Origin of the sequence: Fusicatenibacter saccharivorans (assembly GCF_015557635.1) — a bacterium.
GTDB lineage: Bacteria > Bacillota > Clostridia > Lachnospirales > Lachnospiraceae > Fusicatenibacter > Fusicatenibacter saccharivorans.
Map to the genome: position 1 here is coordinate 57,672 of NZ_JADNOP010000001.1, position 57,671 is coordinate 115,342.

53 protein-coding genes, 1 pseudogene and 1 riboswitch (1 of these 55 only partly in view) are annotated in these 57,671 nt (G+C 48.5%); of the genes and pseudogenes, 7 read left to right on the plus strand and 47 right to left on the minus strand.

Going from position 1 to position 57,671, the window contains the following annotated elements; genetic code table 11:
* The 5 genes and pseudogenes from I2G42_RS00260 to I2G42_RS00280 form a co-directional block, all read right to left on the minus strand.
* Window positions 1-144: pseudogene (locus I2G42_RS00260) on the minus strand (aldo/keto reductase); the annotation flags it as partial.
* Window positions 145-309, minus strand: a complete 165-nt coding sequence (locus tag I2G42_RS00265; RefSeq protein WP_022462877.1) for a hypothetical protein — start codon at window positions 307-309, stop codon at window positions 145-147.
* A gap of 46 nt (window positions 310-355) precedes the next feature.
* Window positions 356-850, minus strand: coding sequence for an HD domain-containing protein (locus tag I2G42_RS00270; protein ID WP_117508936.1), 495 nt, complete (start codon window positions 848-850; stop codon window positions 356-358).
* Between the two features lie 153 nt (window positions 851-1,003).
* On the minus strand, window positions 1,004-1,879 hold the full coding sequence (locus I2G42_RS00275; RefSeq protein ID WP_055217859.1) for a phosphoribosylaminoimidazolesuccinocarboxamide synthase: 876 nt from the start codon (window positions 1,877-1,879) through the stop codon (window positions 1,004-1,006).
* Between the two features lie 290 nt (window positions 1,880-2,169).
* Entirely contained in the window at window positions 2,170-5,277 is a 3,108-nt protein-coding gene (locus I2G42_RS00280) for a glycoside hydrolase family 2 TIM barrel-domain containing protein (protein WP_195530607.1), read from the minus strand.
* Window positions 5,278-5,503: 226 nt separating this feature from the next.
* Between I2G42_RS00280 and I2G42_RS00285 the strand changes: the two genes are divergently transcribed.
* The gene (locus I2G42_RS00285) at window positions 5,504-6,373 is read left to right on the plus strand and encodes a helix-turn-helix domain-containing protein (protein WP_173858991.1); all 870 of its coding nucleotides are present in this window, start codon (window positions 5,504-5,506) and stop codon (window positions 6,371-6,373) included.
* Here I2G42_RS00285 and I2G42_RS00290 read toward each other — a convergent pair.
* From I2G42_RS00290 to I2G42_RS00410, 25 genes are all read right to left on the minus strand, one after another.
* Complete coding sequence (locus I2G42_RS00290; RefSeq protein WP_173858989.1) at window positions 6,359-6,895, minus strand: nitroreductase family protein; 537 nt, start codon at window positions 6,893-6,895, stop codon at window positions 6,359-6,361. The genes I2G42_RS00285 and I2G42_RS00290 overlap by 15 nt on opposite strands.
* Window positions 6,896-6,915: 20 nt before the next feature.
* Window positions 6,916-7,452, minus strand: a complete 537-nt coding sequence (locus I2G42_RS00295; protein ID WP_055266095.1) for a DUF3877 family protein — start codon at window positions 7,450-7,452, stop codon at window positions 6,916-6,918.
* A gap of 221 nt (window positions 7,453-7,673) precedes the next feature.
* Complete coding sequence (locus tag I2G42_RS00300; protein WP_195530608.1) at window positions 7,674-12,473, minus strand: penicillin-binding Tp47 domain C-containing protein; 4,800 nt, start codon at window positions 12,471-12,473, stop codon at window positions 7,674-7,676.
* 281 nt (window positions 12,474-12,754) lie between these two features.
* Entirely contained in the window at window positions 12,755-13,279 is a 525-nt protein-coding gene (locus I2G42_RS00305; protein WP_022462891.1) for a Gx transporter family protein, read from the minus strand.
* Window positions 13,280-13,309: 30 nt separating this feature from the next.
* On the minus strand, window positions 13,310-13,693 hold the full coding sequence (locus I2G42_RS00310; RefSeq protein WP_055266101.1) for a NusG domain II-containing protein: 384 nt from the start codon (window positions 13,691-13,693) through the stop codon (window positions 13,310-13,312).
* A 20-nt stretch (window positions 13,694-13,713) separates the two neighbouring features.
* The gene (locus tag I2G42_RS00315; RefSeq protein WP_022462893.1) at window positions 13,714-14,586 is read right to left on the minus strand and encodes a 4Fe-4S binding protein; all 873 of its coding nucleotides are present in this window, start codon (window positions 14,584-14,586) and stop codon (window positions 13,714-13,716) included.
* A 1-nt stretch (window position 14,587) separates the two neighbouring features.
* Window positions 14,588-15,076, minus strand: a complete 489-nt coding sequence (locus I2G42_RS00320; RefSeq protein ID WP_055228158.1) for an FMN-binding protein — start codon at window positions 15,074-15,076, stop codon at window positions 14,588-14,590.
* Between the two features lie 12 nt (window positions 15,077-15,088).
* Window positions 15,089-17,146, minus strand: a complete 2,058-nt coding sequence (locus tag I2G42_RS00325; protein ID WP_195530609.1) for an FMN-binding protein — start codon at window positions 17,144-17,146, stop codon at window positions 15,089-15,091.
* 2 nt (window positions 17,147-17,148) lie between these two features.
* Complete coding sequence (locus tag I2G42_RS00330) at window positions 17,149-18,312, minus strand: FAD:protein FMN transferase (protein ID WP_195530610.1); 1,164 nt, start codon at window positions 18,310-18,312, stop codon at window positions 17,149-17,151.
* Between the two features lie 246 nt (window positions 18,313-18,558).
* A complete protein-coding gene (gene pflB / locus I2G42_RS00335) occupies window positions 18,559-20,811 on the minus strand; it encodes a formate C-acetyltransferase (protein ID WP_055217890.1) in 2,253 nt (750 codons plus the stop codon).
* Between the two features lie 195 nt (window positions 20,812-21,006).
* Window positions 21,007-22,887: a DUF5696 domain-containing protein gene (locus tag I2G42_RS00340; RefSeq protein WP_173829004.1), complete on the minus strand. Its 1,881-nt coding sequence runs from the start codon at window positions 22,885-22,887 to the stop codon at window positions 21,007-21,009.
* A gap of 116 nt (window positions 22,888-23,003) precedes the next feature.
* Window positions 23,004-23,357 (minus strand): ribosome silencing factor, encoded by a 354-nt coding sequence (gene rsfS, locus I2G42_RS00345; RefSeq protein ID WP_022462899.1) that lies wholly within the window; start codon window positions 23,355-23,357, stop codon window positions 23,004-23,006.
* On the minus strand, window positions 23,358-23,960 hold the full coding sequence (gene yqeK / locus I2G42_RS00350) for a bis(5'-nucleosyl)-tetraphosphatase (symmetrical) YqeK (RefSeq protein WP_195530611.1): 603 nt from the start codon (window positions 23,958-23,960) through the stop codon (window positions 23,358-23,360).
* Between the two features lie 12 nt (window positions 23,961-23,972).
* Complete coding sequence (gene nadD / locus I2G42_RS00355; RefSeq protein WP_022462901.1) at window positions 23,973-24,593, minus strand: nicotinate-nucleotide adenylyltransferase; 621 nt, start codon at window positions 24,591-24,593, stop codon at window positions 23,973-23,975.
* Window positions 24,594-24,660: 67 nt separating this feature from the next.
* Entirely contained in the window at window positions 24,661-24,954 is a 294-nt protein-coding gene (gene yhbY, locus I2G42_RS00360) for a ribosome assembly RNA-binding protein YhbY (protein WP_022462902.1), read from the minus strand.
* Window positions 24,955-24,982: 28 nt separating this feature from the next.
* Window positions 24,983-26,281, minus strand: a complete 1,299-nt coding sequence (gene obgE, locus I2G42_RS00365) for a GTPase ObgE (protein ID WP_022462903.1) — start codon at window positions 26,279-26,281, stop codon at window positions 24,983-24,985.
* A 110-nt stretch (window positions 26,282-26,391) separates the two neighbouring features.
* On the minus strand, window positions 26,392-26,682 hold the full coding sequence (gene rpmA, locus I2G42_RS00370; RefSeq protein WP_022462904.1) for a 50S ribosomal protein L27: 291 nt from the start codon (window positions 26,680-26,682) through the stop codon (window positions 26,392-26,394).
* A 4-nt stretch (window positions 26,683-26,686) separates the two neighbouring features.
* Window positions 26,687-27,007: a ribosomal-processing cysteine protease Prp gene (locus tag I2G42_RS00375; RefSeq protein ID WP_055228163.1), complete on the minus strand. Its 321-nt coding sequence runs from the start codon at window positions 27,005-27,007 to the stop codon at window positions 26,687-26,689.
* A gap of 5 nt (window positions 27,008-27,012) precedes the next feature.
* Window positions 27,013-27,318, minus strand: coding sequence for a 50S ribosomal protein L21 (gene rplU / locus I2G42_RS00380; protein WP_022462906.1), 306 nt, complete (start codon window positions 27,316-27,318; stop codon window positions 27,013-27,015).
* A 116-nt stretch (window positions 27,319-27,434) separates the two neighbouring features.
* A complete protein-coding gene (locus tag I2G42_RS00385) occupies window positions 27,435-28,310 on the minus strand; it encodes a DegV family protein (protein WP_022462907.1) in 876 nt (291 codons plus the stop codon).
* Between the two features lie 157 nt (window positions 28,311-28,467).
* Window positions 28,468-29,478, minus strand: a complete 1,011-nt coding sequence (locus I2G42_RS00390) for a type II CAAX endopeptidase family protein (protein ID WP_055217898.1) — start codon at window positions 29,476-29,478, stop codon at window positions 28,468-28,470.
* 27 nt (window positions 29,479-29,505) lie between these two features.
* Window positions 29,506-30,705, minus strand: coding sequence for a ribonuclease E/G (locus I2G42_RS00395; protein ID WP_173858973.1), 1,200 nt, complete (start codon window positions 30,703-30,705; stop codon window positions 29,506-29,508).
* Window positions 30,698-31,405 (minus strand): TIGR03936 family radical SAM-associated protein, encoded by a 708-nt coding sequence (locus tag I2G42_RS00400; protein ID WP_195530612.1) that lies wholly within the window; start codon window positions 31,403-31,405, stop codon window positions 30,698-30,700. Before I2G42_RS00400 ends, I2G42_RS00395 begins: the two co-directional genes overlap by 8 nt.
* Window positions 31,389-33,254: a TIGR03960 family B12-binding radical SAM protein gene (locus tag I2G42_RS00405; RefSeq protein WP_173813333.1), complete on the minus strand. Its 1,866-nt coding sequence runs from the start codon at window positions 33,252-33,254 to the stop codon at window positions 31,389-31,391. Before I2G42_RS00405 ends, I2G42_RS00400 begins: the two co-directional genes overlap by 17 nt.
* A 25-nt stretch (window positions 33,255-33,279) precedes the next feature.
* Entirely contained in the window at window positions 33,280-34,326 is a 1,047-nt protein-coding gene (locus tag I2G42_RS00410) for a M42 family metallopeptidase (protein ID WP_195530613.1), read from the minus strand.
* A gap of 293 nt (window positions 34,327-34,619) precedes the next feature.
* On the opposite strand from I2G42_RS00410, the gene I2G42_RS00415 reads away from it, so the two are divergent.
* Window positions 34,620-35,495, plus strand: coding sequence for a YitT family protein (locus I2G42_RS00415; RefSeq protein ID WP_173813331.1), 876 nt, complete (start codon window positions 34,620-34,622; stop codon window positions 35,493-35,495).
* Between the two features lie 80 nt (window positions 35,496-35,575).
* Here I2G42_RS00415 and I2G42_RS00420 read toward each other — a convergent pair whose 3' ends face one another.
* Both I2G42_RS00420 and I2G42_RS00425 read right to left on the minus strand, forming a co-directional pair.
* Window positions 35,576-36,163 carry a 50S ribosomal protein L25 gene (locus I2G42_RS00420; protein ID WP_055217908.1) on the minus strand — a complete coding sequence of 196 codons (588 nt, stop codon included), beginning with the start codon at window positions 36,161-36,163 and terminating at the stop codon, window positions 35,576-35,578.
* A gap of 230 nt (window positions 36,164-36,393) precedes the next feature.
* The gene (locus I2G42_RS00425) at window positions 36,394-37,395 is read right to left on the minus strand and encodes a DnaJ C-terminal domain-containing protein (RefSeq protein ID WP_055228196.1); all 1,002 of its coding nucleotides are present in this window, start codon (window positions 37,393-37,395) and stop codon (window positions 36,394-36,396) included.
* Window positions 37,396-37,611: 216 nt separating this feature from the next.
* Between I2G42_RS00425 and I2G42_RS00430 the strand changes: the two genes are divergently transcribed.
* From I2G42_RS00430 to I2G42_RS00440, 3 genes are all read left to right on the plus strand, one after another.
* Complete coding sequence (locus I2G42_RS00430; protein ID WP_243277109.1) at window positions 37,612-38,814, plus strand: iron-containing alcohol dehydrogenase; 1,203 nt, start codon at window positions 37,612-37,614, stop codon at window positions 38,812-38,814.
* Between the two features lie 85 nt (window positions 38,815-38,899).
* Complete coding sequence (locus I2G42_RS00435; protein ID WP_055267883.1) at window positions 38,900-39,379, plus strand: DUF6465 family protein; 480 nt, start codon at window positions 38,900-38,902, stop codon at window positions 39,377-39,379.
* Between the two features lie 129 nt (window positions 39,380-39,508).
* A complete protein-coding gene (locus I2G42_RS00440) occupies window positions 39,509-40,894 on the plus strand; it encodes an MATE family efflux transporter (protein WP_195530614.1) in 1,386 nt (461 codons plus the stop codon).
* A gap of 82 nt (window positions 40,895-40,976) precedes the next feature.
* Here I2G42_RS00440 and I2G42_RS00445 read toward each other — a convergent pair whose 3' ends face one another.
* The 12 genes from I2G42_RS00445 to I2G42_RS00500 all read right to left on the minus strand — a co-directional run bounded on the left by I2G42_RS00445 (window position 40,977) and on the right by I2G42_RS00500 (window position 53,195).
* The gene (locus I2G42_RS00445; RefSeq protein WP_055228173.1) at window positions 40,977-41,750 is read right to left on the minus strand and encodes a histidinol-phosphatase; all 774 of its coding nucleotides are present in this window, start codon (window positions 41,748-41,750) and stop codon (window positions 40,977-40,979) included.
* Window positions 41,751-41,777: 27 nt separating this feature from the next.
* Complete coding sequence (locus tag I2G42_RS00450; protein ID WP_055228174.1) at window positions 41,778-42,635, minus strand: transporter substrate-binding domain-containing protein; 858 nt, start codon at window positions 42,633-42,635, stop codon at window positions 41,778-41,780.
* A gap of 122 nt (window positions 42,636-42,757) precedes the next feature.
* Window positions 42,758-43,501 carry an amino acid ABC transporter ATP-binding protein gene (locus I2G42_RS00455; protein WP_022462788.1) on the minus strand — a complete coding sequence of 248 codons (744 nt, stop codon included), beginning with the start codon at window positions 43,499-43,501 and terminating at the stop codon, window positions 42,758-42,760.
* Between the two features lie 3 nt (window positions 43,502-43,504).
* Window positions 43,505-44,179, minus strand: coding sequence for an amino acid ABC transporter permease (locus I2G42_RS00460; protein ID WP_022462789.1), 675 nt, complete (start codon window positions 44,177-44,179; stop codon window positions 43,505-43,507).
* 206 nt (window positions 44,180-44,385) lie between these two features.
* Window positions 44,386-45,687: a phosphopyruvate hydratase gene (eno, locus tag I2G42_RS00465; RefSeq protein ID WP_055217920.1), complete on the minus strand. Its 1,302-nt coding sequence runs from the start codon at window positions 45,685-45,687 to the stop codon at window positions 44,386-44,388.
* Between the two features lie 197 nt (window positions 45,688-45,884).
* Window positions 45,885-46,313 carry a Fe-S cluster assembly sulfur transfer protein SufU gene (gene sufU / locus I2G42_RS00470; RefSeq protein ID WP_055217922.1) on the minus strand — a complete coding sequence of 143 codons (429 nt, stop codon included), beginning with the start codon at window positions 46,311-46,313 and terminating at the stop codon, window positions 45,885-45,887.
* Window positions 46,303-47,520, minus strand: coding sequence for an aminotransferase class V-fold PLP-dependent enzyme (locus tag I2G42_RS00475; RefSeq protein WP_082424963.1), 1,218 nt, complete (start codon window positions 47,518-47,520; stop codon window positions 46,303-46,305). The genes sufU and I2G42_RS00475 overlap by 11 nt, the downstream gene beginning before the upstream one ends.
* A complete protein-coding gene (locus tag I2G42_RS00480; protein ID WP_055228175.1) occupies window positions 47,507-48,565 on the minus strand; it encodes a SufB/SufD family protein in 1,059 nt (352 codons plus the stop codon). The genes I2G42_RS00475 and I2G42_RS00480 overlap by 14 nt, the downstream gene beginning before the upstream one ends.
* A gap of 13 nt (window positions 48,566-48,578) precedes the next feature.
* A complete protein-coding gene (gene sufB / locus I2G42_RS00485) occupies window positions 48,579-49,985 on the minus strand; it encodes a Fe-S cluster assembly protein SufB (protein WP_055228176.1) in 1,407 nt (468 codons plus the stop codon).
* 30 nt (window positions 49,986-50,015) lie between these two features.
* The gene (gene sufC / locus I2G42_RS00490) at window positions 50,016-50,768 is read right to left on the minus strand and encodes a Fe-S cluster assembly ATPase SufC (RefSeq protein WP_055217927.1); all 753 of its coding nucleotides are present in this window, start codon (window positions 50,766-50,768) and stop codon (window positions 50,016-50,018) included.
* Window positions 50,769-50,944: 176 nt separating this feature from the next.
* Window positions 50,945-52,267 carry a sodium-dependent transporter gene (locus I2G42_RS00495; protein WP_055228177.1) on the minus strand — a complete coding sequence of 441 codons (1,323 nt, stop codon included), beginning with the start codon at window positions 52,265-52,267 and terminating at the stop codon, window positions 50,945-50,947.
* 88 nt (window positions 52,268-52,355) lie between these two features.
* On the minus strand, window positions 52,356-53,195 hold the full coding sequence (locus I2G42_RS00500; RefSeq protein WP_055228178.1) for a helix-turn-helix domain-containing protein: 840 nt from the start codon (window positions 53,193-53,195) through the stop codon (window positions 52,356-52,358).
* A gap of 231 nt (window positions 53,196-53,426) precedes the next feature.
* Here I2G42_RS00500 and arfA point away from each other — a divergent pair, with 231 nt between their 5' ends.
* Window positions 53,427-54,926, plus strand: coding sequence for an arabinosylfuranosidase ArfA (arfA, locus tag I2G42_RS00505; protein WP_055228179.1), 1,500 nt, complete (start codon window positions 53,427-53,429; stop codon window positions 54,924-54,926).
* 80 nt (window positions 54,927-55,006) lie between these two features.
* A complete protein-coding gene (locus I2G42_RS00510; RefSeq protein ID WP_055217935.1) occupies window positions 55,007-55,963 on the plus strand; it encodes a glycoside hydrolase family 43 protein in 957 nt (318 codons plus the stop codon).
* A gap of 192 nt (window positions 55,964-56,155) precedes the next feature.
* Here I2G42_RS00510 and I2G42_RS00515 read toward each other — a convergent pair whose 3' ends face one another.
* From I2G42_RS00515 to I2G42_RS00525, 3 genes are all read right to left on the minus strand, one after another.
* The gene (locus I2G42_RS00515) at window positions 56,156-56,758 is read right to left on the minus strand and encodes a folate family ECF transporter S component (RefSeq protein WP_022461732.1); all 603 of its coding nucleotides are present in this window, start codon (window positions 56,756-56,758) and stop codon (window positions 56,156-56,158) included.
* 67 nt (window positions 56,759-56,825) lie between these two features.
* A riboswitch (THF riboswitch) is annotated at window positions 56,826-56,925 on the minus strand.
* 198 nt (window positions 56,926-57,123) lie between these two features.
* Complete coding sequence (locus tag I2G42_RS00520) at window positions 57,124-57,543, minus strand: type II toxin-antitoxin system VapC family toxin (RefSeq protein WP_055228181.1); 420 nt, start codon at window positions 57,541-57,543, stop codon at window positions 57,124-57,126.
* On the minus strand, window positions 57,533-57,671 hold the 3' portion of the coding sequence (locus tag I2G42_RS00525; RefSeq protein WP_055217945.1) for a hypothetical protein. The gene runs 89 nt beyond the window's last position; the window shows 139 of its 228 coding nt (coding positions 90-228); its start codon lies beyond the right edge, outside the window; its stop codon occupies window positions 57,533-57,535. The genes I2G42_RS00520 and I2G42_RS00525 overlap by 11 nt, the downstream gene beginning before the upstream one ends.

Sequence of the window (57,671 nt, forward strand, 5' to 3'; positions counted from 1 at the left end):
ATTCAGGGCTTCCATTGTTTCCTCAATCGGAGTTTCGTAGTCAAAACGGTGAATGATATACAGATCCAGATAATCTGTTCCCAGCCGTTTCAGTGTACCGTCAATCTCTCTGTGAATGGCTTCTGCCGACAGATTGCCAAAATTTTACTCCGTATAATACTGTGCCTGCGCATTCCAAAGCTCATAGTATTTGCCGTTTGTATCCACAAATCCCCTGTTCCATAAGGTAGCATCCAGATACTTCGGGATCTCCCGGTTGACCGCCATAAAGGTTAAATGCCCCCGGCTGTCCTGCTGTAAAAGTGACATCCTCCACCACCTGTAGAGGTGGTGGAGGATGTCACACTTCATGACCTTATTCCTTCTCCGGAAACATACTCTTCAACAGATGCGTTCCCGCTTCCGTCCGAAATACTTTTCTGCAGAAATTTTCAATCGCCTGTTTTGAATATTCGCTCTCGCCGGCATTGACCAGAAAATCGGCTTCCAGCAGGATCTGGTAATCCATTCCCTCTACATTTGTATAGGTATGATGATGCGTAACCAGCCATGTGATGCGTTCGACATCCAGTTCTCCTGCCGGTACATCTTTGAAAAATTCTGCAACGAGCGGCGCACTTTCCTCTTCCTGATGCTTTCCGCTGGTATTTCCGTATTTTTCCCGACACAGCGGGCAGGCAATATCATGGACAACAGCTGCCATCTCCAGCGTTTCCTGTGTTTTTGGATCCAGTCCTTCCGCCTCGCCGATGTTCTTTGCAAAGGCCCATACCTTCAGAAAATGATAAATATCATGAATATTTCCCTTATAAAAATCTGTCATTTTTTCAATTGCAGCAGCAATTTTCATATCGTGTTTCCTCCTTCGCATCCTGTCTTTCTTCCCATTATATCACATGTTTCACGCATTTGAGTATCAGATTATCATCTGATCTTATCACAAAATATGCAAAAACAGGAGGCAGAACCTGCCTCCTGTAGCTTTTTAACACTATGATGTTCTTTATGCCAGCGGTTTTCCTGTCAGCATCTCATATGCCTGAAGATATTTCTCGATCGTCTTGTCTACGATTTCCTGCGGCAGAGTCCAGTCGTGGTTTCCATCGTTGGCTTTGAGCCAGTCGCGCGCGAACTGTTTGTCAAAAGATGGCTGACCATGGCCTGGTTCATAACCATCTGCAGGCCAGAAGCGGGAGCTGTCCGGAGTCAGCATCTCGTCGCCGATTACGATATTTCCGTTTTCATCAAGACCAAACTCAAATTTTGTGTCTGCAATGATAATGCCTTTGCTTAAAGCATAATCGGCACATTTTTTATACAGAGCGATGGTGTAGTCGCGAAGCTTCTCTGCATACTCGGCTCCTTTTCCCGGGAAGTATTTTTCCAGATGGGCGATGCTCTGCTCATAAGAGATATTTTCGTCATGATCTCCGATTTCAGCCTTTGTGGACGGAGTGTAGATTGGCTCAGGAAGCTTGTCAGATTCTTTTAATCCTTCCGGAAGCTCGATGCCACATACTTTTCCTGTTTTCTGATAGCTTGCCCAGCCGCTTCCGGTAATGTAGCCGCGGACAATGCACTCGATAGGAAGCATTTCCAGCTTACGGCACATCATGCTGTTTCCGTCAAATTTCTCCTGCTGGAAAAATTCCGGCATGTCTTTTACGTCTACAGAGATCATATGATTCGGAAGGATGTCTTCTGTCAGATCGAACCAGAATTTGGACATCTGGGTCAGAACGGTACCTTTTTTTGTTACCACATTGTTCAGAATGACATCAAAACAGCTAATACGGTCGGTTGCTACCATGATCAGGCTGTCGCCGTTATCATAAATCTCGCGTACCTTACCCTCTTTGATTGGCTTTAATTCTTTCATCATGAATACCTCTTCTTTTCGTATAGGATAGTGAACGGAATTACACCCGATCCGGTGAAATTCCTTTGACACCTTTACCCTACACCACTCCTTATAAATTGTCAAGTATTTATTATTAACACTACTAAATAAAACAGGCAAAATGATTGCTGCTCCGGTGCGCAAAAAAGTGCTTCAGGCGTGTGCAGTTCTCCTTTTGCGAAGCAAAACTTTTCATGATGGCTGCGAATGAGCAAATAAAATCGGCCGTCTGCCTTCCGAAAAATAAACAGTTGGCCGATTTCTTTCTTTTATGCGAAATGGAAACGGAACGTATAGCTATATCTTCCCTTGCATACGCGATATTCCGGATGGATGTTTTTCGTCCAGCCAGTATCTCCGCCAAGGCCTGCGTGTGCTGCATCCAGGATCAGCCAGGTTCCTGTCGTCTGCTCCGGAAGTTCTTCCTTATATGCGGCTTTTCGATATTCTGCCATAGAATATGGAAGCGCACTGAAATGGAAATCATCACTGCCTACAATCTGAACGGTATGTGTTCCATCTGAAAGAACGGCAAATCGCGTATCCTCATGGCCACCGCATTCGCAAGGTACTACAAACGGAACGTGCTGTTCTGCTACAGAAGATGTATAAAGTCCAATCAGTGCTGCGTCTTTTCGGTCTGCATACGTCTCCCAGGGACCTTTTCCATACCAGCTGAGCGTATCAAACGCTGCAGGAAGGCAGAACGACTGTCCGACTCTTGCGATGGTCTCAAGGCCGCTGTTGTTTGTTACTTCGTTTTTCAGCTCCATTCCCTCACTGCCGATGCGATACAGAGTATGAGCGGTAAAGAGTACTGCGTTGTCCGGCTCCGCGGTATAGGAAGCCTGCACTTCAAGAAGCACCTGATTTCCGGCACTGACAGCCGATACTGACTGTACTTCCTTTTTCAGACGATCCAGACCTTCCGCGCGCCAGATATCATCGTAATCACTTTCATGGGTTCCCTCATCAATACCGGTTGGGGCACGATAAAATTCATCTTTTCCGCCGTTCATAAAAGAAACGCTCTTTGCCTGATATCTGGTAAATTCACCTGTCTTTTTATCAAAGATAATTTCGGTCTCTTCGCCGGTGATGCGAACCTGATTTTCATCCTCCGCTACGGTCAGTGGTTTCTCCACAATCGTTTTCTCGTCTGCCAGATAAACACCTGTAGTAACCGGAATCTGACGGCGGTATAGTTCTGTTCCCGCCGGGGCATAGAAGGTATCTTGGGCAAGCTCAACGTAATAATTTACATACGCCTCGCCATGCAGTTGTTCCGGAAGCTCCGGAAGCGGAAGCGTCTCTGTTGTTCCGGCTGCCGTGTAAAATGCCGGATAGCTGCCTTTTGCAAGCGTTTCGCCGTTCTGCACAATTTCATAGCGCACCTGCAGATGAGAAAGATCGAGGGTATGGTAGCGGTTTGCCAGCACCCATATAGTTTCGCCGGTATATGGATTTTTCACCTGCTCAATCGTAACCGGGGACTGGCCGTTTCTCACCTCATAGGCGCCCGGTTTATAGGAAAGATCGGCAAAGACAACACCATTCAGACACATATCCGGAACCGGATCGGTCACATCCTCTCCGAACGCTCCGCCGTAGCCGTATTTGATATTTCCGTCCTCCTCGTGGATCGCAATCGCCTTGTCCGCGAAATCCCAGATAAAGCCGCCCTGGAAACGCGGGTATTTATTGACATAGTCCCAGAACTCCTTGAAGTTTCCGTTGCTGTTGCTCTTTGCATACGCATATTCGCACATGATGAACGGGCGGAGATCGGAATCGTCTGCCATCACATCCTCAAGCCAGCTCATCGTCGGATACATCGGGCAGATAACGTCGGAAATATTACTCTTTGGGTTGCCGGACTCATACTGAACGTATCTTGTCTTGTCGTATTCGCGGATCCAGCCGTGCATCGCGGCATGATTCGCCCCGGCACCTGATTCATTTCCAAGGGACCACAAGACGATGGAAGGATGGTTTTTATCACGCAGTACCATACGGGTTGCACGCTCCAGATAAGCGGCTGTCCACTCAGCGGATGCACTGAGCTGTCCGCCGTAACCGTGCGTCTCAAGATTTGTCTCATCGACAAGGTAAATGCCGAGCTCGTCACACAGATCATACCATTTCACCGCGTTCGGATAATGGCTGGTGCGGACGGCGTTGAAATTGAGACGTTTCATCACAGCAATTTCTTTTCGCATCTGCTCCTCAGAAACGGTACGTCCCGTCTCGGCGCAGAAATCGTGGCGATCTACGCCGCGGATCACAAGGCGCTTGCCGTTCAGGGTCAGAACGCCGCGGCTGTTGATCTCCACCTGGCGGAAGCCGACTTTGCAGCTCTCGATATCAACCGTCTCATTCTCGTTGTTCTGCAGCTCGACAACGAGGGTATAAAGTGTCGGGGTCTCTGCAGTCCAGAGTGCCGGGTTCTCTACAGGAGCAGTAACGGTTGCGATGAATTTCGGCATCAGATAGAAGCCGCACTCAGAAAACGGTCTCGAAGCCATCTCGGTTACTTTGTTCTGTTCTTCGTCATACAGCGTCACTTTGGCATGATACTCGCCGTACAGCGGTTTGGAGTTGTCCGGCCAGATCGTGACAGAGAGAGTAGCTTTCGTGTAATCCGGGTGTGTGAACAGTGTCTCTGCCTTGTAGTCCAGGATGTGCTGCACCGGTTTCGATACGAGGCGGACATCGCGGTAGATACCGGACAAATGCCAGTAATCCTGATCTTCCAGGTAAGTACCGTCACAGTAGCGCATTACCTGTACAGCGAGGGTGTTCGTTCCCTCCTGCACATATTCGGTGATGTCAAATTCCGCGTTCACTTTGCTGTCCTGGGAATACCCCACCTGTTTTCCGTTGACCCAGAGATAGAAGCAGGACTCCACACCGCCGAAATCGATGAGAAGCTGTCGGCCGATATAGTCTGTTGGAACCTCAAAGGTTCTGAAATAGCAGCCAGTCAGATTTTTCTCCGGTACGTACGGCGCATTCAGCTCGTAGGTGCCTTCGGTAATCTCGATCTCAAATGCTTCGCCGTTTGCCTCCCGTTTGAACGGATACAGCATATTGGTGTAAACCGGCTTTCCATATCCCTGCAGTTCCCAGTTGGACGGAACCGGAATCGTATCCCACGCTGCGTGATCGAAATTCTCTTCATAAAATGCTTCCACCGCTTCCGGTGACGGATAGATTTTGAATTTCCAGTCTCCGTTCAGATCCATTACAAAGCGTGACGCGTTCCGCTTTCCGGCGAGCGCCTGCTCTACCGTCTCATATGCACCGTACGGCGTATGCATCGGATAACGATTTTTCTGCGTTATATACTGATTTTCCCAGTCTCTTGTCTGTTTCATGTTCTTGAAACCCTCCTTGCCTTTGCTTTCGCATTTTCCGACTGCCTCTCTTCTTTTTATCCAGATTGGTGTTCCTTTTTTACTTTCCTGTGATATAATACATCTGTGGATTTTCAGAAGATTCATGCAGTTATCTTATGATTCAGTATAAAACACTGCACGTGGATGAGAAATAGTTGATCTGGTGTTTCTTTTATCCAAAATGGGAAAGCAAAGGAGAAGTCGTATGATACCGGAACATCTGCTTGCAAAAATAGAAAAGAGCGATGTTATCTATCGCTGTATTGGAAATGAAATGAAGAACGGGATTCTGGCGTGCGGTTTTATGCGGAAAGAGACGGCGGACCGCTCGCAGTATCATTTTTCGAACGAGTATTACAGCTGTTTCGTGCTGCTGCGCGGGAGCGGGGAATATATTGCTGAGGACGGCACCTCCTATCCGCTGCAGGCGGGAAGTCTGGTCCAGCGTCTGCCGGGTGTGCCGCATTCCACACGCGTAGACCCCGATGGGAAATGGCTGGAATTTTTTATCTCGATTGGGAAACCGTTTTTTGATTCTTTCTGCTCGCTTTCGGTTCTGAACCGGGAGCCGGTGTTAAAGGCAGAGCTGCTTCCCGGCGATCTCGAGCGGTATCAGAAGCTTCTGCAGTCGTTAAAGGCCACACCGGACAGTCTGCTGCCTTTGCGGATTCCGGAGATGGAAAAAGAGATTCTGCGAATGTACGGCTACCATGCGCACCGGGTGAATCTGCAGCGGGATCCGATCGAGGCCGCCTGCGATATGCTCTCGCAGAATCTTGATGAAGAAATTTCTCTCGAAGAGCTTGCCCGGTCACTCCAGATCGGTTATGAGACGTTTCGAAAAGTATTTAAAAAACAAACCGGCGTCTCTCCTGCACGGTACCGCACCAGGAAGAAAATGGAGCAGGCCCGTATTCTTCTCGAGGGCGGCGTACCGATGAAGGAAATTGCCGGTCTTGTCGGATATGGCGATGTCTATGCGTTCAGCAAGCAGTTTTCCCGGTTCTTTGGATTCCCGCCTGGAAAGTACCGCGCACGTCTTCACACGGATGCGCCGGATTTAGAACAGTTTTAAGATATCGTCCACGGTTTTACGTTTCGGCTTGTCCGGGTTGATGGCACGGTAGCCGACAGCAATGACAGCACCAAGGAGCTCATTCTCCGGAATGGCGAGGGCTTCACGGATAGCTTTCTCATCACGGATTCCCATAATCAGAGTATCAAGGCCGAGTTCTCTTGCGCGCAGAATGAAGTTTTCGTCATGCAGGCCGAGATCGTAATAGCCCCAGCCGTTTCCGACTTCATTGTCCGGTGTTCCGTCCTGCGTGAAGCCGGAGCGGTCTTTTACGAATGCTGTTACGACAAGTGCGGCTCCCTTTGAACTCTTCTGATTGAATTCTGGAAGGCATTTTGCGGAAAATTCTTCGACTTTCTCCGGTGTTACAAGGGCATAGTACCGTGTTGTCTGTGAGTTTTTCCAGGATGGTGCCTGAATCGCTGCCTGTACGATCTCCTGGATCTGCTCTGCGGTTACGTGTTTCTCCGGATCAAACGCGCGGATGCTTCTTCTTTCTTCCAGCAGTTTTGTAAATTCCATGGTGTATATCCTCCTTTTATTTATAAAGCCTCGTAATCTTCCCGTGAAAAACGGTGATACGTCAGGCCGAATTCATTTTCTTCGACACAGTAACAGTATTCATCCACAGACGGGTCTGAAAAAGAAAATACATGGCCCATCTCATGCTCCTCGGATGCGTTTTCTTCCACGGTAGTATGCATTTTCTCTGCATAGGAAGAAAAGCAGTTTCGAACCTGTTCCATTGTGTTTCCAGGCGTTGTGATCACCTGCAGAAGGTTCTGCAGGAGCTCCGGAACAGGAATTTTCCGCTCGATATAAGAACATCCCTCCTCCGGGATTTCCATGCAGTAGCGGTCCTTGACCGCTGAAATCGCAAGTGTTCCAAGACGCGGCTGTACTTCCTTACAGAACGCGGCAAGTGCCGCATCCAGGTCTTCTGTTTCGTCTAAAGAGAGGGAACGGCGCAGGGACTCCGCCGGGTAGTAGAGCTTCATCGTACCGCCCTCATAGCCGATCTTCACCTGCCATTCCCGAATCGTATCGGTAATATGTTTTTCCAACAGTTTTGCTGTCATGTTTTCTAAGTCACCTCCATTGTGCTGCATGTGCAAAAAATACAGTATTATTATCGCATGAATTGGGTGTTGTGTGAACACTTAATTTTTTGTTTTTTACAAAAAGAAAAGAATCACTTTTTTTACTCCTCGAAACGGCAGAAACCTCCGCCAGAAAAGCTGGAACAGAGGTTTCTGTGATTTCTTATGTCAGAAGAATTTCTCAGTCATTTCGTTCTGAATTACTCTTCGTCGTCGTTTTTCTTTCTGCCGCGGAGTTTGAATCCAAGTCCGCCGGCACCAAGAGATGCAACTGCCATGCTTACCCATCCCCAGATGTTGGTAGCATCACCGGTCTTTGCATTATCGCTCCTCTTGGAAGTAGAGGTATTGGATGCTTTATTACTTGCAAGCGGAGTAGATGTTGCTTTCGGGGTGCTTGTCGGGGTCTTCGTCGGCTGCGTCGTAGGTATTGTGGTAGGAGCAGTCGTCGGGGTTGTTGTTGGTGCTGTTGTAGGTGTAACCGTCGGAGTCTCAGTTGGGGTTACGGTTGGGGTCTCTGTAGGAGTAGGAGTCGGCTCTTCTGCTGATTTCTTCCAGGTGAAGCTAAGATCCTGATATCCCAGTGAAGAAACTGTAATTTCAAAGGAATCGCCCTCTGCGAACGGTGCTGCATCTGTCTTTAAGGAACCATCCTCATTGAACAGTACAACAGCTCCTCTTCCGCTTGCTGCATATGTTTTTCCATTTACAGTAACAGAGGTAATGTTCTTCAGATAATCTGCAAACTCTTCATCTGTTGCATCCCCGTTCTTAAGCAGACCCGGTGTTGTCGTATCTTCGTTAAATGCTGCCGGCATCTCTTCCGTGTAAAGGATAAAGTCTGCGGAAAGATCTGCATATTTACCATTCTTATCGCTGACAGTCAATGTATAAGAACCTTTCTCTGCATTCTTGAAGTACAGAGTATCACCGGACACGGTTCCCGTCAGACCTTCTACTGTATAGACAGCATCGTAATCATCCGGCAGGCCTTCCAGTTTAACAGAAGCACTTCCAGATGTGACAGACGCATTCTCTACAGAAAATTCATATGCAAACTTAACCGGTACATATACATCTGCGTCGACTTCGTAAATTCCCTTGCTGGTGTAGTAGGTAATTTTGTTGATGGTCTGTCCCATCATGCTCTTGTAATGTTCAGAAGAAGTCGGGCAATTATGAACGCTTGTGGTAAATCCAGTGCTCCAAGCCAGTTCAGACACTCTCCAGATATTCTCCAGATGACGCATTCCGTAATCGTTGCCCTCTTTTGTGCTGACAACAACACCATATACGGTATCTTCGCCTGCTTTGATGGTATCAGTAAGACCATCCAGATCCAGCTGATAATCACCGTATTTGCTGTTAGTGGAGAGCTCTGCTGTTACATTTTCCAGCTTTGTTGCCTCAGCTCCCTGAACAGCACCAAAGGTTACATTTCCGTCTGCATCTACAGATGCCTCTTTGTAATAAGATGGAACTTCATTTAAGGTGTAATATGCATAGCTTGCATTCTCATACAGTGCATCTTTTCCGGTATACGTTGTGGTGGATGTCTGTCCACGGTTGGTAACGGTGATTTCTACAGAATCCTCATCTGTCACTTTCGTGTATTTGCTCAGATCCATATCCCCTGTTACTTTTACTGGGAAGGTGATACCTGTAATATCGCTTCCGTCTGCATTCACATGGTAAGATCCGCCGGAAAGTGAGGCTGTTCTTGTTTTGTTCTTGGTTGCGGAAGTAAATGCATCTACTGGAACATCGTTATGAACCTCTGCCTGATAGAACTCAGCATACGGAATGTTCATTAATACATACTGGGACTGAAGTGCTTCGATTGCTGCATTCAGATGCTCTGTTGCTTCGTCTACGGTTCCCTGGCTCTGTTTTTTCTCCAATGCTTCTTTTGCTTCTGCCAGTTCTGTCTGCATATTATTCCAGGAAGTTTCCATGTAAAGATCTTTATTCAGTGCATCTGCCTTTGCAATTGCCTCTTCCAGTGCTGCTGTGCTCTCTACCGGATCAGCTCCTACAATGTTCGCTTTGGTTGCTTCAAAAGTGTAGGAAGCATCTGCATAGCCAAGTGCATGAATCGTAATCTTCCAATAACCGGTTCCATCCGTTCCCTCCGGTAAAGTGCAGCGCAGGGAATCGGTAAGGCCAAGCTGGATTCCCATTACTTTATGCATCCAGTTATCTGCTGCGAATTTTGTTCCATACGTTGCTTTTGCATTCGTATAAGTGGAATCATCACCGTAATAAGTCCAGGTTACGGTCTGCAGATTAGCAGCCAGATCGCCGTAATCTCCCGTTAAATCTACGCGAAGGAATTCTCCATAAGAACCTTTGGCTTCTTTCACGGTCAGTCCTACGGTCTCAGCATCCGGAGCTGTCTTCAGCGCCTGATCTTTGATTCCGGATTCACTTCCTGTTGTTCTTGCAGAGAAGGAGAAGCTTCCATCTGCATTTTTCACTGCTATCTTCAGACCGTTTGTGTTTTCTGTTACATCTGCAACCAGGCCTGTATAGCTCTGCAGTTTATTTTCAGAAAATCCACCGGAAAGTGTTCCGCCGTTTTCTACCACAACATGCTTTTTGCAGAAATCTTCGTAATCATCTTCCGAAACTTTTACAGGCACATATTTCAGACCTTTTACTTCATAATGATCAATCTGGCTCTTATCGTAAGTTACGGTCTCGCCGTTGGTCAGAACTGCCGTGGTTGCTGCGGTATAATATGCCACATCATAGGTTGTGCCATCTTTCATGTAGATAGTCGCTGCGCACTGGAAGCTTCCTCTGTGCAGTCCATGGTTTGTGGTCGCACGGGTTACAACATCAAAAGCGCCTTTATCACTTTCTTCGCGACTGTCAGTTTCATCCGAACCAGCGTCGCTTCCTGCCGCCTGAACTCCTTCTGCTGCCCAATACTCAGCCCAGGTAAGACCTGCATATACATATTTATATGTTGTTTCTTTCTTCTCATAAGTAAAGGAAAGCGTCTTGTAACCTGTTGCAGTTATTTCGATTTCAAATTTATTTCCTTCTGCAAAAGCGGCAGCTGTCAGATCAAGCGTACCGTCTTCTTTGATCAGAATTGTTTTCCGTTTTCCAGTTGCTGCATATTCTTTTCCATTTACTTTTACGGAAGTAATATTCTTGATATAATCAGCAAAATCTTCTTCTGATGCATCCTCTGCTTTTACAAGCGCCGGAGCACTTGCTTTTTCATTGTAAGCAGCCGGCATTGCATCTGTATATAGGGTAAAGCTCTGTGTCAGATCTGCATAAACACCTTTTTTATCATGAATCGTCAGAGTATACATTCCTTTTTTCGCATTTGCGGAATAAGAAATGGTATTTCCGTCTACTGCAAATCCATCCAGACCATCTACGGAATATTCTGCATCATAATCAGCCGGAAGTCCGGTTACGGTCATCGTTGTCTTTCCAGCGGAAAGAGAAGCGTCTTCTACGGATACACTTGCCTCAAATTTTGTTGGAACAAAAATATCATTCACTGGAATCGTGTAGATTCCTTTGCTGGTATAATACGTAACCTTATTGATATGCTGTCCCATCATGCTCTTGTAATGTGCAGAAGAAGTCGGGCAGCCATGTACCTGCGTTGTAAATCCAGTTGACCATGCCAGCTCTGTTCCGCGCCAGATATTTTCCACATGACGCATACCATAGTCATTGCCTTCTTTCGTGCTGACAATAACACCATAGATCTGATCGGTTCCAACATCAATCGTGTTCTCCAGTCCGTCGAGATCCAGCTGATAATCTCCATAGCTTGATTCAGTCATAAATTCCGGAGATACATTGGTCAGTTCAATTGCAGTTCCAACTGTTTTTCCAAAAGAAAGAGAGCCATCTGCATTTACCGTTGCTTCTTTGTAGTAAGAAGGTGCTTCGCTTAATACATAATATGCATAGTCTGAGTTTTCAAATAAGGCGTCTTTTCCGGTGTATGTCTGTGTAGATGTCTGACCACGGTTTGTTACTGTAATACTTACAGAATCAGAATCTGTTACTTTCTTAAATTTGGAAAGATCCACTCCTGTTACTTTAACCGGGAAGGTAATTCCATTGATTGCACTTCCATCTACATTGGTATGATAAGAACCACCGGCAAGAGTGGCTGTTCTTGTTTTGCTCTTCGTTGCGGAAGAAAATACATCCACTGGAACAGAGTTGTTTACATCTGCAGCATAAAATTCATCATACGGAATGTTCATCAGAACGTAAGCCACCTGCTCAGTTGGAGTCTCGGTCGGGGTCGCCGTTGGGGTTGCGGTTGGCGTTGCTGTCGGGGTCGCCGTCGGAGTCAGTGCTTTAACAAGGCCTTTTACTGCAGTATTCAGCGCATCTTTCGCGGTATCAACAGCGCTCTGGGATTCTTTTGCAGAAAGAGCAGATTTTGCTGCGGTAAGAGCAGTCTGGACAGCTTTCCAGGAGTCTGCGGTGTAGTCAGCTTCCTTTAATGCTTCGGCATCTGCGATTGTTTTTTCAAGTGCTGTGGTGTCTACTGCTTCTGGAGTCGGGGTTGCTTTTTGGGTTGCTGCAAGAGCCGCGGTTTTTACTGCATTCGAAGTTCTGGTTGCACCCGATACAATATCCCATTCTTCAATGTTTTCAATCGTTGCATCTTTTCCAAGAAGTTTCGTTTTGAATCCTTTGCTGTTTGTAGCTGCTTTTTTGAAATATGTGGCATTCTCTGTATTGTATCCAGAGCCAGGCGTTACTGCAATGTCAGAAAATTTGCCGTCTGCAACTGTGATTTTGACATTAACGTCATATTCATCCCATGCATTCTCATCCTCATCGTCTTCTGCTGTTCTGGTAACATGAGCGGTAGACTCATAAGTACCATCTGCCAGCACGCCGCTTGCGGAATCCGCCAGTACGGTTCCCGGGAGCAGGCTCATGGTCATGGAAGCTGCCATTACGGCTGCTAATGATTTTTTCTGAAGTTCTTTTCTTTTGATCATAACTTCCTCCTTTTTCCTTTTCCACAGTTTTGCAGGAAAAACAGGGGCAAAACTGTTATTTATTATTACATTAGTTTATACTAATTAATAATTGCTTTAACTAACTATAAAACATTTTACTAATTTTAGATCGTTTTGTCTAACTCTTAACTGAGTATTTTTTCTCAAACGCGCACAGATACTGTTTATTGAGATTTTTTATTATTAATTTGTATGTTTCTTTGAAATTTGCGGAACGATTTTTGTCTCCGCACAGATAAATGGTACTAGATGTGCAGTACCTACCGAGAAGAACTCTTCCGTCCTTCGCGTTTTACTGCCGAAAGAATGCGGTCAGAAAGGATTCCGATCAGCATTCCGGTAATGACACCGGCTACGAGAAGTGCCGGTAAATAATAGAACAGTTTGCGGTTCTGTACAACGAGAGCCGCCACGCAGATCTGCGCGACATTGTGCGTCACGCCGCCGGCAATACTTACGCCGGTGATACTGAATCCTTTGATATGTTTCAGTAAGAACATCACAAGAAAACTCAGGAGTCCGCCGGCAAGACTGTAAAGAATGGACATTCCATTTCCAAACAGATAGCCCATCAGAAGAATGCGGGCAACGGAAATCATCAGGACTTCCCCGGCAGGAAAGAAAAAGAGACCGACAACGACAACCAGATTGGCAATACCAAGTTTAATGCCGGGAACGCCGAGGTTGATCGGGATCAGTACCTCCACGTAACTGAAAATCATGGCAAGTGCCATCAACATGGCGCATAAGGCAATTTTTCTGCTTGCAGTGCGGCTGTCTCTCATAAATTCCAATTCCTTTCTTCTAAGCTGGTATTATTTTACAATCACATCCGGCGCATCGTCGGCGTCGTCCGTTGTGGATCCGTCACTTTCTACCTCCGCAACCAGCTTATGCGGCAGGCACACGATCGTCTCATTTACCCGGGAAATCGTACCCTGTCTTTTGCAGTAGCCGTCCGGGCAGTCAGCTTCTTCCATATGGACACTTCCGTTTTCAATCACCAGGACATTCGTTCCGTGACCCGTCTGAATTTTCACGGTCTGATTTTCTGCGAGTGAATACGTTCCGTAGACCTCGCCGTCCACCGTGACTTTCATGGTATTTCCATTTTCCGTTTTCGGCAGCCGAAGCGCCAGGGCAAGGATTCCAGCCAGGAGCAGAACGGCGCCTGCCAGAATCAGATCTTTTTTCTTCATATAGTTTTCCTTATTCTGAATCAGATGCCAGCCCATAACAGCAGTGTCAGCAGGAATACAGCACGGAACAGCGTAAAGAGGATTTCATTTCCGTGAAGTTCCTTTACCCCGCAGCGGATATTGCCTTTTGGACACGTATCAATACATTTCTGGCACTGGAAACAGTCGCCGGAGATTTCCACGGATCCATCGGATGGCAGTTCCACTGCTGACGGGCACTGTCTCGTGCAGGCGCTGCAGCCGCGGATGCAGTTTTCGCGTTTCCGGTGCAGAGTAAAGAACGGCAGGATCGGAAGCAGAGAAAAGACAGCTCCCATTGGGCACAGGAAACGGCAGAAAAAGCGCTCCTCAAAGAACATGCCGACCAGGATCAGCACCAGAAGAACAATGCCTGGAATATAAGAGGAAAGTCGGAAATTTCCCGCATGCAGCATGGAAAAGACATCCCACGGGCTTGTTCCTCTTGCTTTCTGATAAACTCCTGCAAAGCAGCAAAGGGCAATCAGAAGCAGAATGCCGTATTTGATCAGTACCAGTTTTTTTGCCAGCTCCGGTTTGATGCATCTGGGCTTCTTTTTACGTTTCTTACAGATTATACCATAAATTGCGTGCATTGCATCCCCCAGACTTCCAAAAGCGCATGCAAAACCGCAGAAAAATCTGCCGAAAACAATCGTAAATGCACAGACAAGGAGCAGAGCCGACACAAACGCGGTCATCTCAATTTTTTCACCCTGTCCAAGCTGCGTAAAAATGTATTTCACTCCGTTAAATGCAGCGGTAAATACTGACGGAAGAAACAGGAAATATAAAAGCTGGATTCCGGCACGCAGGCAGGAAACGATCTGTTTTCTCTTCTTTGCCGGTAATGTGGATAGATCTAAATTTTTCATGTTATTTCTCCGCCTTTTCTATTGCTTCCTGCGCCGCATTTCTGATACCGGTGGAGCTGAATGTTGCTCCGCTGATCGTATCAACATCGGCGGACTGTGCCTCAATAATCTTTGGAATGATCGCCTCCGCGTTTGACAGATACGCACTGTCCTCGCCGTCGGCGGATGTGATGGCAAGATCGGTAATCTGGCCGCCCTCTACGGTTACTTCAACTGCAATGGTGCCGCCGAAGCCGTCAGCCTCACCGTCATACGTGCCGTCCACATACTGCCCTTCTGCTTCTGCTGCTTCACTTGCGGCCGTATCCGCCGTGTTGGATGCAGCTGCTGCGGCCTGCAGATTTTCCTTCTGAAGCTGGGTCGTCTCAAGCTCTGCCGAGAGCCGCGCGATCTGATCCTCTTTGTCTCTTTTATCGAGTACGGTATTGTAGCCGATCAGAACAGCAGCAATGACAGCGACATTCAAAAAACGAACAATCAATTGTCTCATCTGTTTTCCCCTTTATTGTGTTACTTTCGCAGCATCCAGCGCATTCCGGCATGCCTCAAGAATGGCTTTTGAGGAGCAGGTTGCACGGGAAACGGTGTCGATGTTTTCAAGCGTTCCGGTTTCCAAAATCTGAGCGGAAACGCCTTTGATTTTGGAGGTTCCTTCGGATGCGCGGCGGATGTAGGAGGCATTCTGACTGTCTCCGTCACCGGTGATGTTGCTTAACGCTACGATTTTATCGTTTTCAATTGTTACCGTCACGGAAAGCTGATAAGCGGTAAAATCTTCATCTTCATCCGGCTCGCAGACGGCAATCGCTGTATATTCGCCGTCCTGATAGATCTTTTGTTCCGGAGTTTCCGTCGGGGTTGGTGTTGGCGTCTCAGTTGGCTCCGGGGTTTCGGTCGGGGTTGGTGTTTCCGTCGGTGTCGGAGTTACCGTTGGCGTCGGGGTTGGATTTTTCTTTTCCTCAGTTACGCGTTCTGCCTCTTTTAAAGCTTCCTCGATTGCCGCAAGAATTCCCCTGGAGCTGTAGGTTGCGCCGGAAACGGTGTCGACTTCCAGTGTCTGGTTTTTCACAACGTCCTTTGCTGTCTGTTTTGCGCGTTTTAAGAATGCTTCGTCATCTTCACTCTCGGTCACGAGAATTGCCTTGATCGTCTTATCCTGAATGACAACTGCCGTTGTAATGTCTCCCAGATAGCCCTCGCCGGTTCCGTAGTAAATGCCTTCCTCGTATGGGAATTTTCCTTCCGGAATCGTTGTGGTTCCGCCGCTGCTCGTTCCGTTATCCGGAACGGTCTCGCCGTTTGTTGCTTTCTTCGCATTTTCCAGCGCCTGTTTTACTGCGTTCTGGATGCCGCGGGAGCTGTACGTTGCGCCGGATACGAGATCCACATCGGTTTTCTGTCCGTCTACGATGTGGTCCGCTACGACTTTGGCACGGTTGAAGAATGTCTCGTCATCTTCATTTTCCAGAATCAGTACCGCTTTGATCGTCTGATCCTGCAGGGCTACCGCCACTTTGATGTCTCCCTGGAAACCGGCGGCCGTTCCGTAATAAATTCCGTCCTGATAAGGAAAACTTCCCTTGGATGCAGACGAGTTGTTATTGTTCTGGCCGTTATTCTGACTGTTGTTTCCGTTGTTTGTATTGCCCTGGCTTCCTCCGTTTGTACTGGAAGACCCGTTCACTGCCGCCTGACTTAAGGCACTCCGCACAGCTTCAATAATACCGCGGGAGCTGTATGTCGCGCCGGAGACCGTATCCACATTCGTACTCTGTGTTGAGATAATCGTCGAAATCAGAGAGGAAGCACTGGAAAGGTAGCTTGGCGTATCGCTGTTTTCCACAATATCAATCGAAGCAATTTTTCCGCCGCTGACAACAACGCAGACTTTCATTGTGCCGCCAAATCCCGTTCCGGTTCCGTAATACGTTCCATCCCGGTAGGCAGCCGGTTCTTCGATTTTAGATACTGTAACGGTTCCGCCGGCAGAGGCTCCGCCGCCTGCCGCTCCTGATGCGGATGCCGGTTCTGAAGTGTCCTCCTGACCGGTCAGTGCATTTTTCACGGCTGCAAGGATACCTTTTGAACTGAAAGTTGCACCGGAAACCGTGTCCACATCCACACTCTGGGATGCGATGATGCGGTCGATAACTCCCTTCGCACGGTTCAGGAAAGCTGCGTCCTCGCCGGGAGCGCTTACAATCGAGATCGACTGAATCGTTTTGTCTTTCAATACGACAGAGACTGTAATCGTACCGCCAAAACCTGTTCCGCTTCCTTCGTACGTTCCGTCCGCCAGTTCAAAGCTGCCGGAACCGACGGCTGCGACAAGTTCTGCTTCGGTATCGGTTGTCTTTTGGGTATCGTCCTTCTTTTTTGTATCATCTTTCTTTTCCGCTGCATCGGTATCCTGTTCCGGCTCCGGTGTCACCAGTGCCTCCGGCTGCTCTACGGCGTAAACCGGTGCAGTGTAGCCGTTCAGCGAAATACCGGCGCAGGCTGCTACGATAACTGCCGCGAGAGCCGGTGCAAATGCTGTCAGTTTTTTCCATTTTCCCATGGTTATGTATCACCGTCTTTCCTGATAATGTTTGTCTCGTGATCGGATGTGAAATCGTCAGCAATTCCTTCGGTTACATACAGAACGCCGTCCTCATCCTCCAGAATGGTGTCAAATTCATCGCTGTGTGCACGCCAGTATTCGGCTGCCTTGTCCTTTCCCATGATGAAAAGAGAAGTAGAAAGGCCATCCGCCAGTGTTCCGTCAGCACTTACGATCGTCACCGACACCAGACCGTTATTTGCCGGATGACCGGTCGATGGGTCGATGATGTGATGATATTTCACGCCGTCCTGTTCAAAATACCGTTCGTAGCCTCCGGAGGTAATGACGGCACGGTCTGCAGTCGAGAGAATGCCGAGGTAATCGTCCTCTGTTTCCGGACTCTGCACTGCGACGCGCCATTTGCTGCCGTCCGTTTTTGTACCGACAACCTGAACATTTCCACCGAGGTTAATCAGTCCGCTCGTCACACCGCATTCCCGGTAAATATCTGCGATTCTGCCGGACGTATAGCCCTTTGCGATTCCGCCGAAATCGATTTTCATACCATCTTTTGCAAAGCTGATGGACGATTCGTCTTTATCATAGATAATATTGTTCGCGTCGGTGAGCGGGAGAAGATTTTCAATCATCTCATCCGAAGGAACCGTATAGTTTCCGGTGGTAAATCCCCAGGCGTCCATGAGAGGGTAAATTGCGATGTCAAAAACACCGTTCGTACTGTCATACAGATCCAGAGAACGCTCCAGCAGATAGGTGGTATCTTCTGACAAGGTTCCGCCGCCGTTCGCATTGATCTGCGCTACCTCACTCGTCTCCGCACCGGTTGAAAGGAGCGCATCCAGCCGTTCAATCTCTTGCTGTGCCTGATCCACGGCCATCTCCGCGTTCGGACCGTAAGCAGTCACCGTCATATACGTATCCATCGCAAAGATATCCCGACTGCTCGATGCATCTGCGGTATCGGAAGAAGCTGTGGATGATGCGGATTCCTGCGTGGAATTCTCTTCCGAAGCGTCAGAACTGCTCGAAGGCTCCGCAACAGATGCCGGCTGTGTCTGACTTCCGCTGCTCTCCGGCTGCGCTGCTGTCCCCGTACCGGAACATCCGCCGACCGTCATCACCATGGCAAGACAAAATGCTGCAACAATTTTCTTTTTCATAAATAAAACTCCATTTTTTCTTATGTTAGGAAATTCTAACTTTGGTATTATAACATTAACTCGTAACTTACGCTATGAATTACTTGATAAAAGTTTTTCAATTAGCGTTCTGCATCTGATAAATTTTCTCATTTTATGTACTCTAAATCAAGTGGATTTTACTGGAATTCAAGCACCGATATACAAAAAGCCCCCACAGCCGCATTACTGCGGCCGCGGGGGCTTTAGAAATAACATTTTCAGAAATTACATATGATCATGGCAGGTACGTGCAATTACGTCCATCTGCTGCTCTTTTGTCAGGTCGATGAATTTAACTGCATAGCCGGATACACGGATCGTGAAGTTTGCATACTCCGGTTTCTCCGGGTGCTCCATTGCGTCGATCAGTTTTTCGGTTCCGAATACGTTTACGTTCAGGTGATGTGCACCCTGCTCGAAGTATCCGTCCAGAACGTGTACCAGGTTCTCGGTACGCTCTTCGTCGTTATGGCCAAGTGCGCCCGGGTTGATGGTCTGGGTGTTGGAGATTCCGTCCAGAGCGTCCTCATACGGCAGTTTTGCTACAGAGTTCAGGGAAGCAAGAAGTCCGCTCTTCTCTGCGCCGTAAGACGGGTTAGCTCCTGGAGACAGAGGCTCACCGGCTTTTCTTCCGTCCGGCAGAGAACCAGTTGCTTTACCATATACAACGTTGGAAGTAATGGTAAGGATAGAGGTAGTCGGCTCAGAATCACGATAGGTATGGCAGTATTTCAGTTTGTCCATGAAGGTACGAAGCAGCCATACAGCGATCTCGTCTGCTCTGTCATCGTCGTTGCCGTATCTTGGGAAGTCGCCGGTTGTCTCGAAGTCAACAGCCATTCCTTCTTCGTCACGGATAACTTTAACTTTAGCGTATTTGATTGCGCTTAAGGAGTCTACTACGTGAGAGAATCCTGCGATACCGGTTGCGAAGGTACGTCTTACATCGGTGTCGATCAGAGCCATCTCTGCTGCCTCATAGTAGTATTTGTCATGCATGTAATGGATCATGTTCAGAGTTCCAACGTACAGATGAGCCAGCCAGTCCATCATAACGTCGTATTTCTTCATAACCTCATCATAGTCCAGATACTCGCTGGTGATCGGCTGATATTCCGGAGCAACCTGCTGTTTTGTCTTCTCGTCTTTACCGCCGTTGATAGCGTACAGAAGGCATTTTGCAAGGTTTGCACGAGCGCCGAAGAACTGGATCTCCTTACCGGTCTCGGTAGCAGATACACAGCAACAGATGGAGTAATCATCGCCCCATACCGGACGCATTACATCATCGTTCTCATACTGGATAGAGCTTGTCTGTACAGAAATATGAGCTGCATATTTCTTGAAAGCTTCCGGAAGATTCTCAGAGTACAGAACAGTAAGGTTCGGCTCTGGGGACGGTCCCATGTTTTCCAGTGTATGCAGGAAACGGAAATCGTTCTTTGTAACGATAGAACGTCCGTCGATTCCCATACCGGCAACTTCCAGAGTAGCCCATACCGGGTCACCGGAGAACAGCTGATTGTAAGACGGAATTCTTGCGAATTTAACCATACGGAATTTCATTACCAGATGGTCGATCAGCTCCTGAGCTTCTTTCTCAGTCAGGATTCCTTTTTCAATATCTCTTTCGATGTAGATATCAAGGAAAGTAGATACACGGCCAACGCTCATTGCAGCACCGTTCTGAGTTTTGATAGCTGCAAGGTATCCGAAGTACAGCCACTGAACAGCTTCTCTTGCGTTCTTAGCCGGCTCGGAAATGTCATAGCCATAGGACTGTGCCATAACTTTCATATCCTGCAGTGCTCTGACCTGGTCAGCGATCTCTTCTCTTAACTGGAAGTCACCACGACGCATTCCCTGACGATTTGTTGCAGCGAAGTCTGCTTTTTTGCGCTCGATCAGGTAATCAATACCGTACAGAGCAACACGACGATAGTCGCCTACGATACGGCCACGGCCATAGGTATCCGGCAGACCGGTCAGGATTTTATTATGACGGGCTTTCAGCATCTCTGGTGTGTAGATGTCGAATACACCCTGGTTATGTGTTTTGTGATATTTAGTGAAAATTTCATGAAGCTTCTCGCTTGGTTTGTAGCCGTAAGTCTCGCAGGACTGCTCAGCCATTTTAATTCCACCATACGGCATAAATGCACGTTTCAGCGGTTTGTCTGTCTGAAGACCAACTACCTGCTCCAGATCTTTCATGCTGTCATCGATATATGCTGCGCCGTAAGCTGTGATTCCGCTTACAACGTCTGTCTCCATATCCAGAACGCCGCCTTTTGCACGCTCTTCTTTCTGGAGTTCCTGTAATTTGCCCCACAGACGGTCTGTAGCCTCTGTTGGTCCCTCCAGGAATTTCTCATCTCCGTCATATGGAGTATAGTTGTTCTGAATAAAGTCACGTACGTCGATGCCTTCTTTCCAGAGTCTTCCGGTAAAGCCATCCCACTGTTCAAATTCTCTCATTTGATTTGTTCCTTTCTGGTGTTATTTTGTTTCGTCACGCTCCGGCATCTTCTTTGCACCGGGCATGAACACCTCCGCATGGATAATATAACAAATCTCTGCTTTCCGCGCAAGATATGCACTTGAAAAAATACAAGGAAAACCACAAAATCTTGTATTTTTATAAGAACAAAATCTACATGTGGCGCTTTTCTTTTATTCCCCGTATCCGATTTCATATATCTGCTCTGCAAAGTCACAAATAACATATGTTCCATCGGAAAATTCACTCTTCTGTACGCTTCCGTCCGCCGTCATACACTCGTGACGTACCAGTTCCAGGAGTGCCGTTTTTTCATGCAGCTCCGTTACAACGCGGCATCTTTCTGTCATCTCTTCCAGACTGATTTTCTCCCCGTCAAATGCACCATCTGTATTCGGATATGCGCCGTCCCGTACAAGATACGGTGCACCGCCTGCAAGAAGCGCATACAGCATATAGTCCTCGTCTTTTGAAACACGGTCCATCATCCACGGCTCAATTACGCAGTCATGATACACAAGATTAAAGAGCGGCACCGGGATTCCTTTTTTCGGTGTCTCTGCCGGGCGCAGCATAAAGTCGTACGGCGCATAATGGCAGAATACCAGATACGGAACCGCCCAGTCGCTGACCTCCTCGGAACTTGAGAGAATCCCCTGTGAGAGCAGCCAGGCGAAGCAGTTTCCGCGGTACGTATAGCAGTCTCTTCTCGTCATCACATGCTCCGGATTTGCGCACTCGTCGCCCTCGTTGCACGTAAACACATCGAGGTATGCACCGTCAAGCCGGATTCCGTTTTTCTTCAGTTCGGCAAAATTCCGTTTTACATAGAACGGTGCCTGCGTTGCACAGAGATAGCTCTGCGGTCCGCCCGCCCAGTAACTGTGTCCCGGTATCGTTCCGTCCGGAAGGCGGCAGGCATAATTTTCATCGTAGCTCGGCGCTGCATGGTAATAATCGCGGTACTGGTCGTGAATACCGAATTTGTAGCCGAAATCATGCATCGTATCGACAAGCGATTTCATGCCTTCCCATCCGCCGGCCGCTTGGCATGCCGGTGTGTAGTCCGGATGCTGGTTGTCATACCCCGGTTCTGCCCAGCCGTCCAGATGAAGATAGACTTTCTCTACGCCGAGATCATGAATTTCGCGGATCTGCTGTTCGCGCACGGAAAACGGCACTACGCGGTTATTTTTCTCCGGATTCTGCGGATCGAAAAAGCCGGACTCCGGCTGCACAACCGTCTTGATTCCCGTATGAACAAAACACGTTCCCACAAGATCGTGAATGGACGGATTCTGTACTGCCTTTTCTTTCAAAGTGCGCAGATGGCCCTGTTCCCGTACATACTGACGGTACGTTTTGCAGAGGTCGTTATAATCGCAGTCATTTAAAAACGTATAACGGAATACGCGGCGGTAATTCATTGTTCCAAGGCTCGGCTCCAGCCATGCCCCCACGCTGGTATATGGGCCGCCTGCCGGGTGCTCTGCCTGATAACCAGCGTTCCACGGTGTTGTACAGATCGCTGTATAGCCGCATCTTTCCTTCACCTGGCCGAACCACGGCATATAGCCGCCGGAGGTCTCAAATCTGCCGTCAAACGAAAGCTTTCCAAGTTCCGTCTTCCAGGTATTCGGAATCAGAAGTCCCTGTCCCTCGGTAAGGAGTGTATACCAGTCATCGCGCCCGTTTGTAAACTCCATTGCCGTCGGCCACAGCACCTTTACCGGATGCAGTCCCTCCTCGCAGAGCGGAATCCACTCCATCCAGAGTGTTTCATCCACAGCTTCGATCCAGATAATCGTCTCGAAGGCATACGGTGTTCCCGCAAATCCCACATAATGGCTCCGGATGCCGCATCCGACGCCGAAGGAATAGACCTCATGGGAAATCTCCTCTGCATCCAGGAAACGGTATGTTCCCTCTGCAAAAATCAGTTCCGGTGTCTTTTTCGGATCCGTATTCCAGACAACGCCGTCTTTTTCGATCCTAAGTCCCAGCGTCTCTTCATCGAGCATCACAGCAAGCGATCCGCTTTCTATTTTTTTCATCGTGTGATATTCCCCTTTTTCTTTATCATATGTGTTCCAAACACCAGAAAGGCGCAGAGAACCCGTCCGCCTTTCTCTGCACGGTTCCGGATTTTCTGCGCCTTTTTCCACCTAACTTACATAATCTCTTCTTTTTCTACGACTTTACCGTCTCTCCAGATTCTCTCCAGATCGTAGAACAGGCGGTTCTCCTCATCAAAGATGTGGATGACAACATCGCCGTAGTCCATCAGAATCCAGTTTGCGGTCTGATAGCCTTCGATCTGTTTTGGATGTACGCCGGCTTTTCCGAGTACCTCCTCTACGTTGTCTGCCATCGCCTGTACCTGGTTGCGGTTGCTTCCGCTGGCGATCATGAAATAATCTGCCAGAGTCGAAACATGGGTAATGTCCAGAATGCGGACATCCATTGCTTTTTTATCTTCCAGTGCTTCCAGTGCAAGTTTTGCAGTCTGTTTTGCTTCGCTCATTTATGCTTCCTCCTTTGCCGTCCGTCCCCGGTGCAGTGCCTCATAGAACTGATATGCCTGCTCCGTCATCGGATCCATCGTCTTCGGGTTTTCCGACAGATACGCCATACTGTCTTTTAAAATTTCATACATGCATTCGTCGATATCGGTGAATGCCAGCTTCCGAAGGCGGGTAAGGTGCGGTGCCTTGTTTCGTGCCGGTTCGATATAATCTGCGATATAGATGATCTTCTCCAGCAATGTCATATCTTCTTTTCCTGTCGTATGCCAGATGATGGCACTTAAGATCTCCGGATCTTCCACCTTATACTTGTCCTTCGCCAGAAATGCACCGAGCTTGGCATGGATCAAAAACGGATTGTTCCGCTCAAACTCAGTGATTTCAATCTTATTTTTCTCACACATGGTGATTTTTTTCTTATTCGGAATGCATTTTGCACAGTCGTGAAGCAGTCCCGCGACACGGGCTTTTTCGAGATCCTCGCCCCATACCATCGCCATGGATGCTGCGGTAAACATCACACCGAGCGTGTGATGATAGCGGTCTTCATCGACTTCCTTCTGGAGTTTTTTGTCCAGTTTCCATAAATCGTACTGTTCCATCCTGCTCTTCCTCTAATCCTGATAGATTTTCTGCTCCTGAATGTAGGAAATCACAGAATCCGGCAGATAGTATTTCACGGATTTTCCTTCCCGGATCCATTCCCGCAGTTCGTGGGAAGAAACATCCAGATTCGGTGTGTCGAGTTTCAGAAAGGTACCGTGAAGTTTTTTTGCATTTCGTTCCATACAGGCCAGAAGCTCTTTCTCTTTTGCCCGATCCCTGGTCGCCACAAGGATCTTTGCCGCGGCGCAGATCCGCTCTGGATTTTTCCACTCATCAAAATAGAACAGGGAATCCGCTCCAATGATAAAGTAAAACTCCGTGCCCGGATGTTCCTTCCGCATCGCCTCAAGCGTCCGATAACTGTAGGTATAGCCCTCATCTTCCATCTCTTTGGTGCAGAGCACAAAATGCGGATTGGATGCGATGGCACGGCGCACCATCTCGACACGCTGTGCATCCTTTGCCTGTCCCGCCCGGTTCCGCTTATGTGGCGGATTTCCGGCCGGAAGGAACCAGACTTCATCAAGCCCGAACTGCTCGTACGCCGCCTCGCCAAGGATCAGATGACCGATATGAATGGGATCGAAAGTGCCTCCCATAATGCCAATTTTTCTGTTTGTCTTTTCCATACGTTTTCCTCAAAAAGCGCCGGAACTGCAGCGGTATGCTCCGGTCCCGGCGGTTCTTTCCTGCGGATTATTTCGGAAGCTGAATTTTCTTTTTCTCTTTTTTGCCCTCTTTGTACAGCACGATCTTTTTGCCGATCACCTGTACGACCTGGGAATTGGTGCGTTCTGCCAGAACTTCTGCGATCTCTCTTGGATCATCGAGGCAGTTCTGCAGTACATTGATTTTAATCAGTTCTCTCGCCTCAAGTGCCTCTGCTACAGCAGCGGTATGCTCCGGCGTGATGCTGCTTTTTCCTACCTGCAGGATCGGTTCCATGGTCATGGCAAGGCCTTTCAGGTATGCTCTCTGCTTGCTGGTCATACGTCTCCTCCTTCGTTATTTATTCGTTCTATTTATAATAATCAAATTCAAATCCATACATCTTGACGGTATCACCTTCCTGGATGCCGGCCTGCTCGAGTTCGTCTAAGATACCGGTATCTTTTAAGAACCGCTGGAAGAAAGCAAAACCTTTCTCGGAATCCAGATTGGTGTAGCCGAGCATTTTTTCGATCTTCGGTCCCTCGATGATAAAGCGGTGCTCGTCCTCCGGGTCCTGCTCGACAGTGTACGGCAGGTTCTCGGCAAGAAGCATATCCTCCGGGAAGAATTCCTGTTCGAAGACCATACGCTCTTTCGGAAGCTCATCGAGTTTTTTCTGTACGGCATATAAAAGCTCTTTTAAGCCTTTTCCGCTGACGGCAGAAATCGGATAAACCGGGATGCCTTTCGGCTCGAACTCTTTTTTCAGACGTTCCACCGGATCCTCTTCGCCCTCTTCTACATAGATCGCATCGGTCTTATTGGCCGCGATGATCTGCGGGCGTTTTGCGATCTCCGGGTTATAGGCTTCGAGCTCTTTGTTGATCTTGTTGATATCATCCACCGGATCTCTTCCCTCGGTCGATGCAACGTCTACTACATGGATCATCACGCGGGTTCTCTCGATGTGGCGCAGGAATTCATGGCCGAGGCCGACTCCTTCCGATGCACCCTCGATCAGTCCCGGGATATCTGCGATAACAAATCCGCTGCAGCCCTCAAGGTCTACGACACCGAGGTTCGGGGAAAGCGTGGTAAAGTGATAATTTGCAATTTTCGGTTCTGCATTTGTCACGCGGGAAAGCAGGGTCGATTTTCCAACGTTCGGGAAGCCGACGAGTCCGACGTCCGCGATGACTTTCAGTTCCATTCTTACTTCCAGCTCCTGTGCCGGCTGGCCTGGCTGGGCGTATTTCGGAACCTGCATGGTAGCGGTTGCGTAATGCATATTTCCGTTTCCGCCTTTTCCGCCTTTTAATACAACCTGACGGCGGTTTTCACCGGACATATCTGCGATGACTTTTCCGCTCGCAGCGTCCATAATGACGGTTCCTTCCGGTACTTTCAGGACAATATCTGCGCCGTTTCCGCCATGGCATCTGCGTTTTCCGCCCGGCTCGCCGTCGGTAGCAGAAAACTTTCTTCTGTGGCGGTAATCAACCAGTGTATTCAGTCCTTCGTCAACTTCAAAAATAACGTCTCCGCCTTTGCCGCCATCGCCGCCGTCCGGCCCGCCGTTCGGTACAAAAAGCTCTCTGCGGAAACTGACATGTCCGTCTCCGCCCTTACCGGAGCGGATCAGAATTTTTGCTCTGTCTGCAAACATGGTATTCTCCTGTCTTGTTTTATCTAAATCCAAATCGGTCTGTTGGACCTTTAATTATTATTAACAAAAACGGCTTCAAACCTCTTAAGATTTGAAGCCGCACCTTTGTCTTACTCTTCTGTTGCTACCGGATATACGGAAACCTGTTTTTTGTCACGTCCTTTTCTTTCGAAAGCTACGCGTCCGTCAACCATAGCGAATAAGGTATCGTCTTTTCCGATTCCTACGTTCACGCCTGGATGAATCTTGGTTCCACGCTGTCTGTAAAGAATGTTTCCAGCCTTTACAACCTGTCCGTCAGCTCTTTTTGCTCCTAATCTCTTGGACTCGGAATCTCTACCGTTCTTGGTAGAACCAACTCCTTTTTTATGAGCGAAAATCTGAAGGTTCATATTTAACATGGTATTACACCTCCTTGAATGCGATCTCTAAGTATTGTGCTCCATAATCGCGGCGGATACTTTCGAGGCCCAGCAAAAGTGATTTTACAAGAAGTGCGGTACTTTCAGAATACCCATTCGGGAATGAAAAATACACGTATCCATCTCCAGCCTCACTTATAATCAGATCCTCTGTCAATGTTTCCACGGAATTTACGGTGTTTACAATCAATGCGGAGACAGCGGCACAGATGATATCCTGCCCTTCCTCTGCATAGCCTGCATGACCGTTTGACTCCACGGAGATGTACTCGCCGTCAGACTCTGTTACGGTTATACAAATCATAAGACTTAAGCGTTGATTTTTTCAATCTTCACTTCAGTGTACTGCTGTCTGTGACCGTTTTTCTTATGATAACCAGTTTTTCTCTTATACTTGTAAACGATAACTTTTTTGCCTTTACCGTTTCCAACTACAGATGCGGTTACGGATGCATTTTTAACGTCCTCGCCAACTTTCAGTCCGTCATTGCTTACTGCAAGTACCTGATCAAAAGTTACGGTTTCTCCAGCTTCAACGCCAAGTTTCTCTACTCGGATAACATCGCCTTCAGCTACCTTGTACTGTTTACCACCTGTTGCAATAATTGCGTACATATGGCACCTCCCTATCAATTACTCGCCAGATTCGGTGGCCTTTCGACTCTTTTACCTCTCTGTGCGGCATACTTCTACAATATATCATCACGTCTGCTGTTTGTCAATAGTATTTTTCAGGAAATTGCAGATTTTTTTTCGCATGCAATTGCCAGTGCGCCAGGTCCGATGTGGCAGGCAACGCTTAAGGACAGTGGATGCGCATCGACTTCAAAATCCGGGAAGGCTTCTTTTACTTCGACAATCCATCCATCGATTACTTCTTTGTCGTTTGCGGTATAGGCAATGTGAAGTCCCATGATGCCGGCTGCACGCTCTTTTGCGAAGCGTTTGTCCATATCTTTTTTCATAGCCTTGATCATGGCTTTCTTTGCCTGTTTCACACCGCGCGCTTTTTCAAACGCGTCAAGCTTCTCTCCCTGGATCGTCAGCACCGGTTTGATATTTAAAACGGTTCCGATCATGGCTGCTGCCGGCGTAACGCGGCCGCCTTTTTTCAGGTATTTTAACGTATCTACCATAATATAAATACTTGCATCCAGCGCATCCTCTTCCAGAATTGCTTTGATGTCTTTTGCTGCCACGCCGCGGTTTGCCATTTTCTTTGCATCCAGAACGGACTGCTGCTGCGTAACGGAGATTCTCTGGTTGTTGACAACCTGCACTTTTCCTTCGTAGTCCTCGGACAGCACGGTCGCTGTATCACAGGAGGCGGAAAGGCCGCTTGACATCGGAATGTAAACAATGTCATCGTACTCTTCGAGAATTTTGTTCCAGAAATCCATCAGATCTCCCGGAGACGGCTGAGATGTGGAAACAGCCGCATCCTCTGCCAGAATCTCGTAAAACTGTTCCTGTGTCAGGTCGATATCCTCAAACTGGATTTTTCCGCGCATGAAGAAAGGCATCGGAAGGACAAAAACGCCCAGCTCTTTCGCCTGACTCTGTGTAATACCGCTGTTGCTGTCGGTAGCAATAGCTGTTCTTGCCATAGTTCTTATTCCTGCTGTCTCTTTTTCAGAGAAACAGCTTTTCCTTTCTGTAATATCGTGTAACGCCTGATTTGCTGTTATTCTATCATAAATCGTACCTGTTTTCTACCCGGCTTGGACATTTCTGCAAAATTGCCCAAACAGCTTTTGATTCTTTTTACATCATACCAATACCAAGGAAAAACAGTCCGCCAAGGATCAGCAGAATGGTCGGAATTACGATTTTTGCAATGGTCTTTTTTCTTCTCTCCTTCGGGAAAAATCCTTCTCTTTTTGTCTGCTGATACATCAGAAGACGGCTTCCCATATAAAGACCGATCGGCATCAGCGCCGCTTCGATCAGATACATGCCGATGTACGTTTCCGTTGCGTATCCGCTGCCTGCTGCTGCGTTCCCCTGCGAGAACATATAGAGAAAGCTTGCCGCAATGCTCGCCACAATCGTCGATGCGTTATGGACGAAATGGAACAGCGAGCTGTAAAACATGTTGTCGGTCTTCATCCGCACATACGAGAGAACGATTCCCATCATCATCATCGGAAGAAAACGGACGATGCTCATGTGGAAAGCGCCAAAATAAACGCCCATCAGAAGCAGCATCACCCATTTCTTTTTGATTCCGCGCAGACTGTACTGCAGAAGACCGCGGTGCAGTGCTTCTTCACAGATGGCCGGTGTCAGCGCAACGACAAGCAGCTCGCCGAAATAGGAAAGGCCCGCCATACTGCTGTCCATGGATTCCGAGAGGCTTGCGTATTCCTGCGGGAAAATCCATTCCATCAGAAGGAAAAGGGCAAGCACACCGCGGTACGTCACATACCACATCAGAATGGTTCCGAGGATTCCGGCTCCATCCGGCTTTTTTAATGGGAACACTTCTTTTAACGGAATATGAAGTGCCCGTACGACGAGAATGGATCCGATCAGGAATACAATGATCTCGTCCAGCGCATTTCCATACATCCCGCCTGCAAAAACCAGCGGGATTCCGGCGAGATTAAAAAGAACCATCAGAAAGGCAAACACCAGCAGGCCCTGCCATGGTTTCAGTATCTTTTCTTTTTCCGCCGGATGCTGCCGTTTTGCCGGCATCCGGTTTCGAAAGGGTTCGTAAAGATATGGGGTATCATTTTCATTGAGGTGAATCGGTTTCTTTTGTGGTTCCATATTCATTCCTCCTTTGTAAGGTTACCGTCATTTCATCTGTTCTGCCAGCGGCCGGCGGATTTTCTTTCTCGTCAGTTCCACGAGATGAAGCGCCGTCATATCCACAACTTTAGTCGGAACGGGATCTTCCCGCACAAGACCCTGCAGGAAGCCGAGAAGGCGCTCCTCCTGCTCTTTTTCCGGCATGTTGATAAAGTCAACCAGGATCAGACCGGAAATCCCGCGCAGGCGGATCTGGCGGGCGATTTCGCGGGCTGCCTCCTGGTTTACGCTGTACAGAAACGTATTTTTACGTCCGCCGAGCTGCTTTCCGCTGTTCACATCAATCGCGGTCAGCGCTTCGGTCGGTTCGATCACGAGGAATCCGCCGGAAGGCAGATCCACACGTTTGTCGAGTGCCTGTTTTACGTGATATTCGAGATTTTCTTTCTTTGCCAGCGTGGTAAGCTGATCCTCATACCAGGTCAGGCGGCAGTCGTGAAAATCATGGCGCTCCAGATATTCTCTGCAGATCTCATACGTTTCTCTGTCGTCTGTCACAAGTTCTGAAACCGACGGTGCATACCGTTTGACGAGCTCCGGCACGGCATCCGATGCCTGATACAGGCAGGAGTACAGGCTCCGCATCGTTCCATACTGGACAATCCGCGCGAGTTTTTCGGACAGCTCGAGATATTCCTGCCGGATCTCTTCTTCCGAAGCATCAGCGGATGCGGTGCGGAAGATCACGCCAAACGGAAGGCTTCCGCCGGAAAGCTCTGGAAAGATCCGGCTTCCCAGTTCTTTTAACCGTTTTTTCTGCTCCGGCAGAAGGCGTCCTGAGCATGAGATTTCCGGCTTTCCATAATAGAGCGCCAGGGCACTTCCCGAAAGAGAAAGTTCTGCTGTCGCCGACGGAAGCTTCGTTTTCTGCGCTTCCCGCTGGATCTGCACGACGATTTCATCCCCGACATGCAGTTCCGTTCCCGGTGCTTTTTTCAGAAGATACCCTTCTTTTACACGGGACAGATCAAGAAAACAGCTCTGCTGCTCCGCAAACGAGACAAATGCCCCGCGAATCCCGGGCGCCAGTTTTTCCACCCGGCCGACATAGATATTGCCAAGCAGCGTTTCCTTCTCCCTGCAGAGGGCCGTCAGTTCGACCGGTCTTTCTCCTTCCGCCAGCGTGTGTACCAGGTAATCTTTTCCCTCCCACGGCAGATGGGCAATGACAACTCGTTTACTCAACTTCTTCTCCTAATGCTTCCAGCGGAACCAGCTTTCGCTCTTCTTCCGTTCCGATGTCTGCGTAAACTTCCTCGCGCAGAATCGTGTATGCAAACGGCGGCAGTTCAACCCCGCACCATTTGCAGAACGCTTCCATCACGAGCTCAGGTTTCAGGTTCGAAACACTTCCGGTGGAGAGCTGCATCCAGACACCGCTTTTCTTTGCTTTCATATCGTAAATCCATGGGCGGATATCGGTCAGCTTTTCGCTTCGTTTTGTCTTTCGCATGATCTCAATCTGCGGAAGTGCGAAAAACTCCGGCACTTTCGTTTCCAGATTGATCTCCGGCATTTTTCCCTCACGGAACTGCACGAGATAATCGGCTCCTGCTACGAGAGACATTGCCTTGCTTGCTTTTCCATCCGGCACATGGCGGGCGGAAAGCACTTCCATTCCCTCAACCATCGTCGCATTCAGACGTTTTACAATCTCGTCGGTTTTCATATCTTCCGCGAGCACCATATCGAAATATTCACCGGTGCTGCTGATGCCGACACCGAGCGGAGAAGCAAACGACAGCAGCATGTGCGGGCTGAAGCCCTCGGAATAAGCGATCGGAAGTTCTGCACGGCGGATTGCTTTCTGGAAGTAACGCATCACATCCAGATGACCCACAAATTTCATCACACCTGTTTTGGCAAACTTAATTCTGATTTTCATAGCAGACACCTCCTCCGAATGATTTTGCTCCGCAGCCGGAACACTGCATCTTACAGTTCGGGGTAACGGTTTCTTTCTGTGCCCGCTCCCATTCGCGGATCAGGAATTTTTTCGTCACGCCGATATCAAGGAAATCCCACGGAAGGATCTCATCGGTGCTGCGCTTACGGCAGGCATAGAACGAAACGTCAATGCCGGTCTCTGCAAACGCTTCTTCCCAGGCATCTTTCCGGAAATACTCGGACCAGGCATCGAAAATAGCACCTTTTCGGTACGCTTTTTCGATAACTTCGGCACATTTCCGATCGCCGCGTGCAAGGAATCCCTCCAGAAGGGAAATATCTGCCTCATGATAAATGTAACGGATGCTCTTCTGATTCAGCTGTGCGCGGACCTCTGCCTTTACAATCGCCGCTTTGTCAAGAAACTCCCTCTCCGTGTTCATCGGTGCCCACTGGAACGGGGTGAACGGCTTTGGAATAAAGAACGAGGAGCTTGCCGTAATCTGGCATTTTCCGTTTCTCTGATCTTTCGGAATCTCATAGTAACGCTCTGCGATCTTTTCCGCCAGATGCGCAATTCCTTTGATATCATCCTCGGTCTCGGTCGGAAGGCCCAGCATGAAGTACAGTTTTACTTTATTCCAGCCGCCCTCAAACGCTTTTCCGGCTCCGTCGAGAATGACTTCCTCGGTCAGACCTTTATTAATAACATTCCGCATCCGCTGGCTTCCCGCCTCCGGTGCGAAGGTCAGGCTGCTCTTTTTGATATCCTGTACCTTGCTCATAACATCAAGGGAAAATGCGTCGATTCGAAGAGATGGAAGGGAAATATTGACACCTTTTTCCGGGCAGCTGTCGATCAGATAGTTGACAAGCTCCGGAAGATGGCTGTAATCACTCGAGCTCAAAGAACTCAACGAAATCTCATCGTGGCCGGTATTGCGCAGCATATGGGTCGCAAGTTCTTTTAACTTCTCCACATCGCGCTCTCTTGTCGGACGGTACACCATACCCGCCTGGCAGAAACGGCAGCCGCGGATACAGCCGCGCTGGATCTCCAGAACGACACGGTCCTGTGTTGCCTTGATAAACGGCACGACCGGTTTCTCCGGATACGTTGCCTCGGTCATATCCATGACAAGCTGTTTTTTGATCTTTTCCGGCGCTTCCGGGATGGACGGCGTAAAGGCTGCAACGGTTCCGTCCTCGTGGTACGTTACTTCATAGAACTGCGGTACGTAAATGCCCGGGATCTGGCATGCCTTTTTCAGAAAATCCAGACGGGTTCCGCCGTTCTTTTTATTTTCCAGATACGTGTCGAAAAGCTGGTCGTACACAACCTCACCCTCTCCGATGTAAAACAGATCGAAGAACGGAGCGATCGGCTCCGGGTTGTACGTACACGGGCCGCCGCCGATGACGATCGGGTCCTCGTCGGTACGCTCCACCGCATGCAGCGGGATTCCGGCAAGGTCGAGCGCCTGCAGAACGTTTGTATAACACATCTCATACTGCAGGGTGATGAACAGGAAATCTTCGTTTTTCACCGGCTCCTGGGATTCCAGACCGAACAGCGGAATGTTCTGTTCACGCATCACGCGGTCCAGATCCGGCCATGGGGAATAAACTCGCTCGCACCACATGTCCTCGCGTTTGTTGAACATATCGTACAGGATCTGGATGCCAAGATGGGACATACCAATCTCATACACATCCGGGAACAGGAATGCGCCGCGCAGGGCTACTTTCTCTTTGTCTTTTACGACACTGTTGAATTCATTTCCAATGTATCGCGCAGGCTGCTCAATCTGGAGCAGCACTTCTTCTGGCAATGCTAATTTTCTCATGCAATTCTCTCACTTGTTCTTATTTTTATTTGTCCAGATACGCCGCAAGCAGTTCCAGCGTATTCTTCACGCCGTCCACATGGCTTCTCTCATATCCATGGGATGCGTACACACCGGCGCCGATCAGGGCATGGCGTGCGTCTGCGCCGCCGCGGAGCGTTGCCTCCACGTCAGAGCCGTAGTGCGGGTAAACATCCGCCGCATAGTCGATTCCGTTTGCTTTTGCTGCCGCAATCAGCTCACCGATAAAATCGTAGCTGTAAGGGCCGCCGCTGTCTTTGACGCAGATGGATACCTGATGCTCTTTACACTCCAGTCCGTCGCCGACACAGCCCATATCAACAGAAAGAATATCTGTCACGCCCTCCGGAACGGAAGCAGATCCGCCGTGGCCGACCTCTTCGTATACGGTAATGTGCTGGTAAACCGGGCGGGACGGTGTGACATTTTCTTCTTTTAAATACTTCGCATAACCGAGCAGGATTGCAACGCTCAGTTTATCATCGAGGAAACGGCTCTTGATGTAGCCCTTCTCCGTGATGCGGGTTCTCGTCTCAAAGCAGACGATATCACCAGTCTCGATGCCGAGCGCTTTTGTCTCCTCTTTGGAGAAGACCATCTCATCCAGAACAACCTCCATATTGTCGTAGGTGCGGTCCTGCTGGTCGTAGGAACCGTTGACATGGATCGACGGGTTGTTCATCTGGAAGCAGCCCTCGTACCGTTTTCCGTCTCTTGTGATGACAATGCAGTTTTCCGCCTCCGCATTGTTCGGATTCATACCGCCGAGCGCGGTGAGACGAAGACGGCCGTTTCCTTTCACTTCCGCTACCATGCCGCCGAGCGTATCGGTATGTGTCTCCACAAGGACACCGCCGTTTCCTTCACAGCCTTTGGCAAGCTGCACCAGAAGGCCGCCCTTTGTGGTGATCACCGGCGCATAGCCCATCGCTTCGTACTCTGCTTTCAGCCATGCAACGGCATCTTTCGTGTAGCCGGTCGGGCTGTCGATGGAGAGCAGTTTTTTCAGTTTCTCTGTTATAAAATCAACATAAACCTTTGTATTTTTCATGTTTCTTCCTCCATTTTTGTTTCTGTTTTTTCTTCTTTTTTCGAAACATTTTGAAACAGAAACTGCAGATTTTTTCTTTCCGAAAAAAGATCCTGCCCTTCATCATACCACAGAAATAAATTGGATACAACCATCGGAAAACGGAAAAATGGAAATAAGGAAAATGTAACTGGACAAACTACCCTATGCCATGCTATGTTTGAAGAGGGGGATACATTATTAGCTGTTATTCAAAAAAGTTTCTTCTATAATAAAATAAATGTCGCCTCAAATTCAAATAAAGGAGCAAAAAAATGGGCAAAAAAGAACAGGCATCGCAGCCTGCATTACAAACGTTAAAAGAATATGCTGTCATTACCGCAGCTGTTCTGATCATGGACATTGGAATTTATGTTTTTAAATTCCCCAATAATTTTTCTTTCGGCGGTGTATCCGGTATGGCTGTTGTCATCTGCCGGTTTCTTCCGTTCACTGCCTCACAGATCAACCTTTTTATCAACCTGCTGCTTCTGCTGGTTGGTTTTGCTGTGCTGGGGCGGAACTTCGGCGTCAAGACAGCCTACGTGACCGTGCTTTCCTCGGTTCTTCTGAACATTTTTGAAAAGCTGTTTCCGATGGCACATCCGCTTACCGATGAGATCATGCTGGAGCTCTGCTTTGCCATTATTCTTCCGGCACTGGCGGCAGCACTGCTGTTTTTTGAGAATGCCTCCGGCGGCGGCACGGACATCATCGCCATGATTATTAAAAAATATTCTACAATGAATATTTCCACTGCCCTGCTGGTGACTGACCTCATCGTTGTCATCCTTGCTTTCCTGATTTTCGATACCTTAACCGGACTTTGTTCGGTTCTCGGTCTGATGGCGAAAACACTGCTGATTGACAAAACGATTGAGCGGATGAAGCTGAATAAATTTTTTACGATTATCTCCAACAATCCGCAGCCGATCTGCGATTTCATCACAAAGGATCTCAATCACAGCGCAACCCTTTACGACGCCGTCGGCGCTTACTCCGACCAGCAGCGGACAGTCATTCTCACGGTTGTGGATGTCAAGCAGGCCGTCTATCTTCAGCGGTTTATTCATGATACCGAGCCGACCGCGTTTATTGCGATCACAAAGAGCAGCGAAATTATCGGAAAAGGCTTCATGAGTTATATCTGATCGATTCAAACCATATTTTTCATGCAAAAAATCCGAAGGTTTTTGACGCCTTCGGATTTCTTTGTATATGCTTATTCTGTTTATTTCTCTTCTGCTTCTTCGGTATCTTCTGCCGGTGCTTCTACGTTGTGGGAAGCCATCAGACTTACGACAATGGATTCCGGATTGGTCTTTATGGTGATATCCGGGTCAGCGGCCAGGGACAGATCTTTGACGCGGATGACATCACCGATCTTCATCTCTCCGACATCGACCATTACCTGATCGACCAGGGATGCCGGGTATGCCATGTAGGCAACCTCGTTCAGATCCTCCTGCAGAACGCCTTCTGCGATCTTTTCATGGTTTACAAGGACAATCTCTGCAACGGAATGAACTTTCTCGTTGCTGACCAGTGCCTGGAACTCGATCGAATCGATCTGTCCGGCTACCGGGTTATAATCAACATTTTTGATCAGGACATCGTATGCGGTTCCGTCAACATCCAGCATAATCTGGCTGCCTTTGTGATCTGTCTTCAGCAGTTTCTCGACATCTCTTTTTACCATCTTAACTGGAATGGATTCTTTCATCTCTCTGCCGAATACATTACCGACAACGTATCCTTCTCTTCTGAGTCTTTTTGCCTTTACATCCAAACTTCTCTTTTCAGCTTTTAAAGTATTCATTTACCTTTTCCTCCAAAAATCTGATTCTTAGCAGGCTTCTTATCTTGTGAAGGGTGTTAAGTTTGCTTTGCCTTGTGGCTATGAATAAGTTTCTTGGAACAGGATGTTTGGGAACATGCAAGGAAGAATTGGTTTCTTGTTGATTCCTTTTCTTTGTTCTAGGTGTAATATAATACCACAAACACGATTTGTCAACCCGGATTTTCCGATTTCACAGTTTCTTCACATTTTCAGCACGCTTCCTTATATTCCATCAGTTTCTGGCGTGCTGTGCGGTTCAGACTGCGCGGTACAGCAATCTCAATCGTCGCATAATGATCACCGTGCACGTTCGCATCTTTCATCGATACCATGCCCTTGCCGCGCAGACGGAGCTTACTGCCGGACTGTGTTCCTTCCTTGATTTTGCAGACCACATCTCCGTACAGTGTCGAGACACGCGCTTCACCGCCAAAGACTGCCGTTGTGTATGGAATCTGAATCGTCGTGTAGATGTCCATTCCGCGCCGTTCAAAGCCTTTCTTTTCTTCTACATTGACCTTCAAAAGCAGATCGCCGCGGCGGCCGTTTGATCCTGTATGGCCTTTGCCGCGCAGACGGATGCTCTTTCCGCTCTCGATACCGGCCGGGATTTTAACCAGCAGCGTATTGGTCGTTCCATCCGGGTTCCGCAGGGTAATCTGTTTTTCACAGCCCGATGCCGCTTCCTCCAGGCGGATCGAAACCTCAGCGTGCAGATCGAGATCCTCTGCCATACCGCGGCCGGAAAATGCATCCTCAAACGGATGTCTGCTGCTTCCCGAACGCGTATACCGCTCGCTTCCGAATCCACGGCTTTTGCCATGAAACATCTGATCAAAGAAATCGCCGAACATATCGTCCGCGTTTCCTTCAAAGTGAAATTCGTGATAGCCGCCGTTGTTTCCGCTTCCGCCGAACGGGTTTCCATACGCACTGCCGTACGGATTTCCACCGCCCTGCTGGCTGTACGCGCCGGCTCCCTGGTCGAACGCCGCGAATCCGAACTGATCGTACATTTTCTTCTTTTCCGGATCGCTTAAGACAGAATACGCTTCTGTCACTTCCTTAAATTTCTTTTCCGCATCCGGGTTTCCCGCATTCGTATCGGGATGATATTTTTTCGCCAGTTTCCGGTATGCACGTTTGATTTCTTTCTCGTCTGCATTCCGGCTGACGCCTAATACTTCATAATAATCTCTCTTTGTTTCCATCATCAGGCACCTCCAGTCAAGCCTTTTCCTGATTTCCCAGGTGAACAATTCCTGGCTCTTTTTATCTGTTCTATTCGTACTATAACACGCATTTTTCACACTGTCAATTCTTTTCACGGAAGATTCAAAATTCCTATACGAATTGAAAAACCTGCCGTGCACTGTTACAATAAGAGATATACGATTCTCACGATTTTTTATGGAGGTACTTGATTGATGCATTCCATTTTCTGGTTCCGCACCCGGCAGTGGGTGTTGAGCCGCGTTCTTCATCTGACAGAGCATAAGAAACAGACACTCCTTGCAGCACCGGATGCTGTTCTGCTACTCCCCGCGTTATTCCGGAAACGCCGGATCTCCCGGATTCTCCTGGTGACTACCCCCGGCTTTGTCCGCCGCGGAACACTGACGTCTCTGCTGGATGGCTGTAAAAAAGAAAACATTTCCGTCACCATTTTCTCCGAAATCGCCCCGGATCCGCAGATTGAGAGCGTGGAACAGGGTTTCCGTCTTTATCAGCAGATTCAGGCGCAGGCTATCCTCGCCATCGGCGGCGGATCCGTTCTCGATGCAGCAAAGCTGATCGGTGCCCGCGTCTGCTGTCCGAAAAAGACGGTTCCTGCGATGCGGGGCCTCCTGAAAGTCCGTCGGAAACTTCCGCCGCTGTTTGCCGTGCCGACGACAGCCGGAACCGGTTCGGAGGCAACGGCGGCAGCTGTCATCACAGACTGTATCGACGGGAAACCATACAAATACGCCGTCAATGACCTCTGTCTGATCCCGGATACGGCAGTTCTCGATCCGCGTCTTACGATCAGCCTCCCGTCCTCTATGACCGCAGATACCGGTATGGATGCCCTGACCCATGCCATGGAAGCTTTTTTGAACCTCTTCGCCTCCCGCAGCGTGCAGAATGCATCCATCGAGGCAGTCTGCGAAAATTTCCATGCCCTGCCCGAAGTCTGGCGAGACGGCACCCATCTTGCTGCACGGCAGGAAATGCTTCATGCATCGTACCTGGCCGGTTTCGCTTTTACCAACAACTTTGTCGGCTACGTCCATGCCATTGCCCACGCCGTCGGCGCACTGTACCACATTCCGCATGGAAGAGCCAACGCGGTTCTGCTGCCTGCTGTTCTGCGCGAATACGGTTCCTGCATTGCGCCTAAACTTGCCGTTCTCGCCGATGCGCTTTCTCTCGGCGGAGATACCGTTTCTGAAAAGGCTGAGCGGATGATTGCAGCTATCGAGGCTATGCGCGATTCGTTTGACATTCCATCCACTCTGCCGCACCTTTCGCCGAATGATTACACAGAAATAGCACGCCGTGCTTTAAAAGAAGCAAATCCCACCTACCCTGTTCCGCAGATCTGGGATTCTGAAAAAATCTTTTCTGTGCTCCGCCGTGTACAATCCTAAAGCCGCTGTTTTCTCGAATTTAAATTTGACAGAAGGCAAAAAACATGGTAATTTATTAGAGATATCGCATAGAGGAGTGAATAAAATGAATAAAAGAACCATGAAAAAAATGGCCAAAGCGAAACAGCAGGCTGCAGAAGCTGCAAAAACAGCGGAAACCGTTGTAAAGACAGCGGCACCGGCAAAAGAAGTAAAACCAACGACTGAAAAAACCTTACATACAGAAGCAGCCGAAGGAAAAGCAGAAGCTGCAAAAGAGCCGAAAAAAGCAACCAAAAAAGAAACCGTTAAAAAAACAGTAAAAAAGGAGACCACGGAAACCATGGCAGAAGCAACCAAAACCCCACGTAAAATGACAAAAGTATCTGATACCGTTCTTGAGATCTTCGAGACAAAAGTATCTATGAAAGACCTCGAAGCAGTCATCAAAAAAGAAGTAAAAGCAAACGGATTAAAAGGCGAGATCAAAATCTACCTGAACGCAGAGCAGAGAGCCGCTTACTACACCGTAGACGGACAGGGATCTGACGATTTCAAAGTAGATCTGACCACTCTTGCTGAATAATTTTTCTGTCAGCTGATCTATCAGAACAGACCAAAAGCGGCATGTCCGAAACAAAGTCTTCCGGATTTTGTTTCGGGCATGTTTTTTGCTGTCTGTTCCCAAACCTAAAAAACGACAAGGTATTTTTCTATGAAAACTGTAAACCATCTCGGAACCGACCCGATCGGAAAGCTGGTTCCCCATATTGCTTTTCCGAGCATGCTGGCACAGTTCGTGAGTGTTCTGTACAGCATTGTAGACCGTATGTACATCGGCCACATTGCCTCTGTCGGTGATCTGGCGCTCGCGGGTGTCGGCGTCTGCGGTCCCATTCTCACCATGATCGGCGCGTTCTCCTCCCTCATCGGGGTCGGCGGCGCACCGCTGCTCGGCATCCGGCTCGGAGAGAAAAATGAAAAAGAGGCATCCCGCATCCTGGCTAATGCGTTTCTGATGCTTGTTTCCCTGTCCCTCGTTCTGACAGCCGCTGCGCTTTTTTTTACCCGCCCGATGCTGATGGCATTCGGAGCCAGCACCGTTACGTATCCTTACGCCAGAGCCTATTTTATGATCTACGTTTCCGGCTCTGTGTTTGCGCTTTTATCGACCGGCCTGAACCAGTTTGTGATCTGCCAGGGCTTTGCCAGTAAGGGAATGAAATCTGTTCTGCTAGGCGCCGTCCTGAATCTGCTGCTGGACCCTGTGTTTATCTTCGTTCTGCATCTCGGCGTGCGCGGCGCGGCAATTGCAACCGTGCTCTCCCAGATCGCAAGCTGTCTGTATGTGCTGCATATTCTGTTCGGAAAGACGATTCCGATCCGCATCACCTTCGGCGGGTATTCATTTGCGATCATGAAACGCATTCTGACAGTCGGTTTTACTCCGTTTCTAATCATTGCCATCGACAATGTGATGATCATTGCGATGAACGCCGTCCTGCAGCGATATGCACCCGCCGGACAGGGAGACAGCTTCATCACCTGTGCAACGATCGTTCAGAGCTTTATGCTGATTATTACGATGCCGCTCGGCGGAATCAGCGGCGGAACGCAGTCAATCCTCGCATACAATTATGGAGCTGGAAATTCCAGGCGTATTCTTGAGGCACAGAAAACCATCATCGCACTTTGTGCCGGATTTACTACCTTGATGTTCCTCGTCTCCAATGCCGCCGGAACGCTGTTTGCGCAGCTTTTTACTTCCGATCCGCAGATCGTCTCGATGGTGGTCCGCGCGATCCATATTTCGACACTCTCAGTCATTCCGCTCGGCATTCAGTACGAGATTGTAGACGGCTTTACTGCAATGGGCTGCGTGCGCTATTCGTTTGCACTCTCTTTCTTCCGGAAATTCGTCTACTTTACCGCTCTGTTTCTTCTGCCGCGGTTCTTTGCACTGGAAAACATCTTCTACGTGGAACCTATTTCCGACCTGATCGGGCCGGTTGTCTCAATGATCGTTTACTGGACTTCGATTCAGAAGATTCTGAAACAGCGGGAAGAGGCGGTACGGCTGATGCATACAAAAAAAGCATAAAAAATCTCATATCAAAAAAGCTGTTCTTTTCCGCGGAGTTTTCAAAACTCTCACCAGAAAAGAACAGCTTTTTCTGCTTCTGTTAAAATGTCTTCGGCATCGGAACGGTTTCCTGTACTTTCAGACCGTATTTTGCTGCCAGCTGCAGTGCCTTCTGTTCCGTCTCCGGATTCCAGACGGCTTTCGGCGTATGGGCATCACAGCCGAAAACGGCGGTGTTTCCTTCTTCGCCGGCGATCTTCCAGAACTTCTTGTTCGGATACCATCTTTCTTCCATCAGACCAAGGAAATTGATCTCCAGCGGAATGTTTCTCTTTTTCACCTCACGGCAGAGTCTCCGGTATTCCCGGTCGAACACTGCTTCGTCGCCGTTGAATAAAAAGAGATCCGGGTGTGCCAGATACAGGTATTTTCCGGTATCAATGCCTGCCAGGCACTGGTCCACATACTGTTTCAGGTAGCTTCCGTCTGTTGTTCCATGGCCGCTGTAGAGAATCTTTTCGATCTCATTTCCCAGGCTGTGCTGGCCAAGCACAAAGTACTCAAACGGATAGTCCGACAAAAAATCAATCAGCTGATCCCAGAATCTCGGGAAATACTCTGTTTCGAGTCCGAGATGGATTTCAATATCCTTGTCATACTCTTTTTTCAATGCCAGCACGGTGTCTACATAGCCTTCCACCTGATCGAGCCGCATCCGCATGCCGGAATCGTAGCCGTCCGGGAACGGATAAGGCGAATGGTCGGAAAAACCGAGAATTTTAAGGCCGCCCTCAATCGCGCGCTCCACATACTCCCGCTCCGTTCCGTCCGCATGGCGGCACCGCCATGTATGGGTATGATAATTTGCAATCATGATCTGTAACCTTCTTTATTTTGTATCTTATTCTGCTGCTTCTTTGGAGATATCCGTTCCAAAATATTTTTCCGAAAGCTCTGTCAGTGTTCCTTCTTCTGCGAGCTCGCCAAGTGCTTTGTTGACTGCCTCAAGCAGCGTCTTGGTCTCATCGCCTTTTTTCATCGGAATACCGACTTTTGTGGATTCCGGATCGAGACATGCAATTTTGATCTCTGCATCCGGGTGTGCTTTCATATAATCGTAATACGTTACCTCTGCGTTCAGAGTTGCATCGATACGGCCGCTTAAGAGAAGCTCGAAAGTCTGCTCCAGATCGTCAACACCGGTAACGGCTGCGCCATATTTCTCGGCAACTTCTGCATACGTACTGGAAATGGTGTTCGCGGTGCTCTTTCCGTCGAGATCCTCCATGGACTGGATTTCATCGTTAGCAGAGTTTACGATAACAGCGGTGCGGTTGTATGCGTATGGATCGGAAAAGCTGTATTTCTCAGCGCGCTCCTCTGTGATATCTACGCCGTTTACCATGATATCGTACCGGCCGGAATCGATTCCTGCAAGAAGGCCGTCCCACTCACCCTCTACAAAGGTTGCTTTCACGCCGAGTTTCTCTGCGATCTGCTGTGCCACTTCTACGTCATAGCCGACCAGGTTGTCGTCCTCATCGTGATACGTCCACGGTGCCCAGGTTCCTTCCATTGCCACAACGATCTCACCCTTGCTCTGGATCTGCTCTAAAAGATCCCCAGACGCACTTGCAGAAGATGCTGATGAAGAGGAAGAAGCACTTCTGTTATCTGCCGTGCTGTTTCCGCATCCGGTCAGTAAAAAGGATGATGTCAGGATACCTGCCAGAAATACTGCTGCCATTTTCTTTTTCATAATATTCGCCACTCCTTTTTTGTTTTGTTCTGGAAGAAGCTGCCTTTGCTTCTTCTGTTTTCTTTATTGCAAACTGTCCGGATTCCGTGCTCCGGACAGGATTTGCCGCTTTGCGGGATACCTTACTCGTAATGCTGTTCAATATTCTGCAAAAATGTTCTCGTCCGCTCTTCCCGCGGATTTGCGAAAAATTCCTTCGACGGACCTTCCTCAACGACAACGCCGTTTTCCATAAAGACAACTTTGTTCGAAACGTTTCTTGCAAAGCCCATCTCATGCGTGACAACGAGCATCGTCATTCCCTCTTTGGCAAGCTGGCGCATAACACCAAGCACCTCGCCGGTCAGCTCCGGGTCGAGTGCTGAGGTCGGCTCATCAAAATAGATAATTTCCGGATCGGTTGCCAGTGCACGGGCGATTGCCACCCTCTGCTGCTGTCCGCCGGAAAGCTGATGCGGATAGTAGTCCGCACGGTCCAGCATGCCTACTTTTTCAAGCGCTGCACGCGCTTTTTCCTCCGCCCTGGTTTTTGGCATTTTTCTGCCGATGATCAGGCCCTCGGTTACGTTATGAAGGGCTGTTTTGTTCAGGAACAGGTTATAGTTCTGAAATACAAATGCGGTTTTCTGACGGATCGCCGCGATATCTTTTTTGCTGATGTTGTGGAACGGATATTCTTTCCCGTCAAAAATCAGGCTGCCGCCGTCCGCATGCTCCAGAAAGTTGACACAGCGCAGCATCGTCGTTTTTCCCGAACCGCTCGGGCCGAGGATTGCGACAACATCGCCCTGGTTTACTTTTAAATCTACACCTTTTAACACTTCCAGGCTGCCGAACGCTTTCTTTAATCCTTTGATTTCCAGCATGGCTTATTCCCCTTTTTTCTGATATGTACTCAGTTTCTTCTCTCCGATTCCCTGCAGCTTCGTGAGCACGGTGGAGAACAGCAGGTAGATCAGTCCTACTTCAATATACAGTGCCAGCGGCTCATGGGTGCGCGCTACAATCCGCTGCGTTACCATAAACATCTCCGTTACGGTGATATTTGCGGCAAGGGAAGTATCCTTTACCATGGCGATCAGAGAGTTGGAAAGCGGCGGGAACGCGGTGCGCATCGCCTGCGGAAGGATAATTCTCCGCATGATCTGCAGATACGACATGCCGACACAGTAGCCGGCTTCAAGCTGGCCTGCCGGAACGGCTTCCAGGGCCGCACGCATCGTCTCGGCACTGTAGGCGCCCTCATTCAGGGAAAAGACGAGAACTGCCGCCGGAAACGGATCGATCAGAATACCGGCGCGCGGAAGTCCGTAAAACACAACGAAAAGCTGGACCAGAAGCGGGGTTCCGCGGAAAATCCAGATATAGAAACGTGCAATCTGACGAAGGCCTTTGATGTTTGCAAACTGTACCATAGCCATTGCCGTCGCAATTACAAGTGCAATGGAAAACGAGATTACAGTAAGCGGAATCGTCACCTTAAGGCCCGGCAGAAAGATTTTCCAAAAAGAATCCAGAAGAATATTCCATAATCTTTCGCTCATTTCGATATATCCCCCTTTTTTTACATTTTCCTAGATAGGATAACACTTCAAGTCCGCTTCAAGTCAAGTGTTTTTTCATATACCCCTCCCCCGCATGCAAGAATCCCCGGGAAACACGTTTTTCAACGGCCCCGGGGACTCTTATTTATGATTGGTTTTAAGAGGAAGGATCTTGTCTTTTTTTATGGTATGATGTTATTTACTGCTTAGTCCTGTGTCACATTAAATGCTCTTGCACCAGGGTATACAGCGGCCGTTCCAAGTTCTTCTTCGATTCGGAGAAGCTGGTTGTATTTTGCAACACGCTCGGTACGGCTCGGTGCACCGGTCTTGATCTGGCAGGTGTTCAGGGCAACCGCCAGGTCTGCGATGGTGGTATCCTCGGTCTCACCGGAACGGTGGGAGGAAATTGCGGTGTAGCCTGCTTTGTGAGCCATTTTGATTGCCTCAAGGGTCTCAGATACAGAACCGATCTGGTTCAGTTTGATCAGGATGGAATTTCCGCAGCCAAGGGAGATACCTTTTGCCAGACGCTCAGTATTGGTTACAAACAGGTCGTCACCGACAAGCTGTACTTTTCCGCCAAGCTCTGCGGTCAGCTCTTTCCAGCCTTCCCAGTCTTCTTCATCCAGAGCATCCTCGATGGAGATGATCGGGTATTTCTCTACCAGTGCTTTCCAGTGAGCGATCAGCTCTTTGGAAGTAAATACAGTGCCGGCTTTCGGCAGTTTGTATTCCCCCTTGGTACCTGTCTTCCACTCGGAGGAAGCAGCATCCATCGCGATCTTGAAGTCTCTGCCTGGCTCATAGCCTGCTTTTTTCACTGCCTCAAGAATGGTCTCGATGGCTTCTTCATCGGATTTCAGAGCCGGTGCAAAACCGCCTTCATCTCCAACCGATGTTGCCAGCCCGCGCTCTTTTAAGATGGCAGCCAGTGCATGGAAGACCTCAGCGCACCATCTTAAGCACTCTTTGAAAGAAGATGCTCCAACCGGCATGATCATGAACTCCTGTACATCCAGGCCGGAAGAAAGTGCGTGGCATCCGCCGTTGATGATGTTCATCATCGGAACCGGCAGACGATTTCCGGAAACGCCGCCGAAGAAGCGGTACAGCGGAATCTCAAGTGCGTTTGCTGCTGCTCTTGCGCAGGCAATGGATACAGCCAGAATGGCATTTGCACCCAGGCGGGATTTATCTTTTGTTCCGTCCGCATCGATCATAGCTTTATCTACAGCGTAGGTATCGGATGCATCCATACCTTTTAAGGTATCGTTGATGACGGTGTTGATGTTTTCTACTGCTTTCTGCACACCTTTTCCAAGGTATCTTGCTTTATCTCCATCTCGTAATTCCAGTGCCTCAAACTCACCGGTAGATGCGCCGCTTGGTGCCATGCCGCGCCCTACAACGCCCCCTGCAAGAACAACCTCAGCTTCTACGGTTGGGTTTCCTCTGGAATCCAGAATTTCTCTTCCTTTTACTTCCTCAATTTTCAGGCTCTTCACTTTTCGTGTGCTCCTTTCTCGTTTGTTTCTGGAGTTTCCCGCCTGCGAAGTGTCCAGGATCCGCAGACGGGAGATAACAATGATTGATTCGCTTTGGTTAGGCTTTACTAACTGTAATTCATTATAACTAATTTTTTGAAAATTGCAAGTGGGTAAAGTGATACTTTTTCTCAGAAATACAAAAAGTTTTTCTGTTCTTATTTTTCCTGTTTAAATGCCTCTTCCAGCGTATGCCATCCAAGCACTGCACATTTCACTCTTGCTGGCATGTGGGAGATGTCCTTCAGTGCACCAGCCTCCTCGAGTTCGTCAATCTCCTCGTCGGATGCTTCTCCTTTGATCATGCGCAGAAACAGATTTCCCAGGCGCAGTGCCTCGTCCTTCGTCTTTCCGATGATCATGCCGAGCATAATGTCCGCCGATGCCTGCGAAATCGCACAGCCGTCGCCCACGAACGCACCGTCCGTGATCACATCGCCGTCGACTTTTAATTTCAGCCAGATATCATCGCCGCAGCTTGGGTTGACGCCCTCGAGTACGATGTCCGCATCCGGCAGATCATGCTTGAATTCCGGACGCAGATTGTGCTCCGTCAAAATTTCGTTATAAAATCCTCTACTCTCCATAGCCCATTCTCCTTCTGATTGTGGATACACTTTCGATCAGTGCATCAATCTCTTCCGGTGTATTATAAAACATCATGCTGGCTCTTGTCGAGCTTCGGACGCCAAGATATTCCAGAAGCGGCTGTGCACAGTGGTGGCCTGCCCGCACATCGATGCCGTCAGAAGAAAGAATTTCGCTCACATCGTGCGGATGCACGCCGTCAATCGTAAACGAAACGATGCCCGTGTGGTTGGCCGGATCTTTGGAACCGAGGATATGAACGTACGGCAGCGCGCCGAGTCCTTCCATAGCACGTTGCGTCAGTTCCAGCTCTTTTTTCTGGATATAATCAAATCCTTTTTCCTGCAGATACCGGATCGCTGCGGCCAGCCCCACCGCACCGGCTGCATTTACCGTTCCCGCCTCAAATTTCTGCGGAACCGGTGCAAAAACGGCTCCGTCGCGGTGAACGGAATCGATCATCTCGCCTCCGGTTAAAAACGGCGGCATTCTTTCCAGCAGTTCCCGTTTTCCATACAGACAGCCGATTCCCATCGGACCCATCAGCTTATGGCCGGAAAAGGCGAGAAAATCTACATCCAGCGCCTGTACGTCGACCGGCATATGCGGAACGCTCTGGGCGCCGTCCACAACGACAACGGCTCCCACGCGGTGCGCCATCTCCGTGATTTTCTGGATCGAATTCACGCAGCCGAGCACATTCGATACTTGCGCAACAGCCACAAGACGTGTTCTCTCATTAATGCCCTTTTGAAGCGCCTCATCTGTCAGCTCGCCCTCACTGGTACATTCCAGATAATGGAGCTTCGCCCCAGTCATACGCGACACCATCTGCCACGGAAGCAGATTGCTGTGATGCTCCATGATTGTTACAGCGATCTCGTCGCCTTCCTTTAAAAAGTTCAGGCCATAGCTGTATGCCACAAGGTTCAGGCTTTCCGTTGTATTCCGGGTAAAAATAATCTCCTCCGGCTCTTCTGCATGAATAAACTTCTGTACGGTCTTTCTTGCCTCCTGATAGCTCTCCGTCGCCTCCAGGCTTAAAGGATAGAAGCCGCGCAGAGGATTTGCATTTTTCTGTTCGTAAAATTCCTGTACTGCAGCAAGAACGCACGACGGGCGCTGTGCCGTCGCCGCGTTGTCCAGATAGATCGTGTCCATTTGCTGCAGAAGCGGGAAATTTTTTCTGATGTTATCTGTTGTCACGGTCAAGCACCTCCGCAAGCTGTGTTTTTACTTTCTGTTCGATGTCCGCATCGCCGATCTTCTGGATTTTTGCTTCCAGTTTCGCCCGCGCCATCGTATTTTCTGCCTGTGTACGGTCCATGCCGCGCGCACCGAAGTAGAACAGTGTCTCTTCATCGAGTTCTCCGATTGCCGCGCCGTGGCTTCCCTGTACGTTTTCCTCTGCACAGAAGATCACAGGAATCGTCTTGTTGACTACATCATCGCCGAGCAGCAATACCTGTTCTGTCTCTGCTCCGACGGAATCTGCCGAACCGCGCACAAAGTCGATTGTGCCGCGGAAGATCTTTTCCGCCGCGTCCATCAGCGTTCCGTCTGCCTGGATCGTGCTCTCGGTTACTTTTCCGAAGTGGCGCACATTCAGATTGACATCAAATTTCTGCTGATTCTGCAGAAGATAGCCGATTTCTGCCTGCAGTGATGCGTGATCCTTCTGCAGTTCGGTCCAGATACCGTCATAGACATCGCCTTTTCCGACAACGACCTGTAAAAGATCCAGTGCACCATTTTTCTCGCAGATGCATCCGACATCATTTAAAAGCTCCTGTCCCTCACCGCGCATCATCACCTGCACGAGCCGGATGCGGCTGTCTTTTTTCGCGTAAAGTTCTGTCCGCACCGCGAGCTGTCCCGCTGCCTGTGCCGGTTCAAATACCTCGAAAACGGTAAGGGAAGCTCCCTCTTCTGCCGCCGCGCGGATCTTTCCGGATGAAACCTTCTCTTTTCCCTGTCCGATGGAAAGCGTGACCTGTTTCGTCTGCCCCTCCTTTGCAGAGACACTCCAGTTTTTCGTCTGCTCCGGTGCAAAAAGGACATCCGTCTCTTTTCCTGCCCCGGTATTCATAGCTTCCGGAAAACCCGTTATCTCATCATCCGCAGACAGCTCTTCCGCGCAGATTTCACACGGCGCACCCGCCGCCCATTTTACTTTTGTATCATTTAATCCCAGCCAGTACCACGTTTTCGATGGAAGCTGGTTGATTTTCATGCTGTTCTGTTCTTCCATGTGTCTGGCCTCCTTATCCAATGCTGCCCTTCATCTCGAGGCGGATCAGATTGTTCATCTCCACCGCGTACTCCAGCGGCAGTTCTTTTGAAACATCATCCGCGAATCCGCTAACGATGCACGCTCTCGCATCCTCTTCCGTCATGCCGCGCGACATCAGATAAAAGACGGCTTCATCGCTGATGCTTCCGATCTGTGCTTCATGGCCGATGTTCGCATCTTTTGTACGGATATCCATCGCCGGAATCGTGTCCGACCGGGAGATATCATCGAGCATCAGAGACTGGCAGGAAACGGCTGATTTCGTGTTCTTTGCCGCTTTTGTTGCAGAGACTGACGAACGGAAGGTGCTGATGCCGCCGTCCTTCGAGATCGATTTCGTGTTAATATAGGAACTCGTATCTGGCGCGCTGTGGACAACCTTCACTCCGGTATCGAGATTCTGGCCCTTACCGGCGAACGTGATGCCGGTAAATTCCATCTTTGCGCCTCTTCCTTTCAGCACGCTCATCGGGTACAGGTAGGAAACGTGGGAGCCGAATGAACCGGAAACCCACTCGATTTTTCCGCCCTCCTCGACCTGCGCGCGCTTCGTGTTCAGGTTGTACATATTCTTCGACCAGTTTTCAATCGTAGAATAACGGAGTCTTGCATTCTTTCCGACAAACAGCTCCACACATCCGGCATGGAGGTTGGCCACATTGTATTTCGGTGCGGAACAGCCCTCGATAAAGTGAAGGTCCGCGTCCTCATCGACAATAATCAGCGTATGCTCGAACTGGCCTGCGCCCGGCGCATTCAGGCGGAAATACGACTGCAGCGGGATTTCCACGGAAACCCCCTTCGGCACATAGACAAACGAACCGCCGGACCAGACGGCTCCGTGCAGTGCGGCAAATTTGTGGTCGGTCGGTTTCACCAGTTTCATAAAGTGTTTCCGCACCATATCCGCGTACTCACCATGCAGCGCACTCTCCATATCGGTATAGACAACACCCTGCGCCGCAACTTCCGCGCGGACGTTGTGATAGACCAGCTCCGAATCATACTGTGCGCCCACGCCGGCGAGTGATTTCCGCTCTGCCTGCGGGATGCCGAGACGCTCAAACGTATTTTTGATGTCATCCGGCACATCGGACCACTTTGCTTTCATTTTCGTATTCGGGCGGACATACGTTACGATATCATCCATGTTCAGACCCTCAATCGACGGACCCCAATCCGGAATCGGCGTCTGGTTGTAGATCTGTAAAGAATGCAGACGGAACAACTGCATCCAGGCAGGGTCTTTCTTCTCATCCGAAATTTTCTGTACAATTTCCGGCGTCAGGCCGGCTTTTACTTTATAGGCATCCTTTTCATCGTCTTTGAAATCATAGATGCTTCGGTCAATATCCTCTACATAACTTTTTTCTCTCACAGCGTTTTCATCCTTTCTGTACCTTCGGTTTTACGCCAGTGACTTTTCGTATTTTCCAAATCCGTCCCGGTTGATCTCCTCTACAAGAGATGCATCGCCGGTTTTGACGATTTCACCTTCCACCATGATGTGGGTCTGATCCACCATCAGTGATTCCAGAATCTTCGTGCTGTGCGTGATGATCAGAAGACTTCCTCCGCATTTTCTGCGGTATGCCTCAATTCCGGCAGAAACGGTGCGGACTGCATCGACATCCAGGCCGGAGTCGGTCTCATCGAGAATGGTAAGGGACGGCTCGAGCATCAGAAGCTGCAAGATCTCGGCTTTCTTTTTCTCACCACCGGAAAATCCGACATTCAGATCACGGTCTGCATACGACGGATCCATCTGCAGAACTTCCATTGCTTTTTCCAGTTCTTTCCGAAACTCAAACAGACGCATCCGTTTGCCGGTTTTTAACTCGACGGCGCTGCGGATAAAAGAGCTTAAGGTTACGCCAGGCACCTCAAGCGGATTCTGAAACGAGAGAAACAGTCCCATTTTGGCGCGTTCATTGACCGGCTCTTCTGTGATGTTCTTTCCCTGGAACCAGATTTCGCCGCGTGTCACGTTATATTTCGGATTGCCGAGCAGCGTATTGCCAAGCGTCGACTTTCCGGTACCATTCGGTCCAAGCAGCACATGCGTCTCCCCTTTTCCAATCGTAAGATTGACGCCGTGCAGGATCTCTTTTTCTTCTACATTTACCGTTAAATCTTTCACTGTTAAAAGATTTTTTCCCATATTGATATCCTCCTTATTTTGCTTCGAGGTTAAAATCTCTGTTTTCGCCTCCGATTGTAGACCTTTTTTCCGAGTATTTCAATCGGATTTATATATTTGAAAAATTTTATCAAAAAACGCACCTGCCGCCGGATCTTTTTTTCCGCACGACAGGCGCGTTTTCTATCAACATTGTTTCAGCCGATTCCGCCCAGCACGATTCCGAGAATCAGAACCAGCACACAGATCGGCACGTAGATATATTTGCAAATCGGATAATACAGATCCGTGAATTTGCTGCTTCTTCCCTTGTCTACCTGGGACTGCACATACTTCTTTCCGCAGATCCAGAAGAACATGACTCCGGCAAGGCCGGCGCCGAGCGGGCAGATGTAGATCGACAGAACATCCATCCACTGGGATACAATGCCCTGGATCAGAAGAGATACGACCACACCGATAACCCCGATCACACCGCAGGCTGCTACTCTTCCGAGATGAAATTTTTCCTGTACCGTTGCAATCGGTGCTTCGTACAGGTTAATCAGAGAGGTAAGGCCGGCAAAAAAGACAGCGACAAAGAAAACGATTGCGATCAGCGCGCCACCCGGCATAGACTTTATCAAATTCGGAAGGAAAATGAACAGAAGTCCAGGTCCTCCTGTATTTAACTGTGCTCCCGTAGTTGCCATCGCCGGGATAATAACCAGCGCAGCAAGCATAGCAGCGAGCGTATCAAAAAATGCTACTCTTCCGGCGGCGGCCGGAATATTTTCTCCATCTGACAAATAGGAACCATAGATCAGTGTTCCGTTTCCGGCTACAGACAGGGAAAAGAATGCCTGACCAAGTGCAAAAATCCAGGTCTTCGGATCTGCAAGTGCTTTTGGTTCCACACGGAAAATATAACGGTATCCATCCGCTGCACCGGGCTGAAAGGCAACATAGATACCAAGTGCAACAAACATGAGAAAGAAAACAGGCATCAGCACCTTATTGACCTTCTCAATTCCCTTACCAACACCAAATGCCAGAATGACCATCGCAACCACAAGAGCTACGATCTGCCAGAAATTGTTTCCAAACGCAGATGCCATGGATTCAAACGCTCCGGCAAAATCCTCTACGCTCACAGCTGACAGTATCTTTCCGGTAAAGGTTCCGATCATGTACCTGAAAATCCACCCCATGACAACCGTATAACCGATCGCCATTGCCAGGGAACCCAGCACCGGAATCAGACCAAGCGCCTCTCCGGCTTTTCGTTTTCCTTTCGTTTCACATGCAAAACCGAACGCATCAACCGGACCGGATCTTGTGGCACGGCCAAAACTCATCTCCCCGCTCACACCGGTAAAGCCGATCAGTGCAACGAACAGGAAATACGGAATCAGAAAGGAACCTCCTCCGTACAAGGAAACCCGGGTAGGGAACATCCAGATGTTGCCCATTCCAACTGCAGAGCCGATGCAGGCCAGGATAAATCCCCACCGACTGTTAAATGACTCTCTCTTTTTCATACTGCTCTCCCTTTTTCTTACTTTTTCTGAAGATATCATGGCCAAAGTACCTTTTGACTCCAACATCTTCTGAATATTTTATCATAAGCTATTGGGAAAAGCTATAGCATTTCTCATCTTCCTGCAACTTCACTTTATATTTTATGCTTTTTCCGCCTTGCTGCTGCCATTCCCGCGGAGAACATCCGCAGTGGCGTTTGAAATAGCGGCTGAAATGAGACAGATTGGAAAAACCGCAGATTTCCGCGGTCTGTCCGATGGAAAGTGCCTGATTTGTCAAAAGATTTTTCGCCTTGTCGAGCCGTACTTCAATCAGATCGCTGTGCGGGGTGCTGCTGAAAAACTGTTTGTAATAAGAATAAAACTGGCTTTTTTCCATATTGGCCATCTGGCAAAGCTTTTCTGTCGTCCAGTCTTTCTCATAATGGCTCAACATCTTAAGGCGCAGCTCCTGGAATTCCTGATACAGTCCGGCCGGCTCCTCTGCCGCTTTCTGGTACAGCCGCATACCGCGCGATGCCGTAATCATCATCTGACGAACCAGTGCTTCCTCATATTCCACTGCGTATGGATCTTTCACAATGTATTCCCTCTGCAAAAGGCGAATCAGCTCATCAATGGCTTCCGTGTTCTGTGGATAAAAAACAGCATTCTGCGGAATTCCATACGTTTCACCCAGATTCTCACCGCACCAGAAATGGACATAGCTGTTGCGAAACTTCTGAACAGCCTGATAATGCTGCTCGTGATCCGGCGTGTAAAAAAGGCAGGCATTTTCCTGTGCAATGAAAAACGCAGTTCTGTCATACACCTTCATCGGCGTTTTAAACAACAGAAACAGATAGTCCCCGCTGCCCTCCGGCCGATATATCGTCTCATAATCGGCGTTGGATCTATTATATTCACAAATATGAACTGAAAATTCCATTCTTCTCGTTTCCCCTTTTCTTTTCTTCTCCCTATTTTACCGCAAAACCGGAAAAAAAGTCAAATTTGCCGGACAAAAATCTCTGGTTTTTTTCTATCTTCCTGCTAAAATTGAAACTATCCAAAGCGAAAGCGAAACGGTGGAATAAAATCATAGACACGCCGGTGATCCTTTATTTTTCTGGATCGTGTCTGAAAACGAACATTTCTTTTAACAGGAGGATTTTTAAGTATGAGAAAAGCAGAGATTATCATTGACAAATATTTTCTTACCGGAAAAGTTGACAAACGAATCTTCGGTTCCTTTATCGAGCACCTGGGACGCGCCGTTTACGAGGGCATCTATCAGGAAGGAAGTGTTCTCTCCGACGAGCAGGGCTTCCGAAAAGATACCCTGGATCTTGTCAAAGAGCTTCAGGTACCGATCGTCCGTTACCCGGGCGGAAACTTTGTCTCCGGTTTTCACTGGGAAGACAGCGTAGGCCCGAAAGACAAACGGCCTGCAAAACCAGATCTTGCCTGGGGCGTGATTGAGACAAACGAATTCGGTCTGAATGAGTTTGCTGACTGGTCGAAAAAAGCCGGCAGTGACATTATGATGGCCGTCAATCTCGGAACCCGCGGACCGGAAGACGCAAAAAATGTGCTGGAGTACTGCAACTTCAAGGGCGGCACCTACTACAGTGATCTGAGAAAATCCCACGGTTACAAAGATCCACACAACATCAAACTCTGGTGCCTCGGCAACGAGATGGACGGACCGTGGCAGATGGGACATAAGACCGCTTCTGAGTACGGACGTATTGCAGCAGAGACTTCCCGTCTGATGAAATTCATGGATCCGACGATTGAAACTGTTGCCTGCGGAAGCTCCAATCTTACGATGCCAACCTTCGGTTCCTGGGAATATACGGTTCTGGACGAATGCTATGATGAGGTGGATTACCTTTCTTTACACCAGTACTACGGAAATTATGCAAATGATACTGTCGATTTCCTGGCAAGCTCCAAGGGCATGGATGATTTCATCTCCGGTGTAGTTGCGATCTGTGATGCAGTCAAAGCAAAAAAACACGGCAAAAAGCAGATTAACCTTTCCTTCGATGAGTGGAACGTATGGTATCACAGCAATGAGCAGGATCAGAAGCTGGAGAAATGGGTACGCGCACCTCATCAGCTTGAGGATGTTTACAACTTTGAGGATGCACTTCTCGTCGGAAGCATGCTGATCACACTCCTGCGCCACGCAGACCGTGTCAAGATTGCCTGCCTCGCACAGCTTGTCAACGTGATTGCTCCGATCATGACATCCGATACCGGTGCATGGCGTCAGACGATCTTCTATCCATACATGCATGCAAGCGTATACGGCCGCGGAACCGTCTTAAATACACAGGTTTTGACACCGGTTTACGAGAGCAAAACGTACGGCGAAGCTCCGTATCTCGATTCTGTCTGCATCTGGGATGAGGAAAACGATGCACTGACCATTTTTGCAGTCAACAAGAGTCTGGATGAGGATATGGAGGTTTCCTGCGATCTGCGTCAGTTCGAAGGATGCCGTCTGGCGGAGCACATCGTGCTGACAAACGACGATATGAAAGCGGTCAACACCGAAGCAGATCCGAACCACGTTACTCCGACCCATTCCGATGCCACCAAACTGGAGAATGGAAAAATGCACACCGTTCTTGGAAAACACAGCTGGAATGTGATCCGTCTTACAAAATAATGGAACCGTATAAGGTATGGCCTGAAAAACAGAACATCTGAATTTTTCATCCAAACATATGCATAAAGGAGTTTTATTTTATGGCACAGGCATATTTATTTGTTCATTTTCGGGAAAAAACAACACCGGACGGCGAACAGGTTTATTTCGGCATCAGCCGCGATGGTTTCCACTGGGAAGCTGTCAACGACGGCGCTCCTGTTCTCTGGGCGTATTATGGAGATAAGGGTGTACGCGACTTTACTATCACTCACAGCATAGAAACCGGGAAATATTATATTTTCGCCACTGACCTGAGTCTTTCTTACGGTATGCGGAATCAGTATCACAATTCCTGGGATGAGATCGGCAGAAACGGCAGCAAGTATTTCTCCGTCTGGGAATCAGAGGATCTCGTAAACTGGAGCGACCAGCGTCTTGTAAAAATCGGTGATGATGACTTCGGCTGCCTCTGGGCACCGGATCTGATTTACGATAAAGAAAACGGTGAGTACGTTCTGCACTGGTCTTCTTCCCATGCAGCAAACGATTACGGTCCCAAAAAAATCTATTACAGCACAACGAAGGATTTTGTTCATTTTTCAGCTCCGCAGGTTCTGTACGAAAAAGAGGACAGCGGCGTGATTGATTCGGCGATCTATGAAGAGAATGGGGTTTATTATCTTTTCGTAAAGAGTGAAAGCAATCCGGCGAAAATTATTCTGCTCCGCTCCGACCATGCGGCCGGCCCGTATGTGCGGATGGAAAGCTTCGATGAGAGCATGAAAGATGTAGAGAGCGGTCTCTATGAGGCTCCGACCGCAGTACAGCTTGATGACAGCAGATGGTGTCTGTTCCTTGACTACTACGGCGTTCCGGGTGCCGGCCAGGGATATGTGCCGTTTGTTGCAGACAGCCTTGCTTCCGGAAAATTTGTTCGTTCTGATGCTTCCTTCTCGTTCCCATACGGCTACAAGCATGGAACGATTCTTCCGATTACAGAGGAGGATTACGAGCGGATCAAAAACCATGACTGGTCAGATCACGGATATCAGTAAAATCGCTGTCCGCCTGATGGGATTTTCATTCAAAAAGAACTGCGGCAGGCTTCCTTTTGGGGAAGTTCCTGCCGCAGTTCTTTTTCGCTTTTCTTTTCCGACAAAACCCATCCGCTTCCTTTTTGTTCTGGCGGACAGTACCTTTTCTGCAGATTGGTAAATGTATCGTTTTGATGGTGTCTGAATTTTTCTTTATCTCTGTGCCTGTGCAGCGGTTCTTGCATGGAACATGCGGAAGACGCCGGTCTGCTCGATCAACTTCGTCAGGCTGTAGAAAATGATGGAATCGATCGGCCACATGATCAGGTTCTTTAAGGCACGTGCCGGAAGAAGCACCATGATTCCTTTTCCATACAGCATGCTGATCCACAGGGTGTTCAGCAGTACGTTGACAGTCAGCATAACGATGAACTTGGCTGCAAGCACACGTTTGATGGTCAGTTTTTTGCGATAGTAGAAGCATCCATACATAAAAGATGCCAGCATCGCATTAAAGGTGAATCCGAAGAAGAACGGGCCGCTCGGTTTCAGGAAGTATTTTACGACATCAAGAATGCCGGAGAAAAGACATCCTGTCACTGGTCCGAACAGGTAATCGACAAGGCGGTTCGGGATTCCGGAAAATCCGATGCGGACATAAGGTCCGATGTCAATCGATGCTACCTGGTTCAGAATCATCGCCAGCGCTGCGAACATGGCACAGGCTGCGAGGGTTGTGACTGCTTTCAGCTCTTTTGCTGACTGCAGAAACATGTTTTTTGTTTCTTTTGCTGTTTCATTTGCATTTTTCTGCATAAAAAAATTACCTCCTTTACAGATATCTGACTACAATAGGAGATAATCTCTTGTCTCTATCTTCTGTTGCAGCGAGATGCAATTCATATACCGCAAGATTTTCTCTTTTCGTCTCCCTGGCTACTCTCTATCCTGGGAGCACTTTACGCATATGAACTTACTCTGCAGTTGTTTTTGTCCTGCTCATTATATAGTAAAATCCCCTTGATTTCAAGAGGATTTTACATTTTTTTCTAATTTTTTACGATCAAATATCAGCCCTGCATTTTACGGTCTTTCCGGTGATAAAACGGAGACAAACGCAAACTTTTTATCCAGCAGTTTTCCCATCAGCACAATACCTTTTCCCATCGTAAAAGCAGCTGCTACCGTTCCATTTCCAAATATTCCGTTGGAGTAACCGCAGGTATTTTTGAAGTCACATAATCTGCTGTATTTCTTGTAACAATATATTGTGCGCAAAATGATTCGGCACATTCCATCTGCAAACAGTCTTCAAAATCTGAAAATGTTTCATTTTTCAGGCCTTTCATTAGTTTTTCTGAATCAATTCCTTCTACATCAAAAATTTCAAATAAGCTAAGGAGAAGTTCTCTTCTTTCTTTTACATCATATGTCTTTCTTAAAATAAAAAACATATTAGAAACAGAGTGTGCGGCAATGCACGCATTTATTTTTCCCTCTGCGCATTTTTCTATGATCTGTTTTGCATCATTGAAAAATGGCTCTCTTGTAAGAAAATAATCCAGCAAAACATTAGTATCTACAAGAATTTTACTTTCCATATTTTTCCTCTCTATAAGATGCCAATTCAGCATCGTCATCCTGAACATTTCCTTTTTTTCTTATTTGCTCCATTCGTAAAAAAGCATCTTTTTTCGATTCAACAGCACCGCTATTATAAAGACTGTTT

What these genes read in the sequence shown, in the direction of transcription:
- I2G42_RS00520 (WP_055228181.1), bottom strand. Translation starts at nt 57,543, where the DNA reads ATGGAAAGTAAAATTCTTGTAGATACTAATGTTTTGCTGGATTATTTT.
- I2G42_RS00275 (WP_055217859.1), bottom strand. Translation starts at nt 1,879, where the DNA reads ATGAAAGAATTAAAGCCAATCAAAGAGGGTAAGGTACGCGAGATTTAT.
- I2G42_RS00280 (WP_195530607.1), bottom strand. Translation starts at nt 5,277, where the DNA reads ATGAAACAGACAAGAGACTGGGAAAATCAGTATATAACGCAGAAAAAT.
- I2G42_RS00460 (WP_022462789.1), bottom strand. Translation starts at nt 44,179, where the DNA reads ATGAGCGAAAGATTATGGAATATTCTTCTGGATTCTTTTTGGAAAATC.
- I2G42_RS00455 (WP_022462788.1), bottom strand. Translation starts at nt 43,501, where the DNA reads ATGCTGGAAATCAAAGGATTAAAGAAAGCGTTCGGCAGCCTGGAAGTG.
- I2G42_RS00410 (WP_195530613.1), bottom strand. Translation starts at nt 34,326, where the DNA reads ATGAAAAATACAAAGGTTTATGTTGATTTTATAACAGAGAAACTGAAA.
- I2G42_RS00305 (WP_022462891.1), bottom strand. Translation starts at nt 13,279, where the DNA reads ATGAGAGACAGCCGCACTGCAAGCAGAAAAATTGCCTTATGCGCCATG.
- I2G42_RS00340 (WP_173829004.1), bottom strand. Translation starts at nt 22,887, where the DNA reads ATGAAAAAAATAGAAAGCGGATCGCTTGCTGTGATGCTCGATGAAGAG.
- I2G42_RS00385 (WP_022462907.1), bottom strand. Translation starts at nt 28,310, where the DNA reads ATGGCAAGAACAGCTATTGCTACCGACAGCAACAGCGGTATTACACAG.
- I2G42_RS00390 (WP_055217898.1), bottom strand. Translation starts at nt 29,478, where the DNA reads ATGGAACCACAAAAGAAACCGATTCACCTCAATGAAAATGATACCCCA.
- arfA (WP_055228179.1), top strand. Translation starts at nt 53,427, where the DNA reads ATGAGAAAAGCAGAGATTATCATTGACAAATATTTTCTTACCGGAAAA.
- nadD (WP_022462901.1), bottom strand. Translation starts at nt 24,593, where the DNA reads ATGGAAAAGACAAACAGAAAAATTGGCATTATGGGAGGCACTTTCGAT.
- I2G42_RS00325 (WP_195530609.1), bottom strand. Translation starts at nt 17,146, where the DNA reads ATGGGAAAATGGAAAAAACTGACAGCATTTGCACCGGCTCTCGCGGCA.
- I2G42_RS00435 (WP_055267883.1), top strand. Translation starts at nt 38,900, where the DNA reads ATGAATAAAAGAACCATGAAAAAAATGGCCAAAGCGAAACAGCAGGCT.
- I2G42_RS00495 (WP_055228177.1), bottom strand. Translation starts at nt 52,267, where the DNA reads ATGAAAAAGAGAGAGTCATTTAACAGTCGGTGGGGATTTATCCTGGCC.
- I2G42_RS00440 (WP_195530614.1), top strand. Translation starts at nt 39,509, where the DNA reads ATGAAAACTGTAAACCATCTCGGAACCGACCCGATCGGAAAGCTGGTT.
- rpmA (WP_022462904.1), bottom strand. Translation starts at nt 26,682, where the DNA reads ATGTTAAATATGAACCTTCAGATTTTCGCTCATAAAAAAGGAGTTGGT.
- I2G42_RS00515 (WP_022461732.1), bottom strand. Translation starts at nt 56,758, where the DNA reads ATGCAGAAAAATGCAAATGAAACAGCAAAAGAAACAAAAAACATGTTT.
- I2G42_RS00425 (WP_055228196.1), bottom strand. Translation starts at nt 37,395, where the DNA reads ATGGAAACAAAGAGAGATTATTATGAAGTATTAGGCGTCAGCCGGAAT.
- yhbY (WP_022462902.1), bottom strand. Translation starts at nt 24,954, where the DNA reads ATGACCAGCAAGCAGAGAGCATACCTGAAAGGCCTTGCCATGACCATG.
- I2G42_RS00375 (WP_055228163.1), bottom strand. Translation starts at nt 27,007, where the DNA reads ATGATTTGTATAACCGTAACAGAGTCTGACGGCGAGTACATCTCCGTG.
- I2G42_RS00510 (WP_055217935.1), top strand. Translation starts at nt 55,007, where the DNA reads ATGGCACAGGCATATTTATTTGTTCATTTTCGGGAAAAAACAACACCG.
- I2G42_RS00300 (WP_195530608.1), bottom strand. Translation starts at nt 12,473, where the DNA reads ATGATCAAAAGAAAAGAACTTCAGAAAAAATCATTAGCAGCCGTAATG.
- I2G42_RS00420 (WP_055217908.1), bottom strand. Translation starts at nt 36,163, where the DNA reads ATGAATACTTTAAAAGCTGAAAAGAGAAGTTTGGATGTAAAGGCAAAA.
- I2G42_RS00400 (WP_195530612.1), bottom strand. Translation starts at nt 31,405, where the DNA reads ATGAAAATCAGAATTAAGTTTGCCAAAACAGGTGTGATGAAATTTGTG.
- I2G42_RS00445 (WP_055228173.1), bottom strand. Translation starts at nt 41,750, where the DNA reads ATGATTGCAAATTATCATACCCATACATGGCGGTGCCGCCATGCGGAC.
- sufU (WP_055217922.1), bottom strand. Translation starts at nt 46,313, where the DNA reads ATGGAGAGTAGAGGATTTTATAACGAAATTTTGACGGAGCACAATCTG.
- I2G42_RS00265 (WP_022462877.1), bottom strand. Translation starts at nt 309, where the DNA reads ATGTCACTTTTACAGCAGGACAGCCGGGGGCATTTAACCTTTATGGCG.
- yqeK (WP_195530611.1), bottom strand. Translation starts at nt 23,960, where the DNA reads ATGGAACAGTACGATTTATGGAAACTGGACAAAAAACTCCAGAAGGAA.
- obgE (WP_022462903.1), bottom strand. Translation starts at nt 26,281, where the DNA reads ATGTTTGCAGACAGAGCAAAAATTCTGATCCGCTCCGGTAAGGGCGGA.
- I2G42_RS00405 (WP_173813333.1), bottom strand. Translation starts at nt 33,254, where the DNA reads ATGAGAAAATTAGCATTGCCAGAAGAAGTGCTGCTCCAGATTGAGCAG.
- I2G42_RS00480 (WP_055228175.1), bottom strand. Translation starts at nt 48,565, where the DNA reads ATGGAAGAACAGAACAGCATGAAAATCAACCAGCTTCCATCGAAAACG.
- I2G42_RS00415 (WP_173813331.1), top strand. Translation starts at nt 34,620, where the DNA reads ATGGGCAAAAAAGAACAGGCATCGCAGCCTGCATTACAAACGTTAAAA.
- rplU (WP_022462906.1), bottom strand. Translation starts at nt 27,318, where the DNA reads ATGTACGCAATTATTGCAACAGGTGGTAAACAGTACAAGGTAGCTGAA.
- pflB (WP_055217890.1), bottom strand. Translation starts at nt 20,811, where the DNA reads ATGAGAGAATTTGAACAGTGGGATGGCTTTACCGGAAGACTCTGGAAA.
- I2G42_RS00270 (WP_117508936.1), bottom strand. Translation starts at nt 850, where the DNA reads ATGAAAATTGCTGCTGCAATTGAAAAAATGACAGATTTTTATAAGGGA.
- rsfS (WP_022462899.1), bottom strand. Translation starts at nt 23,357, where the DNA reads ATGAGCGAAGCAAAACAGACTGCAAAACTTGCACTGGAAGCACTGGAA.
- I2G42_RS00290 (WP_173858989.1), bottom strand. Translation starts at nt 6,895, where the DNA reads ATGGAATTTACAAAACTGCTGGAAGAAAGAAGAAGCATCCGCGCGTTT.
- I2G42_RS00500 (WP_055228178.1), bottom strand. Translation starts at nt 53,195, where the DNA reads ATGGAATTTTCAGTTCATATTTGTGAATATAATAGATCCAACGCCGAT.
- I2G42_RS00285 (WP_173858991.1), top strand. Translation starts at nt 5,504, where the DNA reads ATGATACCGGAACATCTGCTTGCAAAAATAGAAAAGAGCGATGTTATC.
- I2G42_RS00330 (WP_195530610.1), bottom strand. Translation starts at nt 18,312, where the DNA reads ATGAAAAAGAAAATTGTTGCAGCATTTTGTCTTGCCATGGTGATGACG.
- sufC (WP_055217927.1), bottom strand. Translation starts at nt 50,768, where the DNA reads ATGGGAAAAAATCTTTTAACAGTGAAAGATTTAACGGTAAATGTAGAA.
- I2G42_RS00430 (WP_243277109.1), top strand. Translation starts at nt 37,612, where the DNA reads ATGCATTCCATTTTCTGGTTCCGCACCCGGCAGTGGGTGTTGAGCCGC.
- I2G42_RS00315 (WP_022462893.1), bottom strand. Translation starts at nt 14,586, where the DNA reads ATGAAAAATTTAGATCTATCCACATTACCGGCAAAGAAGAGAAAACAG.
- I2G42_RS00295 (WP_055266095.1), bottom strand. Translation starts at nt 7,452, where the DNA reads ATGACAGCAAAACTGTTGGAAAAACATATTACCGATACGATTCGGGAA.
- I2G42_RS00320 (WP_055228158.1), bottom strand. Translation starts at nt 15,076, where the DNA reads ATGAGACAATTGATTGTTCGTTTTTTGAATGTCGCTGTCATTGCTGCT.
- I2G42_RS00310 (WP_055266101.1), bottom strand. Translation starts at nt 13,693, where the DNA reads ATGAAGAAAAAAGATCTGATTCTGGCAGGCGCCGTTCTGCTCCTGGCT.
- I2G42_RS00450 (WP_055228174.1), bottom strand. Translation starts at nt 42,635, where the DNA reads ATGAAAAAGAAAATGGCAGCAGTATTTCTGGCAGGTATCCTGACATCA.